This is a genomic window from Paraburkholderia sp. CI2, from assembly GCF_014201055.1.
In the GTDB taxonomy this organism is placed as follows: domain Bacteria; phylum Pseudomonadota; class Gammaproteobacteria; order Burkholderiales; family Burkholderiaceae; genus Paraburkholderia; species Paraburkholderia tuberum.
On the sequence record NZ_JACHDL010000043.1, the window covers coordinates 1 to 42,943 of the forward strand.

Below are 42,943 nucleotides of genomic sequence, written 5' to 3' on the forward strand. Positions count from 1 at the left end.
GCATTCATTTGCGTACTCCTCTCGGAAAACGGGTGTCGGGATCCTCGTTTTACTCCAGGAGGCTTACTTCCGTGGCGCCCTTCCATAGTATCTAGATCACATCAAATCGCTGGCTGCAAATCCGTCCGTCGAACCGGGCCAATCTCAGCATTGTCCCAGCAGTCGCCGCACCGACTCATCGACGAGCGCATGCTGTAGGCCTTCAGTGTGTCCTGGAACAGCCCGCTGCAATACTGGCTACCCCGGTCGCTATGGACGATGACGCCAGCCCCTGGACGGCGCCGGAACCACGCCATACGCAGCGCATCGGTGACCAGTTCCGCTTTCATGTGTGGCTGCATCGACCAGCCCACCACCTGCCTGCTGAACAGGTCAATGATGACCGCCAGATAAACCCAGCCTTCAGCCGTCGCACAGTACGTGATGTCGCTCGTCCAGACCTGGTTCGGCGCCGTTGCTGTGAAGTTACGCTCCAACAAGTTCGGCGCCACCGGCAGGTTGTGATTCGAGTTCGTCGTCGCGATGTACTTGCGCTTGTGTCGGGCACGGATGCCATGCTGCGCCAGCAGCTTGCGAACACGCTCCTTGCCCACGCGCACGCCGCGCGCAACGAGCTCTTTCCACATGCGCGGCCAACCATATTCGCCCTTGACCTGCACGTGAATTGCCTTGATGTGCGCGAGCAGGGCATCGTTGCTGATACGGCATCTGTGCGGCTTGTCATCACCGCTGCGCTGCTGGCGCTGATGATATCCGCTGGGACTGATTCCCAGTACTTCGCACAGCATCGAGACTGGCCAGTGGCGTCGATTCCGGTCAATGAACGCGCACTTCACATCAATTCCTTTGCGAAGTACGCCGCGGCTTTTTTTGTGATGTCGAGCTCCATCTTCAGGCGAGACACTTCCCCTCGCCCGGTACAAGGTTGGTCACGGTGAGCTGGCCTAGGCTGGGGCACAAATCGTAGCCAACTTCAGGGCGCGTGTTTGATCGGGTGCGTCGCGTGTACGCCGCTCCCACCGAGCCGCGCCTACGAAGCAATCGGACCGAACTTCTTGCGGCAATCCCCCGACAGGCTGGCGTTGCCGTCGGCATTGATATTGACGACCCCCAATGGTGCGTAATGATGGCCGATGCCGTCGGGGGACTTTGCCAACTGGACGACGATGGCGTTGCCCTGGCTGTCCACACCGGCCTCGGTGGGCCATTCGACGTCGCCGGTGGCGGTGCGCGCGGGGATCAGCCAGTAGTCGCCACTGCGGTACTGGTTGGCGGGGCGGTTGCCGAAAGGCGGCTGGAACTGGATCTGGACTCCGTCTTCGAGTTCGAGCCAGGTGTCGCCGCTTGCTTCGAGAATGAGCGCCGCGTTATCGCTTGCCAGTTGCAGTCCGCCGTCGGCCTGGTCGCCCTCCTTTTGGTCCCAGCGCCGCAAGAGCGGATGGAGCGCCGGGTCGCCCTGAATCGAGGTTGATCCAGAGAGCGTCACGGTTCTGCTACTGCTGTCAATCGCCTGGATCTGAAGCAGCGACTGCGCCTGGTTAGCCAGAACGCTGTCGTCGTCCTGGAGGTCCACCCAATCGCCTTCCTTGATCCCCAGCCTGTCGTCTCGGCCCAGGCTGGCAAGCACCGCGGTGGTCGTGCCGTTGCCGGTGTTGACGCTGACGATGGGGAAGGCCACCGAGCCGTTTTCCCTCGACCATTTGAATGTGGCGGCGCTGGACTTGCCCGCGGTGCTGCCGTCCCATGCCGTGCCCAGGCGGTGGATTTCGACCCGGTAGAGCTGGTTTTCCGGCCCCGTGTAGCGGGCACTTGGGGAGATGATGCAGGGGTCGGCGGAGGCCGTGGTCTGTTTTGCCCTCGACTTGAGGCGGCCCTGGTTGGCGCCGAACAGCCGGGCGAGGAATCCGCTATCGCTGGGCTGGAAGTTGTCGCAGGCGCTGGACTTCTCGCTTTGGATGCCACGCGATCCCGCCAGCGCCTTGACCTGCCAGACGATCTTCGACCGCGCAGCGGTATCGGGGCCGAGGAGCGCCACCTCCCTGATGTCGTCGTCCTCGATATAGGTGATGAGCCGCTCCCAGACGTCCAGGTAGATGAGCGCGTCGCCCTGAGCCAAAGCCGGTGCGCCGGGGAAGTCCGGCTGGGTGAGGTAAGTAACGATCCGCCGCAGCGAAGGCGCCGTCGCGCTGGCGATCGATGGCGCGCCCTGGAGCCCTAGCGTCATCGTGCCCTGGACCGCGGAAGTGATCTGGACGACCGTGGGCTGGAAAGCCGGTTGTACGTTCGGGATCTGCACGGCGTCGAAGATTTCGACCAGCTGGCCGTTGGCGAACGGTATGCCGTCAACGGTCCATTGGTCGACGATGACGCTGACAGTGGTGGCGTTTGCGGGAACGTTGCCGCCTGGGGAGGCAGCCAGGTTCACCACTTGGCCGTCCACGTCGCATGGGATTCCGTCCACGTAATAGCGTCCGGCTCCGATACGGAAGTCGCCTTTGGCCTGGGATTGGGGCAGGGCGGTGAGGGCGAACCCCCAGTCGAGTGTGGGTCCGCCCTGGGGACCGATGATGTCGGCGGCCAAGGTTCGAAGGGCGGCGAGCAACAACTCGCCCTGCTCGTTCCAGTCGGCGTCGAGCTGGACCCGGCCTTGCTGCATCAGGACCCGGTCGAAGTGGCGCAAGGCGTCGAAGGTGTTCCGCGTCAGGTCGGCTTTCACGGCAGTCTCCGGAGATCGGCAGTTTCAGGGTTCAGCTTGCAAACAGGATGCCGGCGTCGAATCCTGCCGGCGAGTATTCGGCAAGGCGCGTCATGAGGTTCGACGCGCGCTGGGGCTGGTACAGGTCATGGAAGACGCCCATTTCGGATTCGTCGTCGGCGCCGGATTTGATTTCGCAGGCGCAAGCGGTGGCCAACTGGCAATAGGTGGGAGTGCCATAGCGACTGCTGGTGAATTCGGGCTCGACCCGCAGCCGCTCCGCGGCCTGCATGCGGTCGCGCTCTTCGGCGTCGATGTCGCCTTTTGGGTACAGCGCGGAAACGGCAGCCAGCACGCCGTCGGGCTGGCATTCGTAGCGGCGCGGCGTTCGCGACCCGGGGGCAACGTAGCAGAAGCGCACGCAGCCCTCCTGGCGCCTGCATACCAGCACCGATCCCATGAAAATGGAGTTCTCGGCGAGTTCAATAGCATGCGCCGCGACCTGGCCGAAGACGGTGCTGCGGGCAATCGTGACGGTGACATACGCGCACAAGCTCTGTGGCGCGCCCAAGGCCGGCTGGTCGTTTGCCGTCGCGTCGACGATGCTGTCGCTGATACGGATTATTCCCGGTTCCTTTTTCGCTTCGTTTCGGTCCACCTGGATTGCGCCGACGATGCTGTGCTCGATGGTGAGGCAATCCGGAGAATCGATCAGGTCGAGGCTGGCATCGGTCGGGCGACGCGGTTTGCAGTCGCATTCGAGGCCCCAGCCGGGAACCAGGGTCGAGTGGCGGATGACGACTCCGGCGATGTCGCCGTCCACCTGAACGCCGCGACCCGTGACAAGGAGACCGTCGAGGACGAACCAGCTTCCTGCTTCGCCGCTCACGGTCAGGTCGTCGGGCGCCGAGGTTTGCCAGTCGAGGAGCCGGATCACCGGCCGGGTGCCGTTGGCCGCCCGCAGTTGCAGGGTCTGTTTCGCCTTGAGGGTGATGGATATGGGCTCGACATAGACGCCGCTGTCCGCGATCTCTACGACCGCGTCGGCGGGCTGGTCCTGGGTCCATCGGGCGAGGGCGTCGCCGATCTTGCCGTACGCCTCGTTCTCACCGACGCGATAGATGGCAGCCCCCGCAGGCTGGGAAATCGGCCGGTCGTATTCGCCGCCGCCGATGTCGGCGGAAAACCCGTAGGCGTACGACACCCAGACCCCCTGCTTCCTCGGTTGGCCAGGCGGGAAGGCGATGCGTCCCAGCTCGGGATCGACCGCGACGGTGTTGGGTAGCGGCCGATAGCTCCAGCCGGAGAGGTCGGCGGCGACAATCTGTCCCGGCGGCACCGGCTGGGGCGGGGTGCCGACCCAGATCGTAAAGCTCCCGTTCGGGCCGTAGTACGACGGAATTCCGGATGTGGACGATTCCGGGTCTTCGCCGGTTTCAAGCCTGGCGAGCCGGCGTCGGGTGATCGGCTCAGGCAGGTTCAACGGAGTAGGTGAGACGCCCGGCGCTGCCGGTTGGGCCAGGGTGTAAAGCGGGCTGTCGTTGCCCAGGACGCTGAAAGTGAAACAGTTGGGCGCGACCTCCTCCAGGCAGCAGGCGGGCGTTCGGGTGACGGTGTAGGGCTTGATCCGCCAGACGAAAACGCCCACTTCCGGGATGTTGAACCTGCCACGCCCCCGGTGCGAGTCGATGCGGCGCACGTCCACTGTGTGCGCCAGTTCGTCGAAAGGCCCGCCCAGGTCGTCGAGGGCGTCGCCATCGCGCAGGTTTGCGGTCCGGCCGCGGCCGGGCTGAAGATAGCTGATGTTCTGGGTCACCGAGAGCAGGCGATAGAACTCGACCGCTTTCGCCGGCCAGCCGCCGACCGCTCGCGCGAGGTCTTCAAGGAGCGACAGGGTGCCCTTGCGGCGCCGGTAGTGGATGGTGTTCGCCACTTCCTGGCGCGGGATAAGCAAGGATTCCTCAGCAAGTCCCCTCGTGGTCGCAGGGTTCGCCAAGTCGTTCGGATTGTTGAGTGGCACGTAGCCGACCAGGGCGCCGATATACGGGACAACCCATTCATCGCAGGTCTCGATGAACCAGTTGTCGTAGAGTCGGGCAATGTCGGCGTCGATGCCATTCACCTGCTCGGAGATCACCTGCAGCAGGGCGCGCAGGGGGTAGCCGCGCTCCGCGTCCCGCAGTTGGTGAATGACCGGCAGCAGTTCATACAGGCGGTCGGGATTTGCGGGCTGGCTTGGGGTGCTCACGATCCGATCTCCGTCAGGATCAGGGTTCCCGGAATGTCCGGGGTCAGGATCACCAGTTCAGCGGGCAGGATGCGCTGGGTCGCGTCGGTGGCGGCTGGGTTGGAGCGCGCCAGTTCAGCTTCGACGTAGTCGTTGAGCTTGAGGGTGGACGCTAGGGTCGCCAGTTGGGCGGCAGTGACCGCTTCGCCGATGCCGTCGAATATCCGCAGGTCCACGTAGTTCACCCCGGGCACCCCCTGCATGATGGCGATGGCCTCCGACGCGAATGCGCTCTGCCCCAGGTCCCGGGCGTCGAAGCCAAAGGCGGCGAGTAGGGTGGCGGTCAGGTTCGTGACGACGGACTCCCACTCGTAATCGGGCTGGAGTGCGATTCGCGCCGAAATGACCAGCAGCTTCAGGCGGCGCAGGGCCAGAAGCACAGCCATCTGGGAGTCGCCATAGGTATTCAGGGTGTCGAACAGGTTGCGATACAGGTCCGAAGTCGCGTCGATGGGAATGTCGCCGGCGCCGGCGATAGTGACATGCACCACCTGGCGGCGGCCGTCCGAGAGTCGCACTGACGACGCCTTGCCGATGCCGGCGAAGCTTCTGGAGAAGTCGGCGTAGTCGACGATCGAAACCAGCCGATCGAGTGCCATGACTGCCAGCGGCGCGTTCACCCGCGCTTGCAACAGGCTGTCGCGGTCTGCGCCGCCGGATGCGGCAAGCGGGTTGATGACGCCCTGGGCGCCTTGGGGGTGGGTCGCCAGTTGGCTGATGCTCCCGGCCGCGACGTTGCCCGCCGCCCCGATCCCGTAGCGGTAGGTCGCCTTGACGTTGGCCGACCCGGTGGGCACGCCAGCGCCGTGGTCGCCGTTGCCGAAGACTACCTGGGTTTGGTCGGTGTCGTCGGTTTCGGTGATAAAGCCGCGCGACGTGGGTGCAAGGCTGAACAGGTCCGGCGCCTCGTTCCATTCGATGTCATTCACACTCACCGTGAGTGTGCTGGCTGCGCCTGCAGGCGTCGCCGCCGCGACATAGGTCAGCGGCTTCTGCCCCAGGCCGAAAGCGAGGAAGGCCTGGCTGGCGTCGCCGTCGCCGAGGACCTCGCCCACCGTCTGGCCGTGGGTCGCCTCGGTGACGTTGCCGTAGATCGCTACCGAACTGCTGTCGTAGCTGTAGGCGAGCTGGTTGGCGAGGGTCAGGATGGTATGCACCGGCGCCGACGAGATTCGCCAGGCGAATACCTGTCCCAGCACGGCGCCAGGGATGGTGCCGCCGGCATAGGGGACGCCGTTCGGGTCCGCCAGCAGGCCGGCGAAGTCGGGGAAATTGCCGGCAAGCTCATCCTGGGTCGGAACGTAGGCATTCACGTAGAGGCCCGGCGCCAGCTGGACCTGGTCGCAGAACTGCTGGTTGGCGTACGTCGCCGGTGGCAACAGGGCGGTCAACTGCGCCAGCCCGGCGGCGTCGCCCGCCAGTTCGCCCACCACCAGCCGGTCGCCCTGAGTGTTGGCGTCGGTGGTATAGACCGACCCCAGGAAGGGAACAAGGTCCGCAGGGAAAAGCGCGCACAGGGGCGCACGGGAGCCCTGGTTCACCGCCGCGACCATGACCAGTTCGCTTGCCGTGACGCCAGTTGTATTGGCAATGTCGGTGCGTTCGCCCGAAACGATGATCCAGCGCCCGGGTTCGATGCCGTCGTAGAGCTGGGCGAGCTCCAGGGTGTCGCCTTCGACGTCTGTGTCCAGGGGCTCATCGGCGAGTTCGAGTTCCTCCGGTTGAGCCCAGATCGTGACTCGCCGCAGGGTGGAGACATCCTCGACATCCGCTACAGCCGCTAAAGCCGCTCCGACCGCGCCGACGGCGGCGGGCGCTGGCGAGGGCGGCACCGTGGCTCCGGACTTCGGCAGCCACCTGCCGGAGGTATCGAGGTCGAGTTGGGTGACGCGGGCGGCCATTCCGTAGTCGGACCGGGATACCGGCCTGACCAATGTGGCCCGGGCGATGATGGGATCGCTGCGGCTCGCCGATACGGATTCTATGTCCTCGCTGTCGAGAATCACCCAGCTGCCGGTAGTGATCTTGTCGTAGCTGGCATCGAGCGAAACCGTGCTGCTCGTGTCGTCGTCCGCCAGTGGCCATTCGAAGTACTGCGGCGTCGAGTTCTGGGTGGCAGCGGCCCGCTGGGGCGCGTTTGCGCCATACGGCGATGCCTTGACCCGAAAGGCATAAACACGGACCTGGCTGGCGGGCGCCGCGATTCCCGACCAGGCCTGGTAGAGCGTGCCGGCGGCTCGGGGCTTGAACGCGGCTAGGAGCCGCGGCGCCGTGTCCGCCTGAGGCGAGAACGTGGCCGCCACCGTCCGTGCCAATCGCAAGGAATTGGCGGGCTGGAGGGAGGGCAGAAGCGCCAAAGAATCGACGATGGACGCGAGCTTGGCAATACCCGATGCGGCAAGTCCCGTTCGGATGGGGACGAACCCAGGCCCGGACACGGGAACGCTGCTGCCGTCGAGATTCTGAACCGAGGGGACCAGGTCGGTCAGCAGGTTCACGAGATCGCTGACCCAGGCCTCGAGCCGGCTGAACTGGCGACGTGCGGCGGCGTCCTGCACCGCCTGAATTGCGGGAATGAGCGCCGAGACGTAGGACGCGGCGGTCGGCAGGTCCGGCGCAGTATTGACGGCACTGATCACGTTGGCGAGGTCGGCAGCGACGCCGGCGGCCAAGTCGCTGCCCGCGAAAATGGTCGATGCCTCGTCAATGAAGGGGTTGAGGGCGTTCGCGACCATCTCCTGGGCATTGTGGCCCTGTCCTTCGAAAAAGGGCTGGCTCAGGATGACCTCGGTGCGGTTTTGCGCCGACTGCGGCGTGACGGTATCGACGAAGCGGAACACCTGCTGGCCCGGCTGGCGCACGCCTTGGGTGTCCACGATCTGCTCGGCGCTGCCGAGTTCGATCAGGAGCGCGTCTCCAGCCTTGAGGTTGGTTGATGTGCCAGCGAAGTACAAGGTGTCCCGGGTTGCTGCGTCGGTTCCCGAGTCGGCCGCCAGGGTGATGACCTGCGGCCGGGCGAGCCGGGGCTGGAGGGTGTTCCAGCTGTCCCGGGTGACGAGGTCGGCGGAAGTCTCGAAGAACTGCGCGGTCTGTCCGGTTCCCGGCTGGCTTTGCGCACGGGTGCCGGCGGGCAGCGTTCCCTGGAATCCGTTGGCGACAGTGAAGGCCAGATAGACGCTGGCGGAAACCCCGGGCCGGAGCGTGTAGCCGGTGAGCCGCGCCAGTTCGAGGACCGATCGCCGCTCCGTCGCGGTCATCAGGTAGCCTTCGTTGGCGATCCGCTCCTGGTAGAAGGTGAGCACGTCGCCGACGAGCGCCCAGGCGTCGAGCAGGGCGATGGCCGGATCGTCGGGAGCGCGGGTGCTGAGCAGGGATAGCGGCCGGATGCGGGTCGTCTTGCCGGAGTCGTCGGTTACGTCCAGGGTGAGCGTGGACAACCGGGCGATCATGGTTTCATAAAAAGTCGCCCAGGTGCCTGCCCGGTAGGCGATCGCCGGCAGCCCGGGCCGGTTCGATTCGATCGAGGGGGTGAGGATCTCGGTGCCTACACAGCAGCCGCAGAGCGAATTCCCGCAGGTCGCTTTCATCTTCCACCCCGCATGTCCAGGGTCAGCCTGCCGTTTTCGGGAAAGTTCGGGTCGCTGTCGAGCCGGGCGATTTCGAGTGGACCCAGGGTGAGAACGCCGCACGGAGGCACTTCGTCGGAGAGCGACTCGCCCGCAACCGGCTCCACAAGTTCCCAGCGTTCGAGCCGGGAGACCTTGACGTTCTGGACGCCGGGAACCGCCTGCGCAGCGGCGACGATGCTGCTGACCATCAGACCGGTGCCGAAGGTCAGGCGGTCGGGATGGAAAAAGCCCAGGCTGCCGTCGGCGAGCACCCGGTTGCTGAAGACGCCCAGCAGTGCCGCTTCTACATGGGCTTGCAGGTATCCGGGCAGGACGCAGACCGTAAGCGCGAGGTCGATGGCAACGTACTCGGCGGGGGACACCAGCAGGTCGTGGCCGATGCGCCGATAGGGTTCGAGGTAGGCGGCGACTTCATCGGTGAGAGACGGCGGTGCGCTTTCCCGGCCCAAGGGGTCGAGAGCGGTGAGCGCAGTCAACCAGCTTCCGGTCCACCGCAGCACGGCCTTTGCGCCCTGGAGCGGAAGAAAGGGTCCGCCGCAGGCGGGACGCTCGGCATGCCGCCTCGTGTTGTCTGCGGCCAGCGCCGCGTAGTCGTCGGCGATGATCGCCCGCTCGATGACGTCACGGAAGGCGTAGGGAGCGAAGCGCTTGACGTCGGCTACCGGCTCGGGGGCGGTGCCGCCGGTGGCGGCCATCGGATTGCCTACGGTGACGGTGATGCCGCTCAAGGTCTCGTTTTCCAGCACCAGGTAGCAGATCGTTCCTGCTCCGACATTGCCCGCCGGGCCGTTGCCGGTGCGGTAGTCGGCGCGGAACATTGTCCCCGCATCGGGTTGGCGTCCGAGGCTGCCGTCGCCGAAGCGCAAGTGTCCGTAGCCGTCGTCGTCCATCTCGACGACGAAAACCCTGTCGTCAGGCCCGGACTCCAGGAGGTCGTAGCGGGGCTGCCAGGTTTCGAGCAGGGCGCTCAAGTCGGCGATCAGATCGGCCTTGAGCGCAGGCGGCATGGGGCTGCCGCCGGTATAGCCGGCAAGCGCCTGGCGCGTCGCGGCGGACAGGCGCGACAGGAGTTCCCGGGTGTTGATATCGGTTTGGGTGATGAGCCGGTAAGCCAGGCCGGTGGGGTCGGCGAGGTCGTCGAAAGTGAACAGCGGCGGGATGGAGCAGGGCGGGGCCGGATCGGCAAGCTCGGGGCACACCGGCGCAGCGGAAATCGCCTTCAGTGAAATGAGCGGCAGCGCCTGACTCGGGTCCTGGGAAATCAATGCCGCGGCGGAAGCGCAGGCCGGAAGCGGAACGCCGAAGCTCAGAGGGCGCTGCGAGAGTGCCGGAGTGAAGCGTTCGGCGACGATGGTCATTCCAGCCGGCTCGCAGTCGCCTGCGCAGCGGGGCGCGGTGGACGCGGTGCCGACAGTTCCCAGCACTTCGCTCTGACTGGCGCCGTTGTCCACCAGCACGACGTTGCCGTAGGCGACGCTGACGTTTTCCAGGCAGTTACAGTCCGGCGGCGGGGCCTTGACCGAAATGCACAAGGGGAAGGTGAGGGCGTCGTCTGGGTCCCATTCGATATCGACCACCGGCGTTCCCGGATAGTCGCCCTGGTGGTACAGCGGATCGATTGCAGGTGTCACTTTGGTCAGCCGCACCGCCTGCCGATGGGCTGGATCGGCATCCGCCGGGTTGCCGGTATTGGGGCCGATGACTTCCTCCAGGATCAGGACGTCTCCGGGTTTGAGCTGCAATACGCGCATCGTCCCCGGCGGATCGCCCGCGACCGTTGCGGAACCCTGTGCCGGATCTGTGGCAGGGGACGGCACCCAGCGGTCGATCAGCGTCGCAGACGTGGTCCCCGGTGCCAGGCAGCACTCGCAGTCGCCCCAGGCATAAAAGCGGATTTCGCTGTGGTCGATGACAAGATCGATCGTCCCGGAACCCGGCAGGAGCGGCAGAAATACGTCGTAGTCGGCAGGCGGCACCGGCTCCAGGTCTGAGGGCGTGAGCAGGGTCCGGTTCGGCACGCCGGGAAAACTCGTGATGAATTCGATTCCGCCAGCGTCAATGGGCTCGAAGGTGTCGGTAGTGACAGTAATCCAGGCGCGGGCGTTGCACCCCTCGTGCATGGCGTAGTCGGTGAGCCGGACGTGGCGCCGTACTGAAATGCGCTGGCGCGCGGTTCCCAGGTAGGCCTCGGTCGCCACCGCGTCCTGGTAGTAGGACAGATAGTCGCCGACGTAGGCCAGCAGTTCGATCAGGGTGATCTCAAGGTCGGGGACGTGGGTTTCCTGCCACTGCGGCATGATCAGCGCCAGCCGGTCGAGGATCAACTGGCGGAAGCTGGCGTAGTCCTTGGCCAGGTAGTTGATCTCGGGCTGCGAGCGTATGGGCGGCGGGCAGGCCTGGGGGACCTTGCAGTCCAGCCCGGTCGGACACGCGGCCTTGAATTTCACGTCCACGCTGGCGTAGCGCGGGTCAAATCCCGCCATGGGCAAGGAGGTGGGCTTACCGTGGTCGTCCACGGCGACCACCGACAGCACATAGACCGAAAAGTCTCCCGGCTTGTCCACCGCCACTTCCATGAAGTCGTCTAGGGTCGTGTCGGTCTGGCGATGGATCTGAAGTCCAACGATGGCGACATCGCGAATGCGCCTGCCGCCGGTCAGCGTCAGGTTGGCCATTTCGATTCGCTGCGGCGCGCGGCCGAGGAACCAGACAACCAGCGTGCGCTGGTCGTCGCTCGGCTCGGCGAAATCGAGCCCGAACAGGGGCGCCTTGCGCACATCGCGCCGCCGCCGCTCGTCCTTGCATACCGTCTGGCAGGTCGTCGTCATCGCTTGCTCCGCTCAACTCGCACCGCTTTTCTGGAAGGTCTCGGTTTGCACTTCCTGGGTGCGCCGGATCATGTACTTGACGGTCACCGTCAGGGTCGAATCCACTGCGCTCACTTCCAGGTTCAGGAGATCGATCAGGTCTCCCAGGTAGCGCTGCAGCGCTGCCTGCAGGGTGAATTGCAGCGCTGCAGCGAGTTCGGCGGACAGCGGCGCGAAGACCATCTGCATCAGACCGCTGCCGAAGTCGGGCCGGTTCACGCGCTCGCCCGGGTTGGTGAACAGCAACTCCTCGATCATGTCGCGGATGTGGTCTTTCATATCCGTGGCGGCGGTGCGGCCCCGGGAGTCGAAATGGAAGGGGAAGTCGATGTTCATGGCGTGCCTCAGGTGGCTCTCGGGTGGCTCTCAGGTAGCGGTTACCCGGGTCTGGGTGGCTGCGATGATGAGCGGGGTGCCCGACGGTGCGCACAGACCGACGCTCGACAGGATCACCAAGGGCTGGCCGTTCGACGTGACCCGCACGGTGCCGACAGTCCATTGCCCTGTGGCGCAGGGGCCGTTGCCGGAGGGCGGCGGCGGCAGGGTGCAGCCGGCGACCGCGTAGGGCCCGGCGATCGTCACGGTCGGCTGGCCCATGACCAGGACGCGGGGGTTGGGTACGGTCGGCTGGGCCTGCCCGCCGTGGGAGCAGGTGACCGTCGCGCCGACATGGACCAGGAATCCGGGCATGCTGTTCTCCGCGTATTCGTCGGGTCACCGTCAAGTCACCACTAGGGCGCCGGCGTTCACCGTCACCGTCGGCCCAGTCATGACGATGCTCGCGCCCTTGCCGTTCTGGATGTAGATGCCGGTGTCGTTGACGATGATGGTTGCGCCGGTCGCGCTCTTCAGCATGATGCCGCCGGTGGGGCCGGGCAGATCGCTGATGACGACCGCGTTCTGGAGCGTCGTCTGGATGACGATGTTGGGGTCTCCCGGAACGCCAGCCAACGCCAGCGCCGGCACTTCGGCTGCGGTGCCCCACCAGCCGCCGCTCCACACTGGCCGGTCCGGGTCGCCTGCCTCGAACTGGATCCAGACGCCGGCGCCGACCTGGGGCACCATGAAGGTTCCCATCTGCTTGCCAGCGAGCGGCACGCAGGGCGTGGCCCAGGTGGACGGCGTGATGCCGCCGGCGTCGGGCACCGTCGCCATGATGCGCCCGAGCTGCATCGGGTCCACGTTGTTCATCACCGTGCCCCGGTAGATGCCAAAGTATTGCGGGCCGTCCCTCATTTCGCCCCTCCGTCCGCGTTACGGGCTCACCGACGAGACCGACGAGCCGGTGCCACCCCGGCTCAGGGTGAAGCTCTGCTTGTACTCGCCGCGCTTGATGCTGTGGCTAACGCTCTTGACGTAATACTTGCCGTCGTAATAATTGCCGGCGCCGCGTACCGCGGCGAGCTGGCGGGCCTTGAAAACGTGGCCGAAGCGCAGCACGTCGAGCGACCCGTTGGCGCTGATGGCGTCAACGGTCTGGAATTCCGAGGCCAGACCGGCGAGCGCGGCGCCGGCGGGGCTTTCGTTGGCCATCGGTTTCAACTGGACGCTGCGCAGCGGCGTTGGCGCATGGGCGGCGAGCGGCGCCTTCAGCAGATCGATGTTGGGCACCGGGATGGGGATGGGTATTTTGGTGATGGGCTCGATGATGGTGACCAGGTACTGGGTCGCCAGGGTGCCGTCGTAGGAAAAGCTGATCGAATCCAGATTGGTGCTGGCGTCCAGATTGATCGACAGCGCGGGCTGGGGACCGCCGAACAGCTTGCTCAGGTCGGGTCCCCAGTACGCCAGGCTCTTGCCGGGAGTCGGCCCCGGGTCCAGGTAAAAAACGGCGCCGTCGTTTTTTGCCAGGGTCGTGACGAAGCGGTAGTCGGTGCCCTGTTGCTTGATGAAGCGCTCGAGGGGATTCTCGAAAGTGGGGATGCTCGCCGGCAGCGCGAGTGGAGTGACGCCGAGGACGGCGTACTTGGCGAGAATCGCCTCGACGATGACGAAGTTGGGCAGCGCCGGGTAGGGGATGCCGGTCAGGTCGATGAAATCCATGAGCGCGGTCAGGTCGAGCCCGGTGATCGACAGGGTCGATTTCCCGGCGGCGCTGCTGGGAGCCAGTTCCTGCCGGGTGATGATGCCGTCCATCAGCACTTCGGTCGCGCCGTTGACGGTGACGGCAATGACGACCCGCTGGCGCGGATCGAACTTGCCGGCGTCGTGCATCTGGCGCACCAGAGAATTCTTGCCCAGGCTGAACTTCAGTTGGAACCCGCCTTGGGCACCCACGGTGGAACTGACCGAGACCTCCTGCAGCGCCTCGATCACGGGCTCGGGGACCGGGCTCGCGTTGAACCCGCCCATCAAGAGGGTGAGGTAAAAGCCCCGGTTCACATCGAGCTCCCGGTGACGCCTTCGGGCAGCGTGATGGCCACCGTTGCGCCCGGGGTCGCCGTCAGGTCGTCGGGGCGCATCGCCCGGTTGGCATCGCACAGACGCCAGAACAGCGTCGCATCGCCGAGGTATTGCCCGGCGAGCCGATCGAGCCGATCGTCCTGGACGACGGTGTGCTCCTGGATGACCTGGAAGCGCTCGGGCGGAGGAACGAAGCGGCGCAGCAGGTAGACGATGGGCTTTTCGCAGCCCGGCGGCGACAGCATCGAAGTCGGCAGTCCGAAATATCGGCTGTTTGGCGCGAACAGGTTGTTCTGCAGCGAAGTCTGCGCCAGCAGTGCCGCCACCGGGTCGTTGAAGAGGGGATCGCTCATGATATTCCGCTGATACCGAGTGCGCTAAAGGTGCCGCCCTGGAACTTGCCTGCCAGGTTTTCCTTCTGCCTCTGGTAGGCCATGTAAAGGCTGCCGCTCTTGTCAGAAAATTCGAGGTCGTCGATGGTGAGCACCCGAAGGCCCAGGCTGACCTTGGCACGCAGCGGATTCAACGCCGGGTCGAAGGCTTCCTCGGTGATCGAGAGTTCGGTGATGCGCACCGGCGCGATCCGGCTCGCGCTCCACACGAACAGGGTGAATGGCGCCAGCATGGGCATGATCTCGAGCACCCCCTGCTGCGCCAGGTTGAAATTGTTCTGGAGCGTGCTGCTCGCCGGATAGACGATGGTTTCAAGGGCGGCAAGATGGGGCGCGATGCCGAACTGCAGGGTCGCAGCATCCCCCGCCTCCAGTTGGTCGGTGGCGTCGATCTCGGCGTCGAGCTTGATCGTCTCCACCGGCGGGCCGGTCAGCCGCAGCGCCTCGGACCGGTCGCCGCCTTCCTCGGCGCCCTTGATCTTGAGCGTGCGGCTCAACGTGTCCGGGTTGTACTGGAGGACGATGATGCCGTTGGGCAACAAGGTGAACTGGTCCGGATCGAGCAGGACAATGCCGCCCTTCAGCACACGGGGGGAACCGGGAAAGGCGCTCATTTCGCCGGACTCCCGCCGCCCGCCTTCTGCGGTCCGGGGGCTGGCGCAGGCTGCTGGACGCCAGCGGGCGTGCCCGCAGGGGGCGCCAGATCGACCGTGACCACAGCCCGGTCTGAGGTGGAACCGTCCGCCTTCTTGACGTCGGCGGGGTAGAAGTTCGTCGAAACGATCGGGATACCATCGGCGCTCACCGTCACGCTGCCGCTGAATCGCTGGATCGGCGTGCTTGTCTTCGTCCTCGGCGCAACATTGGTTCCGCTGATCAGGAAGCGCACCGCTCCGATGCGCATGTCCTTCTCCTTTTTGTCTTGCGGCTTGGGCGCTGGAGGCGCTTCGACCGGTTTGAGGAAAAGGCTGAGGTTAGCGGCTCCGGATCCGCCGAGATATCCCTTCGCCGGACCATCCTGCAGGTAGCCGCTCGTCACATCTATGCCGTTCTTACTGAGGGAGGTGTTGAACGTGGCGAAGTTGTCCTTTCCCTGCGAGACTCTGAGAAGTGTGAGGGTTACTTCCTTTGGATCTCCCGCCTTGGCCAAGGACCCGTGCGGCGCGAGGGCCTTCGGGACATCCGGGTAGCCGCCGCCATTGTTGACGACGATGCCTCCGGTCGTCGGTGCCGGTATGGGCGGGTTCTCAGCCACCGCCAGAGCTTCCTTCGCGACGTCGAGGTTGGCTTGCGCAATGCCGGTCTGCTTCTGAGCCTCTGCCGCCTGCTTGTCTGCCGCATCCGCCTGCCGGCTCGCGTAGTGCAGGCCGATCGCTGCAAACACGGCGCTGCCAAGGCTGGCCACTCCGCCTGCGATGTTTGCGCCTGCAACGGCTCCCGAGGTCGCGGCGCTCAGGTCGGTGTCGGACCGCTGGATGCGGATGGCTGACCTGTCGGGAGTGAACGCGGGCACGGATCGGTGCCCGGATTCGTCGCCGTGGAAATCGCCGGTGCCGGTGATGGCCGCCGAATGCCGACGTGCCGCGGCTTCATAGGCGTCGCCTGGCGAACTGACTGACAGCCCGTCTCCTGCAGCGACTCCCGCCACCGGCCCTTGGGACTGTTGGACGACGTGGGTCAGCTCGTGGGCCATGAGGCGGTCGCCGGCGGCGGAACCCGGGGAGGGCTGGCCGCTGGCGAAAACGATATGGGAACCGGCCGTATAGGCGTTGGCGCCGACCGAGCGGGCTGAGTCGGCGGCGCGATCGTCGGCATGGACCCGCACCTGGCTGAAGTCGTAGCCGAACCGGGGCTCCATCGTTTCCCGGGTGGCTGAATCGAGTGGCGTTCCCGGCGATTCGACCACCGAGCGCACCCGCTCCGGCGCGTCGTGGTCAATCGCCGGACCAGCGGCGTCGCGCTGAATGCAGACGTGGCGGCCCAGAGTCGGCGAACGTTCGAACGCTCCGGTGCTGCCCCGGTTCGGAGTCGACTGACCTTGAGACTTGGTAAGCGATGCGCCCTGCTTGCTCATGGCATCTTTCCTTTCTTTGCCGCGCCGGCACCCGCGAGTGCCCCGTGCACTGAGTGGGCGATGGCCTGCCCCAAGCCATGGCCAGTGGCCGATCTGTTGCCGGTAGCTTGCAGCGGGGGCGCGTCGATCCTTGCAAGACGCCTGCCTGCCGCCAGTTCGGGGCCAAGACTGGACCTCGCCAGGAGCCGCGCCAGTTCGGACTCGACTGCGGCGCGCAGCCGCGCCGCCTCCGCTGCCCGGGATCCCGACGGCAGCGGCATGCTATCGAGCACCAGACGGTCGATATGGACGCGGATTTTCATGCGGCCCCCAGCTTTCCCTGACGCCTGAACTCAATCTCGTTCACGGTCCGGCCTAGTTTCTTCAGTTCGGCGCGGGAGGCGTCCAGCACCAGAGCCTGGGTCACCGGCGTTCCCGCGTGAGCGGCGGTGAAGGCAGCATTGAGCGCAATGCTGTGGATGTTGCCGCCGGTGAGGTTCAACTGGGCCAGGGCATCGAAATCGAGTCCGGAGGTCGGCGTCTTGGCCGGAAAAACCTTCTCCCACATGGACTTGCGTTCGGCATATGCCGGGAATGGGAAGGTGACGATGAATCGCAGGCGGCGCAGGAAGGCCTGGTCGAGGGCGCTTTTCAGGTTGGTCGCCAGGATGGCGAGGCCCCGGTAAGCTTCCATGCGCTGCAGCAGGTAGTTGATCTCGATATTGGCGTAGCGGTCGTGGCTGTCCTTGACTTCGCTGCGCTTGCCGAACAGGGCGTCGGCTTCATCGAAAAACAGGATTGCGCCGCCGTCCTCCGCCGCGTCGAACAGCCGGCGCAGGTTCTTTTCCGTCTCGCCGATGTACTTGCTTACCACTGCCGACAGGTCGATGCGGTAGAGGTTGAGCCGCAGTTCGCTGGCGATGACTTCGGCGGCCATGGTCTTGCCGGTTCCCGACTCGCCGGCAAAAAGCGCGCTGATTCCCAGTCCGCGGCTCATCCGATCGGCAAATCCCCAACTGCGATAGACCTGGCTGCGCGAGTCCACCTGGCCTGCAATCTGGTGCAACAGCGACGATTCCGCAGCGGGCAGCACGAGGTCATCCCAGCCCGCCTTGGGGATAAGCCGCTGGGCAAGCTGGTCGAGTCGCGGCCGGGTCACTTCGAGGCAGGCGTCCCACAGCCGCTCTGCCGGCGCTGCACTGCCTGCCCCTTCGTCTGCGGCGACCGTTTTGGCGATGCGACGGATGTCTTCGACGCCGAGCTTGAACTGTGACGCGAGCTGGGGGGCGATCGGGGGTGGCGGCGAACCGCTCTGTCCCAGGACCGGGCCGAGAACGGCAATCCACAGCGCTTCCTGTTCGTCGGTGTCGGGTTTGTCGACATCGACTACAAAGGAGTCACGCGCGGCCAACGGAACAGGTTCGGCCGCGTCGGCGAATGAGACGCCGCCGATTTCCGATAACAACCGGCCCAATTCAGCCGGCGTCCGGGGGCCGGCTTCGGTCCGAGGCGCATCGACGTAAAGCGCCAATGGCAGCATCACGCTTTCCCTCTGCCAGAGACGCTGCAGAGTTTCCAGTTCGTGTGCGTCCGCCGGAATGGCTTCCGCCGGCAGCCGATAGAGATGGACGCCCAGCCGGCGCGCCACCAGCGCCGCAATGAACGCTTTGCTGGCGCTGTCGCGGCCGGCTAGTTGCACCAGCGGGAACATCCCGGCCGGCGCCGCCGACTGCAGCCTATGAATGATGGCGTCCACCTGTGCGGCATACGAGGGCGGCAGGTTGTCGTCATCGGCTGCGGGGACGGCGCTCACCAGCATGGCGAGCCGGTCGTCCAGGTAATCCATGCCCTGGATGAAATGGACGATGCGCTCGTCGGCACGGATCGGGCTTACCGACAGAGGGTGGCTGCGGGACTGGTGGATCTCGATCAGGCGCCAGTAGCGCAAGGGATTCTGCGGAGACAGGGCGTCCCAGGCGGCATTGTCGAACAGTGCCAGGGCGAGCGCGAAAGTCGGGTAGGCGTGCCCCGTGTGGCCCTGAGCACGCTCGCAAAGGCCGGCGATGTCCGGGTCCAGTTCCATCGCCGTACAGAGCAGCAGGATTTCCCGTTCGAACTGGGAGAGCCCGAGCAGTGCCGACAACCGCATCAGCACCGGCGCGGGGTTGGTCTGGGCGGCGGCAGCGGCGTATTCCGCTTCGGCGCGCGCCAGGGCGTCGTCTCGGGCCGGCGCAGGCAGGGGCTGCGGCGCATGGGGGGCGCGCTCTTCGGGCGCCACGGCCCCGGGAGAGCGCCTTTGCCACCAGTGGGCGGGCCCAGTTCTGGGGGCCGGGGGTGGAGCAGGCAGTCCTGGCGCCGGATATTCCCTCGATTCACCTGGGTGCCGGCGACCGTGGTGTTCGAGCTTCATCTTTAGCCAGGCGAGCGCCGCAGCCAGGTAGCGCGAATTCACTTCCTGCCAGGTGGGAGCGGTGGCGGTGTTCATGTGATCGTTACCTGTTGCGTCGTATCGAACACCGGCGGCGACACCGAGTTGTCTACGAGCAGGCTGTCCACGCCGTCCACCCGCAGCCGCACAAAATAGCTGCCGGCCGTCAGGGTTACGGTGGCAGCGAGGCTGCCAGTCGCTGCCGCGACGTCGGCCAGCGCGACGTCCTGGTCGGAGACAAGGAAAGATGCGTGCTGGCCGGGCCACAGCCAGGGGCTGCACGAAATGGCAAAGGCGACGCTGCCGGCAGGGGCGCTCTTGGGTGTGACGACGATGGCAGGCGCAAGGGAAAAAGACAGGGCGTTGGTCGTTCGCCGGAAGCTCTCGCCGGGGCGCTGGACGGCGAAGGCGATCGAATACGTTCCCGCAGGCCAGGCGGCAGGCTGGCCGGGGGGGATGCGTACCGTGACTTTGGTCGAGGTGGAACCCGGCTGGGGCGCAAGTTCGACGGGCTGAGACCAGAGGGGGTGGTCAAAAATGACGCCGAGGAGGGTGCCGTCGAGGAGCGCGCCCGATAGCGTCAGCAGGTCGCCTAGGCGCGCGCTTGCCTGCTGGCCCGGCGGCTGGATCTGAGAGAGGGCCGGGAAGGGCGGCAGCAGATTGCCCTGGGAAATGGGGCCTTTGTCCTGGGGACCCCGGGTCAACACTGGTAAGGGCGTCTTCACCGGCTGGGTGCTGTCGATCAGCGCCACTGAAATTTCGTAGCCCACCGACAACCGGTACTGGGTGGCAAATCCGGTCCACAGCTTGGATATCTGCTCGATATCGAGGGGCTGGAGGGTGATGCGCACCCGCTCCACCTGCCGCTCCAGGTCGCTGCCGGGAAAGGCAAGGCGGATTTCGTCGGGACCCAGCAGCGCATGGTCGTAAAGCAGACTCATCGCCCGGCCCATCAGGTGATGGTCGAAGGGCTGGCTGTTGTCGTTTTCGCGGCCGAACACGGTGACGAGGTAGTGGAGGTTGATCGCCAGCGGAGGCACCCCCGTCTCGCCGGGTTTCACCAGACCCGGCACATCCATGTTGCGCCAGGCAGCATTGGGCAGGATCTGGTAAAGGAAAAGATTAAGCTGGTTGCTGGTGATCGTTCCCCGCGCCTTGTCCGGCGGCAGCCCGGTGATGGCGGTATCCGCCAGGTCCGGGTCGGCGTGGATGCCGTTGCCCAGGATCGCCTCCAGGGTCGCAGTCGTTGCCGCGATGGCGAGGGCATTGCTCATGATCTGCCCGGTCCCGTTGACGCACTCCGCCGCTGGCGCAGGTACTCGTCAAGCGTCATGACCGCCGGCCTTGCCGCTTCCTTGCGGCTGGACGGCCGGGATTCGGCGCCGCGGATTTCGATCCGGCCGATGCTGACCTCGACCACCGTCTCGCTCGCGGGCACAGGCTGTTTGGCGCCGTGGTGCGGCGCGCGTTCGTCCTTCGGCTGGTTCCGCTGCCCTGCGACCGATGCCGCGATCCGGGCCAGGAGTTCGGCAGGCAGTGCCGGGGCGGTCAGCGTCACCGGCGCATTGGCCAGACCCCGCGGCGAAGGCGGCGCGCGCAGGGTGTCCGCGACGTTTCCGGGAGCGGCGGCAGAATCCGGCCTGCGCGCAGCGGAAGGGGGGAGGCTGACCGCGCTTTCAGTCAGGCGGGGTCGCAATGCCGAATCCGGCGGGCGATCCCCGTCGGCAGCATCGGGCTCAAGGCGACGGGGCGCCAGGAACCGGGGCGGAGCGGCCGGTTCGTGTCTGACCGGGACTGGCGTCTGTGCCTCGACCTGCGCTGGCGGGCGGCAGGCCTCGAAGTCCTCCTGTGGCCGCTGTGGAATCGCTTCGTGCGTGGGTGCCGTGCTCGGGACATCGGAACCTTGGCGCGCCACCGCGATCCGGGACGCGGGGGCATCGAAATCCTCTGCCGGGCCGGAATCGATTGCCGGCAGGCTCGGGGCGGAGGTGACCAGCGGTTCGAACAGCCCTGGCAGCCTCGGCCGGATCGATTCAGGCGGAACCGCCAGGCTGCGTTCCGCCAGCCGGGAGAAGAAGTCGCTCATGCGTTCCCCCTCATGATCCGGCCAACTCCAGGTAGACCTGCCGGCGCGCCGGGCTCAACTCCAGGATGTCGCGCTCGGACCAGCCGTAGGCGCGGGCAAGGACATGAACTTCCCGCAGTATGCGGCAGGCCCAGGCCTCGATTTCGCTCCAGAAGAACGGAACGATATCGAACGGTGCCTGCCAGTGGTATCCGCAAGTCGGGCAGCCCAGGTCCACACGCATGTCCGCCAGGGGATCGGCTTTTGCCAAGGCTTCTGCCGCTGCGGCAACGACTTCCGGCGGCAGGTGGTCCGCTCCGATCGGGTCGCCGTTTATCGAAGCGCTCACCAGGCTGCGAGCAAACAAGTGTGAGCGCCGAGCCTCGGCGTCGGAATCAAGGGAGAGCGCGGCCACGTCGACGCTGTTCGGCGGACGCAGGCAGAGATCGTAGCAAGCAAACGAAATCCCGATTTCGGTCTGCGGTGGCTCATTCCGCCACGGCGCAAAGTGCGATGCTGCGTCGAAGGAGAACTCGACCTGCTCGCCACATGCCGGACACGTTGCACGGCTGGCAAGGGTGGCGCCGAAAATCCAGGCGCGCAGGGCAAGCAGACGCGAATCGCGCTCGCCGATGGGCAACGCTGCCAAGGAATCGGAAGCCGCCTCAGGGCTCGCCGCAGCAAGCAACACCAAGGCCCGGTCCACCGGACCCCGGGACAGCCCGTCCTCCCACGCGCACAGCAACTCGGCGGCCGACAGGGGGCGCATGGCGGATCATCCGGCGGCCGGGTTCGAGAAGCTCGGTTCGGTGGGCTCAGGGACCGACTGGTCCCGCTCCCAACCTTCGTTTTCGAGCTTGATGTGCTGGATGGCTACCGCGTTGGCATTGGCGTCGAGGTCGGGCAGCGCCTGATACTCGGACACCCAGCAACGATAAACCTTGTACGCCAGCGCCAGTTGACCCGCCTCGTTGTACACCTCAATGGTGATGTCCTTGCGGAAATTCTGGAGCGAGACTTCAGCGCCGAGGCCGGCGCCGATCTGCCAGACCTTGTTGGCCCACTGCTCGAAGGCCACGTCATGGGTGACCCCGCGCTCCAGAGTGATGGCATCGAACTCGGTTCGTCCCGGGGACTTGCGGCTGCTCGACGGATCGCCTCCTTCGCGGTGCTTGACCACTTCGGTGGTGCGCTTCAGGAGGCCGACCTTGCTGACGCCGGCGACATAGCGGCCGTCCCAGCGCACGCGGAATTTGAAATTCTTGTACGGATCGAAGCGCTGAGCGTTTACGGTGAATTGAGCCATGAGCGCCTCCTCAGGTTGCGATCTGCCCAGCCATCTGCTGGATCTGGATGACGACAAACTCCGCAGGTTTCAGGGGCGCGAAGCCGACGGCGATGTTCACAATTCCCAGGTTGATGTCGTTCTGGGTCGTGGTCTCGTTGTCGCACTTGACGAAATACGCATCCTGCGGTGTCATGCCCTGGAATGCACCCTGCCTGAACAGGTTCTGCATGAAGGCGCCGACGTTCAGCCTGATCTCGGACCATAGGGGATTGTCGTTCGGCTCGAAAACGACCCACTTCAGTGCGCGGTAAAGGCTCTCCTCGATGTAGAGCGCCATGCGCCGCACCGGAATGTACTTCCATTCGGAGCCCATCTGGTCGTTGCCCTGGAGGGTGCGCGCGCCCCAGACAACGGTGCCATAGACACTGAAATTGCGGATGCAATTGACCGCCGCCGGATTGAGCGTGCCGTTCTCGATGTCGTTCAGCGGCTGCGAGACGCCCAGCACACCGGTGAGGCTGGCTTCGGTCCCAGCAGGCGCTTTCCATACGCCCCGGTTCGAATCGGTGCGTGCGTAGATTCCGGCCATAAATCCGCAAGGCGGGAAGCTGCCGGGCTGGTTCGACATGAGCGGGTCCGGCGCACTGATCCAGGGGAAATAGAAAGCAGCGTTCGCCGCGTTGTCGCCGGCGGTGATCTGGGTTGGCGGCCCCTGACTGGTCTGCAGCGACTTGAAGGTGGCATCCTGGTAACAGTCAGCAATAAGCATGGCCCGGTGGTCGTGACAGAAGCCTTCCAGGGTGCTCAAGGTCGCTGGGTCCGCTTCGCCGGGGACGCAAAGCAGGTTAAACAGGTCCACGTGCTCAAGCAGGTCGACGCCGACGCCGCTACCCGGCAGGACCGCGGTCTCGAAAGCGCCAGCGGGCATGCTGCTGGTGGACGCCGGCGCCAGGATGGTGCCGTCGGCGCCGCCGGTAAGGGGCGAGGGCGTGGCGGTGTCCGCCGGCGGATTGGGATTGACGCCGATCACCGTCGCCGTGACGTAGGACGACCCGTTGTTCACGATTGCCTGGACGTAGCGGCTGTCGCTGCTGCTCATCGACAGATTCTCGAAAGACTCGACCAGGACCGGCGGGGCGGGAGTGGGCGGCAGACTGTACACCTGGAGCTGGAATCTCCCCGGGGTCGCCAGGTTCTTGATTTTAATGCCGTAGGCACTGCCCCACAGCCCCGGGCTGTTAGCGCTGGCCGTCAACACGCCGCTCAGGGTGACGCTCGCCGCTACGCTGCCGGCGCCGACGATGCGAATGACGTAGGCCTGGGTGCCGCCGTTGGCGAAGAACTGGTAGACCGAATAGCCAAGCAAACTGCGGCTGTCCATGCTACCGAACTCGCGAGTGAAGTCCATCCAGCTTTGCACCAGGGTTGCGCTACCCACCGCTCCCTGTGGCGCCCAGCCGACAAAGGCCGCAATCGACGTGGCGACTCCGGTGATGGTACGCACGCCACTGGGGATCTCTTCGATATAGACGCCCGGATAGTTGACTGTGACAGGCATGTGCCGCCTCCTTCTATGGCAGGTTGCGTCAGACGGCCGCCGGGCGCATCCGACTTTCCCGGCTTCCCCGACGAGGTCGGTAACCCTGCCGCACTGGTGGCGCAGGGGCAGCAGCGATCAGAACCGCAGCGAGCCATGCCGGGAAGGTATGCGTCGCCGTTCGGCTGGTAACTACACACCCGCCGACGCGGGAACTCCTCAATAGTACGAAAGGCGTAATACGAACGAATGCTGATACCTGGCTTTCCGTACCGCATTTGCCGGCGTCATCGAACGCCGGCGGCGCCCGGGACGCAGGGACATGGATGAAGCGCCCTGAAAACCCTCGACAAATGAGGGCACCCTACACATCGATCACGACCCGCAACTTGACGCCCCAACTGCCTTCGTTCGCCGCCTCGAATCTGTAGCTCCCAAAACTGAGTCTGCCCGCGCAGCGCGCGCCCGACAAATGCTGTAATGGACGTCGCCATGCCGGTGAGGGTGATCACGCGACTCGGAATTTCCTCAACGCACACACCTGGATAAGTCATTGCCTCAGGCATGATCTATCTTTCTTTCGATTCACCATCGAACACTACGTCGCCGATGCATCGTCCCCTGGCAAGCGCCCGACGCGACACTTCGCCGCCTCTCACTCTTTATGTCATGCGCAATTTGCGGTATCGCACAACGTGCGTTTATAGCCAACGAATGGAAAAATGCAAACCATACACTCAGACTAGAGTGAGTTGACGATCAGCGCCCCGGGAAATGCCATTTACGTTTTTTTGGTAAATCGACAAAAGGATCGTTCTTGTATAGCGAAACCTGTCCGTCGTTGCTACCAGTGCAAAAGAGCGACGAGATCCGGGCGCTTCAAGACGAACATGCCGAACTTCACGCCACGCGCGCCTTATTATCTGCTATGTGTTCACGAAAAATTTACTTTGAATTTCGAACCATATCCGCTGAGCAGAATTTCCAGCTCCGCATCGATGGTTTCTGCCGTCCACGTCGCGAATCGCCGCCAGTGGTACTTGAAGTGCTTCCGTACGATCTCGATGAGATTCAGTTTGGGGCTGTACGGCGGCAGATAAAACAGGAGTGCTTTGTGTTCAATGAACCAGCGGTCCAGGGTGAGCTGATCGATTCCGTGACGAATGCTCGCGTTGTCGAGCACGATCACGGTCGGCCTACCATCGCCCTGACATTCATTGAGAAAACCCTCAACGTGAGGCCCTTTGACCGTATGGCTGGTTTCTACGTGGACGAAACTGTTCTCAGCGAAGTTCAGTGCGCCCATCACATTCCGTCGACAATGGTGGTTGGGCTCAATGGCATGGGGCAGTCCACGTGGTGACCAGCTACGCTGCACCGGCGATGATCCGCAAAAGCCGGCCTCGTCGAAATAGAACAGGCGACACTGGCCATCGCGCGCGACGACCTGAAGCTTCTCAAGCGTGGCCTGTTTCATCTCGAACTCCTGTTCATTGCGCCTTTTTTCAGCGAGAAGCGGTTGCGCTTGAAAGTGAAGCCCGCACGCTTGAGGGCTTCACCCAGCGTTTCTATCTTACAGGGCAGCGCTTGGGCTTTTGCCTGCTCAACGCGTCGAGCTATCTGGGCCAGGGTAAGCGGCTCGGCCCGCGCAATCTCCAGCGCGACAGCGACCACGTCATCGCGAAGTGCACGCGGCCGACCACCGTTGTGACTGCACATGAGCGCGCAAACGCCTCCAATACGCCACGCGCCCGCCCAGCTGTAGACAGCCCGGTCGCTCACGCCGAGGGCTTCACAGACGACCTTTGGCTTATCCCCGCGAGCGAGCATCAAAAGACCAGTGGCGCGTCTGCGCGTGTTGTTGAACCGGTGATTGATCGCCATCTCCTGCAATGTGATCTCCTCAGCCTTTAAAAGCTTCACACGGAATTTCATCGACACCTCGGTACCAGGGAAAAATCCAGGCTACCGAAATCCACGCAGTTTTACCAGGAACACTTAGCGGATAACAATTAAAAGCCAAAACGTACCTCTCTACAGGCCGACAGGCACTGCAGATGATCCGGTAACGAAAGTGAAATTTCGACTGCCGTATGACTGACAACATCATTCCCTTTGTTATTGCCATGACAACAACCGTACAAACGCTCATGACATCTGCATCAAATCTAGGAGAATTTGCACTCTTGTCAAGCCAGATCCGCACAGTCTGGTGATGGGAAGCGGCGATGACAGGCTATGCACGATTTAGGTGCTACGCCGCAGCGTGATTTTACGAATTCGCTCACTCTTGGCATTGAACTTAAACAACATGGGTTTGTTCTTAAATTGGCTTCTGCCAAATTGAGCATGACGCGGTTAGGGAATTCTTGACATCAGAGATCCGAAAACATACAGTGAATCGAACCAGTGTTTGTCTGCATGATGTGGAGCTGACAAAAATTTTCTCGGTAAGCTCAAGACGGCACAAGCATGTTTGCTTTTTCTTAAGAATACCTTAGGACACGAAATAATTATTTCGCTCCCCAGATGATGCCAGTTTCAATCCGGTATGGTGCCGGAACCAGCTGCGGCAGCTGCGCCACCAATTCGGCGCCAACATGATCAGCGGATGCAGCAATAGCGGCTTCACCAGCAGCACGAATTCTGTCTCCGAGGGAAGACACTCGATACTCCTCAATTGGCTGGTTGCAGCAAATGCCGACAATGCGCAGCCGGGATATTCAGATGAGTACTCCGATCATTGTCACCTTGATGATTGTCAATGATTTGCCCACGTGTGTCGAACGCTCGCCCAACAGGCTGAACATTGCCGGTTGATCGGTTGCACGGAAGGTCGGCGGCACCGAATCATGCAAACGGCATATTTCGCCCTCTTGCCGGCATTGGGACCGCGGTGGCGGCAACCATTCTGAATTATCGGGTCATGCCGTCTGACGCGATCGCGATGACCTTTTCACAGGGTGTTGATGGACAACGGTTGAAGTGTTGAAGCGGTTGCGAAGTCTACGATCTACCTGCTGAGGAGAGCGGAACAAAGTGGGGGCTGGAGCCTCTATGCCGCCTCCTTCCGATCCTCTTCCGCCTGTGCTCTCATCCCCGGAAACCATCGTCCGAACGTGTTGCGCAAATCGTCGTTCAGAACCTGCGCGCGAGCTTGAAGAAGCAGGTGCGCGCCGCGCTGGGTCCAGCGCATTTGCTGTTTCTTCACAAAGCGCTTGCTGACCACATAGTTCACGGTTGATTCGACGAACGCCGTTGAGATCGTCTCGTCGTGCCGATAGCGGTCACCATAGTTCGGGACGAACGCCTCGTTGGCCACGATATAGCCGCGGAATTCGCGCACCGCTTTCAACATTTTCGGCTTGTTGGCCGGATTCTTTTCCAGCATTTCCAGGCCGTCGTCAACCTCGTCAATCCGTTGCAAGGCATGCGGCACGTTGCCGTGCCAGAGATTCCATTTGACGCTCTCCAGGTGCTTTTTCAGATCGGCCAGAAGGGCGGCTGTTGCCGGATCCCTGTCGATGGGTCCCAGTTCCGCCGCCATCCCTTTGACCATCTGCCCCATGACGGTCAGTCGCATCGTGATGTGAAACCAATCCAGCAGATGTTCGGATTCCGGGCTGAGATACGTCTGCAGATCGCGAACGGTGTCACCGCCGTCCGACATGAACACGACCTGCTGATTCATTTGCAGGCCCTGTGACTTCAGCACCTCATACAACCTGCGCTTGGGTTTCTCGTCGTTCTGGTTGACGAAGGCAAAGACCTTGGCGCTGCCTTCGGTCTTGACGCTCTTGCCAGCAATCACTTCGAACCAGCCCTCCGTTCTGGATCTCTGGTCCGACGCGTGAACATAGCCGCCATCCAGGCCGACCGTCAAGGGCGGCCCCGGCGGCGGCTGTTTCGCCCACTCGTTGGGACAGCCTTCGATGAACGTACACTGTTCATCGCCCAGTTCGCTCTCGATCCGTTCCGCGACGGCATGGAGTTGTCGCCGCACCGTCGCAGGTGTGATTTCGTCGGCGATGGGCAAAACTTCGCTCAGCACTTCGACGCTCAGGCCATAGGACATCAGCGACGCAAACCTGGTTTCCAGATACAGCAGTTCCGGCGCCGTATGCGTACTGAGCAGTTCGGCTAGCGGGCTTGAACTATGCCGGCCCGGCTTCTGGCAAGGGCAATCGTAGAGCCGGGGACTGGCAAGGTTCAATTTGCCGAACACGGTTCGATAGATGATGGGATGTTTTCCCTTGTGGGTTCGAGGGCGGCCACAGTGCGGACAGCTCTCAAACCGCGCGAGGTATTCCCCAACCTGCGCCGTAACGATGGTTTGCTGCATGCCGCGCAGCAGCGACCTGGCCTCCGCAAGCGTCAGGCCCAGTTCCTCTGGTCGCAGCGAGCTCCGTTCCAGTCGCGCGACGTCCTCGATTTTCTCCGCTTCGCCATTCTCGGCATCAATCACCACCTGTATTCGAATCTTCACGGCCAGCTCCTTTTCACTGCCACTTCCAGGATTCGTCATGCGTTGCGTATTGCTTGAGGCGGCGGTTGACCGCGGGCCGGTCGAAGCCGTCCCAGGTCAGCCATTCGCGCAGCTCGTCGATTTCCCCGATCCGATTGCGAATCGATTCCAGATCGTTGGCGTCGAGGTCGTCCCGGATATCTTCGACCAATTCCTCGACTGCCAGCGGGACTTCGTCACGGCGCGTCATGAAGGCATGTGGGCCACCGCAGTCTTCTGGCGGCGCTCGACGCTTGCCACCGATGCAGTACGGATAGATGCGTTTCCCCTCCAGCCCCAAGCACGCCTCTACGCGCACCTGGTGTTCCCATCCATCGTTCAAATCGTATTCGTAAAGAAACCGTTCGTTGACACGAAAGCGGAAATCGCCCAACTGGACGTGTTCTGGTTCGGTTGAGCAGCCGATTCCACCGTCATGGTAGACGCCGTAGTCCTGGCCATGGATATGAAAGCGGTTCAGATGCTCATCGCTCCAGCCAAAGGCGATCTGCAGGATGTAGTGCAGATCGGTGATCGTGCTGTCACTGCGCACCAAAAGCCGTCGCCAGATCATCGGACTGATCTGGCGAAGCCATACGTGGAGCCGATAAATCCCGACGCCCGGTTCTTCGTCCATGATCGAGCAAGCTTACCAAAATTCGGGGCCATACCTTCCAGCCCCCACTTTGTTCCGCTCTCCAGATTAAAGGGAAACTGGCCTTGAGCCTATTGGCTCGCGACGATAACTCGGCTGTCGTCGTGATGAATGCAATCAATGCTATTTCAGCGCAGGTTCAGATTGCACGCGCAAAGCTCGGTTTGCCCCTTTCTGCAACGGCGGTTGATGCCAGTTTCAGTGTGCGTTCGCCATCCGGTCAGCCGAATCGAGCATGCTGACCAAAGGAACCACACCGTCGGCGTGATCCGTCTCCATCAAGCTCGGCCAGTTCCCTGAAACCCGGCGGAATATCATCGCGCCAGCCAGGAAGCCGAGCAAGGCGAGTGTCGCGCTGCCCAATCCATCAGCAATTGCGTCATAGAGTCCGCCACCGGCCACGAGGTTGTCCATCGAGAGCACAAACGGAAGTGCATTGATGAGCCGACGGTCACGGCGCGCGGCAGCACCCAGAACCAGCACGCAGCATAGATAGATCGCGAGCGTCGGCGGTGCGGCAAACGGATACCCGAATAACGAACTGGCCGCCGACGCGATCGCATCACAGACGCCGAACATCAATGCCAGCTCCAGGCGTACGTTCCACGCGAGCGGTGACATACCGATCGCCAGACAGCAAAGGCCGCTATCGATACCAAGGAAAAAGCTCGAAGTAAGAGGGCTCATGGATATCTCCGTGTAGCGGAGTAGGACGACGTGACTAGCACGCGCTTACGCCAGCGTCAGAACGAGCAACTCGCCGCCATAGGTTGGCACCAGTACCCGGCCATCGGCGGCCACAGGACGATTGAACTTCGGATGCAGCACGTTCCAGTTCCAGTCCTGTGAATCCCAAAGCGGCACGATTTCGCCGCTGCCGTCGGCATAGCGTCCGAAGTCCTCGGCGTCATAGGCGAGCAGACGGGTATTGGTGATCGTCATGTTGGCATCACCGTAAGGGATCATCGCCCAGACGATCGCTTCGCTTCCCGCATTGGCGGACAATGCGATGCTCCAGCCCGGCATGCCGCCATAGGGCTCCGTGCATTCGGGTGACGCATAAGCTTCGCTGCATGCGAGGTACTTCGATGACCTGTCGGGATTCAACTGCCACGCGCGCAAGTTGCCGTTTTCACCACCGCAGAAATGCATCCAGCCTCGCGATGCCGACTTCCACACAACCGGCGTGCCGTGCAAATGGTGCGTGCGATTCGCCGCGAAGACGTTGAGCGCGCTCGGATCGATTGGAGCAGGGTTGACCGAGGGGTCGTAGTAGGTATAGAGGATGGGCGGCGCCGCCAGCTTGCCAAAATTTGCCGGCACGCGAGCGGGGGCGAGATCGACCTGTGTCGTGTCGCCCGGAAGATCGAGCCGAATCGTGTAGAGAATCCCATCTTTACCGGAAACCAGCGCAATGCCAAGCTCCTCGATTAACACGATCCCTGACGAGCCGAGATCCTGATCGGACCAGGTGGCGCCCATATCTGCCATGCCCAGCCGGGCCAGATGCGGACCCACGCGAAAATTCGACGGCACGCGTGCCGGCAGCAGCGCTGCCGCGGCTTCCCCTCCCGGATTCTTTCCGAGGCGGCCATCGTCGGTCCATGGGGTCCACCAGCCGGTGACGACGAATTTCGCGTTTGCGGTGTCCGTGGGCGACGTATAGCGCAGGCGCACGACGCTCTCGCCGAAATCGTGCGTGCCATCGAACTCGCCGTTTCCTGTCACGAGCCAGATCGAGCCATCGCTCTGAATGGCCGGTGCCGACCCGCTCATCCAGATGCCCCCGCCATTGCCGCGAGAGGTCGAGCACCAGCATGCCGTACAGGCCCACCTACGGGTGTCGATTGCGATCAGCCAGCCGCGGGCTTCACCGCCGCTCTCCGCAATGGTTCCGAACGGGATCAACACGGTCTCGTTGAGCAGCGCCAGTGCGCCGCGTTGTTTACGTTCCAGGGATCTGAACTCGAGCTTCGGCAGACCTTCTCCAGGATCGAATTCGACGCCTTCGAGGTCGATCGCGGGATGGGTTTGGGCTCCCGTCGCGATGTCGAGCGACGCCAGAAAGTGGTGTCCGTCCTGCCAGTCTCCGCTCGGACTGGACCAGTAGCACACGTACAGGCGCCCTTGAGCCGAGTCGATGACCGGCGTCGATAGGATGCCCCAATGGACATTGATGGGATGCGCGTCGATCGCATTCGATTCGTTGATCGGCGGACCCAGATGCGTGCTCCAGAGCAGTTCGCCCGTATCGGCATCCCACGCGTAGATCCAGTTTCCCATCGTCGCCTGGACGATCGTGTCGTGCGTGCCTTCACCCACTCCCGCGCCAGCGAGATACAGCGGCTGTGCCTCCAACCTCGGGTCATCCGGGGTACGGAGCACGAGCGCCTGCTTGAGGCCGCGGGTTCGCACCGCAGCGGGTGTGAGGACGATTTCGCCGGTGTTCGCGCCGGAGCGGACCGTGTCGAACGAACGGGTCGTAACGGATACAGTCATGATCGACTCTCCTCAAGCCGCTGTGCCCCGTTATAGGTCACGGTCAGCTCGTAGGGCATGGGGCCGGCAAATCCCGAACCGCTCAACGTGACGGTATGCCATCCAGCGGTGCCGGTAGTCAACTCAAGGGGGGCCGGCGCGTCACCGTAAACGGTCGTTTTGCGCCCGATTACGCGTTTGTCTGGCCCTGCAATTTCGAGCAAGGCGGAGGCACCACGCGTCCATGCCGTGCCGTTCGGTTCAAGCAGCACGCTGATCGGACTGCCTAAGCTGGCATAGACACGGGCGACACTTCCGGTGCCGCTCCTCAACGCAGGCAGGTCAAGATCATCGGCACCGAAGAACGTTTGTGAAGTCGCGCGGAGCCGGGGCTCGAAAGCGGCTCCATAGCCCGGCAGGGAAAAGCAAAGGTAACTCTTCCCCGAACGATCTGCATTCGATGGGATCAGAAAGCTCGCACGCCCTTGCCCGTCTGTCCAGATGTCCTCGTGCTTGCCGGTATAGTCATGAAGACGTACATGCGGGCCGAATCCTGTCTCACATGTGATCGAATGCTCGTTCACCGAATCGAAATTGAGTGCCGTCAACAGGCCCGGATGCCCGGTGCGATTCAGAACGATGACGTTCCCGTCGATGTGCTGCGTGACGGTGTTTCCCGAAGCAAGGTTCTCGTGAATCCAGATCAGATTGTCGATCCAGGGTTTGAGACCATATGCGCCGGGCCAGACGTCCTCTCCGAAATAGTCCTTCCCGTAAACGAACGGATACCCTTCGGTAGTCAATATGAAAGCATAGGCAAGCAATTTGTTCGATACGATCTGCTCGCCAGGTGACGTATCTGTGTCGGGGTTGTCGACGAAAGTGCACGAGAGATACGGATTCCAGCTTGCGTACCCAGCACCGTTCAGTGCGGTGACGTTGCCGCTGTCGCAAGCGGCCTGGAGCGCCCAATGAAGTGTGAAATCCGTGACCAGCGAGCGAGAAAGCATCGGCGACTGCGTGACCCAATCATTCAGTGCCGCAGGATTGCCGTCGAAGTATTCAGCGTAAGCAAACTTCGACGCCATCGATTTCGAACGCATGAATTGCGACACAAACGGAGCCCAGGTGCCCTTGACATCGTCGAAGCGCATACCGTCAGCATCCGTGGTGCGAAACAGCCAGTCCCCGAAGTCGATTGCATCGTGCAGCGTGTAGTCGAGTGGGACGCAATTCTGATAAACCTTCTCCCGCCCGAATGGAAAATCGTCGGCAGGAACCGGGACTGCGTCCTCTGGACGAAAAGGAGGAATGGGATCCTGGTTGCCAGTGCCGCCACGGAAGCATCCAGGCTGCATTGGACCACGGCCATTCAACGAATGGCCATCCGCGCCCGCATACCTGAAGACGCCCGGACCACCGTTCTCTCCGATGAGCTGATGCAGGACGACGTCGAGATAGACGTCGATGCCGACGGAGTGACAGCAGGCGATCATCCGGCGCAACGCGTCCACGGTTCCATAACGGGTCGGGGTACTACCCTGCTGCGGCTTGGATCCGAGGTCGCGCGGGTCGAATACGCCATACCCATCACATCCAGGTTCGGCACCACCTTGCGCCTTGCTCGCCGGAGGCAATTGCAATGCCGTAAAGCCGACGCTACGCAAGTCCGAAGCCATGCCCGCAAGGTAATCCCAAAGCCATGGCGCACCCGAATCCGTGCTTGGTGCTGGCACAGTAACCTTATCGCCACGCTCGAAAAATCGTCCCCATGCGATCAGAGCAACGCCCATTCGCTTTCCTTTCGGCTATGCACCAGATCAGTTACATTGCGTGCGACAGACCACGATTCGTACCCTCGATGCACCTGCATGCATTCGGCTGATAACAGAACCGGGGGCGCGAAGTTTTCTTCAGGGTGGACGCGCGGCAACGCAATAAACCGTCTAGCGCTATTGTCTAGTAATAGTCGATCCTCACATAGAAGCAAGACAGTCATATAGTCTTCCACAGACTTGTTCGGCTGCATTCGGACGCCTTCAAGATTGCGCCCGAGATGATCCCTTTTGCTTCGTTTGCGTCCGTATCAAGGATGACCCGGTGTTCTTTAGGGGGTGAGTACAAAGACGTCTCAGGCGTTATAGTGTCCGAGAATATCGTTGTCCGAGCCTAATCTGTCGAGTCCCGACTACTTAATCGGAAATTCAGACCGTGCCTGCAATATTGGCTTGTCGTCACGCTTCGAGGAGTGAACTGCTACTGCCACCCGCGCACACGTGGAGTTCGTCAAACGGGTAGTTAGCAGTTCCTTCATTGCAAAGACGATCTATGCTGGTCCACAACGCTAACCCACATCAGGCTTACATTCCCGTATCGGAACGCCACCCCTAAACCTGCAAGTCCTTCGTGCCACGAGGCATGCGTCATAGCACGCGGGCAGGATGGTGCGTACGTCGCAAAGCAGTACCGTTCTCGCGCAGCGCGAGAAAACGCACAAGATGCCGACATTAGTTACCTCGCTGTCAACCGATTGACAATGGCGAGCGAGTAGAAAGAAGAGGCGCTGCGTTGCCGCGGATCTATCGACGGATCTAACGGCCGCTTTTATCCGCCAAGATTTAGACGGTTGGCCGAAGGCCTGCTGGTGTGCCGGGCCTCGCCAAGTACATCCCAAATCTCTGGGTCTGGAAGCCTCTATTAGAGGATGGCTGCTCTCGGCTAAGCGGATGGGCGGTTGCTCTTTCTCAAATCCGGTGGACAACGGTTCCACCGGACCACGACAGATTGGCAGAATATGCCGCTGCAGCAACGACGGTGCGTCAGAACCTGACCGTCAAATACTCGCCGTCGGCACATATGGCTTATCTCGACAGAAATTCGCGCGTTGGGCTAAAGGGCGATCTTGTTGTGCTTTATGAAAGCGCGATTTGCGATCATGCGGCGATGGTGCGTGGCGGATGTCGCAGGCGGCGAGAAGGAAGATCAGAGGCGTGACGGTATGACCTGATTGAGCCCGGGATACCTGAGTGAGTGCCTCGCTACCGATAAGTGGATGACCGTCACGCGGCTGGCTCGCCCAAACCTTCGAGGTCTGGTGTGATGCAAGCGCTGTTCCGTGCCGTTGCATCGCGCCGCCCGGCGCTCGGTCTGATCCATCACACGTACCGCGAGTCTCAATTCTGCGCTCACGCATATCAGAAGCTCGTCGGCTGGTTTGGCATGCAGGCATCGATGAGTCGACGAAGAAACTGCTTCGATAACGCGCCGATCGAACCGTTTTGGGGCACGCTCAAAAAAAGAGCTAGTCTTTCATCGACACTTCGCCACACGCGAAGAGGCTAGGTCCTGTTCACATTCTCACGAGCGGTCCAAAGGCACAGGCAAGCGAAGCGAAGGCGAGATAGTTCCCCGCGAGCTTGTCGTAGCGAGTGGCGACACGACGAAAATGTTTGATACGACTGAAAAATCGTTCGACGATGTTCCGGGTCCGATACAGCACGCGGCTATAGCGACGCCTGGTCTTCCGGTTCGAACGCGGCGGGATTACGGCCTTCGCACGCGTAGTGCGGATACTCTCCACAAAGGCGTTCGAGTCGTAGCCCTTGTCAGCGATGACCGCGCCGGTGCGCAAATGCTCAACCAGTTCATTCGCGCACGTGATATCGGAAACTTGTCCCTCGGTGGCAATCAACCGCAGGGGGCGTCCGGCGTCATCGACGGCAAGGTGCAACTTGGTGGTCAGTCCACCTCGCGAGCGCCCAAGCGCTTGCGGACCGTTTTTTTTCGAGCTCCGGACGAATGCTGGTGTGCGCGCACGATGGTCGAATCGATCAACACATGCTTGATCTCGGTTTCGTCAGCCACAGCGTGGATCACGCGTTCCCATACACCCTTGCGACGCCACCTGGAGAAACGCATGTACACCGTATGCCATCGGCCGAACGCCTTCGGCAAATCGCGCCACGGGCAGCCGGTCCGGCCGATCCAGAGGACAGCTTCGACAAACCAACGATTGTCGGCCGCCGTTCGCCCTGGATCGCCTTCCTTGCCCGGCAAGGCGGATTCGATTCGTGCCCATACTTCATCGCTCAATAACGTTCGAATCATCTTGCCCTGCTCGCGCAAAAGACAAGATGTAAGCACATTTCATCGAATGTAAACAGCCCCTAGGCGAGCCATCAGCGAATACATTGAGATCTTCCACAACAGGCAACGCACGCAGGCTCGTCTTGATTACCTGTCACCTGTAGCATACACGCAGCGATACTATCTTAATCAGGTCGCTGCTTAACCCGTTGGCGTCCACGCGTTCCGACCGACCTCAATCCGATGCGAGTGCGTCAATGTGGAGGTCGAGCTGGCACCGTCGAGTTCGACGTCCGGCCGCGGAAACTCAGTGGCACCGGAGTACTTTATCTGTCGGTTCCATGACGAACGTAGTTTGACGAAAATCCCCTTGGAATCGACGCGCGCTTTCCTATACTTTGGGACATTCCCCCAGCAAAAACACCTTCAATAAATTGAATCCGGATAGCCCGACGTTTGCCTGACAGGCAACTTTGCTAGGGCGCTGCACGGATCATCGCGATCAGGGTGAGAACCCTTGGCATCGCTCAATGCACGTCGCATCGCTGATGACGCAGGAGAGGGTTTCGACGCGAATTTGTCGATCCCCTGGTATGTGTTTGGACGCGCGTTTTCGCTCCAGGGCAAAAGCGGGCACGCCCCGGCATGAATATGGAGATCTGCGATGAGCAATGCTGCAAAGAAGGAAGTCCCTCCCGATGAACACCTTGCCGACACCACCCCTTACGGGTACGGTCCGGACGATTCGATCAGCGATGCCACTGAAAACGCCGCGATCACGCACCACACTCTGAATGTCAATGGAAAGTCGATTGCGTACACGGCGCGAGCCGGTCACCTTGTGACGACCGATACCTACAGTTCCCGGTCGGGCGCGAAACTGTTCTACGTGTCGTTCACGGCTGACGATGCAACGCCATCGACACGACCGGTAACTTTTTTCTATAACGGCGGCCCGGGCTCGTCGTCGGTTTTTCTGCTGCTGGGATCTTTCGGACCGAGGCGAATCAAAACGAGCATGCCGGACTTCACGCCGCCGGCGCCTTACACGCTGGAAGACAACCCGGATAGCCTGCTCGATCACACTGACCTGGTGTTCATCGATCCCGTTGGCACGGGCTACTCGACCGCGATCGAGCCACACAGCAACAAGGATTTCTGGGGCGTCGACGAAGACGCAGGCTGTATCAAGCAGTTTATCAAGCGTTATCTAACTGCATTCAACCGGTGGAACTCTCCGAAATACCTGTTTGGGGAATCGTATGGAACACCGCGTACCTGCGTGCTCACATGGATGCTTCACGAAGACGGCGTAGATCTGAACGGAATCGTGCTGCAATCGTCGATTCTCGATTATTCGCAGGCGAGCGACCCAATTGGTGTCCTGCCGACGTTTGCAGCCGATGCCTTGTTCCACAAAAAGGTTACCGTGTCGCCCGCTCCGGCGGATCTGCCCGGCTTCATGGAGCAGGTAGAGGCATTCGCGACGGGGCCCTATGTTAATGCGTTGAACAACTTCCCCAATGTCGCGCCGGACGTCCTCCAGCAGATGAGTGACATGCTCGGCATTCCGCCAATGGTCCTGAAGTACTGGCAGCTCAATCCGTCAATGGGAAATGGCTCGGCGTTCCTGACGAGCCTGCTGCTGGACGAAGGACTGGCCGTCGGCGCTTATGACGGACGTGTGACGGGCGAAGACACGGGCATCGCCGAATTCATCGCACCCGACTCCGGCGGCAACGATCCCACGATGGCGGCCGTGAGTGGCGTCTACACGGCGATGTGGAACGTGTACCTCAACGACGAATTGCAATACACATCGATTTCGCCTTTCATGGACCTGAACGATCAGGCATTCGAAAACTGGGACTTCAGCCACGTCGATCCCACGGGCGCGGAACGGGGCGGTGCCGGAAGTCTCTATACCGCCGGCGATCTGGCGGCTGCGATGGCCGTCAATCCTTACCTGAGGGTGTTTTCGGCGAATGGCTATTACGATGCGGTGACGCCATTCTTCCAGACGCTGATCAATTTCCAGAACATGCCGCTCGATAGCGCGCAGATCCAGAGCAATCTGACCTTCAGCAATTATCCCTCAGGCCATATGGTGTATCTCGACAATGCATCGCGAACGGCCATGAAGGCGGATCTCTCGTCGTTCTACGGGAATGCGCAGGCGCATGTCGAGGCGATCAAGGCAAAGATCAAGCCCGAGCAGAAGGCCATATCGGGCGCCGCAAAATATCGCAAACGCTCGAGCCGCACGCCGTACTGAATCTTTCGCAGAACAGTCAGCAACATCGCCGAGTGAGGCAATCATGAACGTATCGCATCGTAAGCTGCCCGGCAGCCTGAGGCGCGCCATGCCGGGTGCGAAAGTACTGGGGCAGGCCAATCTGCACGGCGTCATCGAAGTGACACTGAAGCTCCGACGCAAGCAGGCACTGCCGGAACTGGAAGCGCGTCCACCGAACCCGCTGACCCGGGACGAACTCGAGGCGCGCTATGACGCGTCGCAAGACGACATCGACAAGGTGACGCAGGTCATGTCGGGTCTCGGTATCAAGACGGTCAGTTCGAGCGCTGGCGCGCGCACAGTCCGATTGTCCGGATCGGTCGGCGCACTGGAGTCCGCATTCAACGTCAAGCTTTTTAACTACTCGCACGCGGATGGGAACTATCGCGGGCGCGTCGGCTATCTGTTCGTCCCCGACGAACTGAAGGATGTGGTGCAGGGCGTGTTCGGACTCGACAATCGACGCACCTTGAGACGGCGACGTCAGCCGGTTCGCGACACGGGGGCGCGGCAGGCGCTTTCGTCGTCGACGCCAAAGTGGTATCTCCCTGAGCAGTTCGGCGCGCACTATCACTTCCCATCTGGCGACGGCTCGGGCCAGACAGTCGGCATTCTTGAATTTGGCGGCGGGTATTTCCCGAGCGATCTGACCAAATTCTGCGCGAAGGCGGAAGTCACTGCGCCGCAGGTCACGACAATCAGCACGGACGGGACATCGAGCGAGAGCAAGGACGGCGCCGAAGGGGAAGTGATGCTCGACATTGAAGTCGTCGCGGGTCTGTGCCCGCGCGCCAGCATCGTGGTCTATTTCGCCGCGTGGACAGAGCAGGGGATGATTGGCGCGCTGGACGCCGCCATGCAGGACAAGACCAATAATCCAGGCGTGCTATCAATCAGTTGGGGCGCGCCCGAGGGTAGTGATATCTGGTCCGATCAGGCCATGTCGCAGATCAACGAAACGCTGAAAGAGGCGGCATACCTTGGAATCACCGTATGCGTGGCTGCCGGGGACGATGGCTCGAGCGATGCGCTTGCCGATGGCCACGCGCATGCCGATTTTCCGTCCTCGAGTCCCTATGTCCTTTCTGTGGGCGGAACGACGATCGTCGATCTCGAGGGCACGAAGGCGGACGTCGTCTGGATGGAGGGAGACGGCTTGCGGGCCGACTCCGGTGGAAGCACGGGCGGTGCGGTCAGCGACGTATTTCAACGACCCGACTGGCAAAGCAGTATCACGATCCAGTCGGTCAATCCGGGCGCCATGACTGGCCGGTGCATACCCGATGTCGCTGCCAACGCGGACTGGGTTGCTTCGCCTTATCTGCTCGTCGTGGATAACCACGCCGAGCCCAATGGCGGAACCAGCGCAGCGAGCCCGCTCTGGGCAGCGTTGATCGCATTGATGAACGGCCAGCTCGAAGGCGGAAAGCGCGTGGGTTATCTAACGCCCTTGCTCTATCAGGTGGCGGCTGGGGCAGCGGTGGGGCAAACGGTTGGCGCGGTTGGCTGCACCGACGTGACCTCGGGCAACAACAACACGGCGTCAGTAGGCGGGTATAGTGCCGGCCCCGGATATGACGCGGTATCGGGTTGGGGCACGCCGGATGGGCAAGCCCTGCTGGATGCGATCAAGGCAACCTTGTCGTCCTCGACACCTGCAGCATCGGCTGGCGCGTCTGCGTCCCCCGCATCGCCTGTGGCGACTTCATGACGCTCGTCATCAACTGTCAGGAGGAAAACATGGCAAGCGCGCAAAAAATCATGGTGATTCGCCACGGCGAAAAGCCTCAAGGTGCTGTACCACCCTACGGCGTCACGGTTGACGGTGAACAGGACGTCAATTCGCTGCTCGTTGCAGGCTGGACCCGCGCCGGCGCGCTTGCCGTGCTGTTCGCGCCGAGCCGCGGTGCACTGCAAAGCCCGGAGCTTGCACAACCGCAAACCGTCTTTGCAGCATCGGACGATGCGGGCAAGTCGAGCAAACGGCCAGAAGAGACAGTGAGCGTCGTCGCGCAGAAGTTGAAGCTTCAAGTGGACACGACCTATTCGGTCGGTCAGGAGCAACAACTCGCGGCGGCCGCGATGTCATGCACCGGTGTGGTGCTGATCGGTTGGGAGCACAAGCATATTCCGCTGATCGCCAACGCCATACTCGGCAACACAAGCGCACCGCAAACGTGGCCGGGTGACCGGTTCGACGTGGTATGGGTGTTCGATCTGAACGCGACCAGCGACGCCTATCAATTAACCCAGGTGTGCGAACTGCTGCTTCCCGGCGACAGTCCCGAACCGATTCCGGTGATTTCCAGTTGAGGGGCACGCGATGAACGCTGCATTCATGTCGGTCAAGCATATCGTCGTGCTGATGCTGGAAAACCGCTCTTTCGATCACATGCTGGGCTATCTGTATGCGGATCAGGGCAACCGGTCGCCGGGCGGCCAGCCCTTCGAAGGACTCACCGGCGACGAGACGAACCAGGACAGCGCCGGCAACCGCGTATCCGTGTTCAAGATTGCTCCAGCAGACCAGAACGCCTATTTCATGCCTGGAGCCGATCCGGGCGAGGGCTACGTCGCAACGAACATGCAACTGTTCGGCGTGGCAAGCGCCTCATCGTCGCAAGAACCTGGCAACGGCGGATTTGTGCGGGATTATGCCCAGACCCTTCAGTGGGAGGCGCGCAAGGGCGGGTCCATTCTGCCCGGTACGACCGGGAAGAACATCATGGGTATCTTTACGCCAGACATGCTGCCGGTGCTGTCGGGACTTGCACGCGGCTTCGCCGTGTGCGATCACTGGTATGCCTCGGCGCCGACGGAGACCATGCCCAATCGTGCTTTCGCTTGCGCAGCGACAAGTCAGGGGCACATGGACGACGTGACGAAAACCTTCACGTGCCCCAGTATCTTTGGGCGGCTGACAGACGCCGGACAGAGCTGGGCCATATACGGGTACGACACACCACCGCTCACCCGCCATAATTTCCCCGATGTGACCAACGCGCCTGAATCCCATTTCGGGTTGTTCACTGACTTTCAGGCGGCCTCAAAAGGCGGCACGCTGCCTGCATTCAGCTTTCTCGAGCCGGGCTGGAGTCCGACGGGGAACAGCCAGCATCCCAACTACGATGTCGCGCTCGGCGAGCAATTGATCTACGAAGTCTATCAGGCTGTGTCCAGGGGGCCGAACTGGAACCAGACGCTGCTGATCGTCACCTACGATGAACATGGCGGATGCTATGACCACGTGCCTCCGCCATCTGACGCGGTGCCTCCGGACTCACTTGCGGGCGAGTATGGATTCGATTTCAGGCGTTTCGGGGTGCGCATACCGACCGTGCTGATCTCACCGTGGATCGAAGCGGGTACCGTATTCCGTGTGCCAGATGGAGCCATGCCGCTCGATCACACGAGCATTCTGAAGACTGCGCAGTCGTTATGGGGCATGCCGGCGCTTACCGCACGCGACGCGGCGGCCCCGGATGTCAGCGGCGTGTTCACGCGTACAGCACCCCGTACAGACGACCCGCTCGCGGGTGTCACCGTGCCGACATCCGGTACGCCATATCCTGGCGGCGACGCGCCTTCCCATCTGCAGGTGATTCATGCCGAACTCGTCTCGCAACTGCCGGTTGCTGACGATTACGGGCATCCCCACGCTCCGATGCCTGCGCTGAAGACGAGTCAGGACTATACGCAGTACATCCGGACCCGAACGGAAGCGTGGATAGCACAGCGGCAGCGCCAAAGCGGCGACGCTACAAACTGAGCCGGACCGTTCAGCGCCATGCTGTCGTCGCGGCCTGTCGTTCTCTCGGGAAGGAATGGGGTCCGTGCGAACTTCAAAAACGTCAACGTTATTTCGTTTTCGAAAAGAACTGCTCCGCCCGGATCGCCCACACGAGGCGAACATGAAAAGTCCATTGCGGGGTTCGCGCTTGTTGCGGGGCATGGAAAGATTTTGGGGCGAATCATGAGAATCGACCACCTGAGATTATTTGCTCACTGGGCGCGCCGCGATCATGTGGCCGTCTTCAGGCGACCAATCCTGATGATCGTCGCGCTGTTGCTTATGTGCCTGGCCCAGACGGGCGACGCGCAGGCCAAAGACGCAACAGCGGTTGCCGCGACACCCGTCATCGATGGCTGGAACACCAGGCCGGAAACCATCCAGCATCACCAGACATGGATATTCACCCCATCTACGACGCTTCCAAACGGCAAGCGCGGCCTGCTGATTGTGTTGCACGGCTGCATACAGACCAATACCGATCTCAAGAAGTTTGGTAACCTGGATGCACTTGCGAAGAATAGAGGGGTCGTAGTAGCAGTACCTTTCGTCGGTGCTGACAACTTCGGTGGCAATCTGTACCACTGCTGGGATTATGATGGAGCTAGAGATGCCAGCGGGAACATGGACGATCTGATCAAACTGACAGAGAAAATCGAAGATGATGCGTCCCTGAACATCGACCCTAATCAGGCATACCTTGTCGGATTGTCTTCAGGTGGTGCTATCGCTTTGGCGATTGGTTGCAAAGCGCCCCAGATATTCGCCGGCATTGGAGCAATCGCTGGTCCGTCAGTGGGAAGTTCCCAGTTCCTCGCGACTTCGGAACCTCTGTCCACTAATGTTGAGGATGCGGTAAGCAAATGTAGATCGCTTGCCCAACCAAATGAAGCTGCGCTGGATACCCAGATTACCAGCATCGCGTACGGAAATATGGACAAGGACGGTCCAGCCGAGACTTTCGACTACTCGGAAATCGACCAGTCCTTTGACGACGTGCACGCTGGGCAGTTGGCCGTAGTGAGTATGCATTGGAGCATCGACAACGTCGAGGTCCTGCGACGCATATATGGTTCGGAAGCCATGGGGCCCACGCAGGACGTGCAAAACGGCGCGGGTGTACAACAAGTGGCGGTAAAAGACGGAAAAGAGCGAATTTCGCTTCTGATGGCGAAAAACGTGGGACACGCCTGGCCTGCCGGCACAGGGCAAGCGAATACCGCAGATGGCGGAGACTGGATTGCTCAACGCGGGATCGACTACCCGGATTATGTGATGGATTGGTTCTTACGCAACAATCTCCGGACGGGAGCGTCGACGTCGTCATCACAAACACAGCTGTACCGGTGATGTGTGCCGGATGATCTTGGCTATTTTCGCCCACCCCGGAAATATGCCTCTTTTGAAACCCGAGTGGGTGATTTGGCGGGTCAAGGGCGGGCGTGAGCCCGGCGCAGCGAACCCTTGAGGCGCCCTGAACCGACAAGCTG

The 42,943-nt window shown here is 62.2% G+C and carries 31 protein-coding genes and 3 pseudogenes; 7 read left to right on the forward strand and 27 right to left on the reverse strand.

The annotated features are described in order from the left end of the window. Positions 1 to 146: 146 nt before the first annotated feature. From HDG32_RS34535 to HDG32_RS34660, 26 genes and pseudogenes are all read right to left on the reverse strand, one after another. Positions 147 to 913 (reverse strand): annotated as a pseudogene (locus tag HDG32_RS34535) (IS3 family transposase); the annotation flags it as partial. A gap of 117 nt (positions 914 to 1,030) precedes the next feature. Continuing rightward, on the reverse strand, positions 1,031 to 2,716 hold the full coding sequence (locus tag HDG32_RS34540; RefSeq protein ID WP_184074151.1) for a DUF6519 domain-containing protein: 1,686 nt from the start codon (positions 2,714 to 2,716) through the stop codon (positions 1,031 to 1,033). A 31-nt stretch (positions 2,717 to 2,747) separates the two neighbouring features. Continuing rightward, complete coding sequence (locus HDG32_RS34545) at positions 2,748 to 4,943, reverse strand: hypothetical protein (protein WP_184074152.1); 2,196 nt, start codon at positions 4,941 to 4,943, stop codon at positions 2,748 to 2,750. Further along, positions 4,940 to 8,569 (reverse strand): putative baseplate assembly protein, encoded by a 3,630-nt coding sequence (locus tag HDG32_RS34550; protein ID WP_184074154.1) that lies wholly within the window; start codon positions 8,567 to 8,569, stop codon positions 4,940 to 4,942. The genes HDG32_RS34545 and HDG32_RS34550 overlap by 4 nt, the downstream gene beginning before the upstream one ends. Continuing rightward, a complete protein-coding gene (locus HDG32_RS34555) occupies positions 8,566 to 11,439 on the reverse strand; it encodes a putative baseplate assembly protein (RefSeq protein ID WP_184074156.1) in 2,874 nt (957 codons plus the stop codon). The genes HDG32_RS34550 and HDG32_RS34555 overlap by 4 nt, the downstream gene beginning before the upstream one ends. Before the next feature lie 12 nt (positions 11,440 to 11,451). Then, entirely contained in the window at positions 11,452 to 11,814 is a 363-nt protein-coding gene (locus HDG32_RS34560) for a GPW/gp25 family protein (protein WP_184074158.1), read from the reverse strand. Positions 11,815 to 11,844: 30 nt separating this feature from the next. Next, positions 11,845 to 12,168 carry a hypothetical protein gene (locus HDG32_RS34565; protein ID WP_184074160.1) on the reverse strand — a complete coding sequence of 108 codons (324 nt, stop codon included), beginning with the start codon at positions 12,166 to 12,168 and terminating at the stop codon, positions 11,845 to 11,847. A gap of 30 nt (positions 12,169 to 12,198) precedes the next feature. Then, a complete protein-coding gene (locus HDG32_RS34570) occupies positions 12,199 to 12,714 on the reverse strand; it encodes a phage baseplate assembly protein V (RefSeq protein WP_175197592.1) in 516 nt (171 codons plus the stop codon). An 18-nt stretch (positions 12,715 to 12,732) separates the two neighbouring features. Next, positions 12,733 to 13,860 (reverse strand): hypothetical protein, encoded by a 1,128-nt coding sequence (locus HDG32_RS34575; RefSeq protein ID WP_184074162.1) that lies wholly within the window; start codon positions 13,858 to 13,860, stop codon positions 12,733 to 12,735. Further along, complete coding sequence (locus tag HDG32_RS34580; RefSeq protein WP_184074178.1) at positions 13,857 to 14,234, reverse strand: LysM domain-containing protein; 378 nt, start codon at positions 14,232 to 14,234, stop codon at positions 13,857 to 13,859. The genes HDG32_RS34575 and HDG32_RS34580 overlap by 4 nt, the downstream gene beginning before the upstream one ends. After that, the gene (locus HDG32_RS34585) at positions 14,231 to 14,887 is read right to left on the reverse strand and encodes a hypothetical protein (protein ID WP_184074180.1); all 657 of its coding nucleotides are present in this window, start codon (positions 14,885 to 14,887) and stop codon (positions 14,231 to 14,233) included. The genes HDG32_RS34580 and HDG32_RS34585 overlap by 4 nt, the downstream gene beginning before the upstream one ends. Continuing rightward, the gene (locus HDG32_RS34590) at positions 14,884 to 16,347 is read right to left on the reverse strand and encodes a DUF4157 domain-containing protein (protein ID WP_184074182.1); all 1,464 of its coding nucleotides are present in this window, start codon (positions 16,345 to 16,347) and stop codon (positions 14,884 to 14,886) included. Before HDG32_RS34590 ends, HDG32_RS34585 begins: the two co-directional genes overlap by 4 nt. Beyond that, entirely contained in the window at positions 16,344 to 16,649 is a 306-nt protein-coding gene (locus HDG32_RS34595; protein WP_184074184.1) for a hypothetical protein, read from the reverse strand. The genes HDG32_RS34590 and HDG32_RS34595 overlap by 4 nt, the downstream gene beginning before the upstream one ends. Further along, positions 16,646 to 18,811 (reverse strand): ATP-binding protein, encoded by a 2,166-nt coding sequence (locus tag HDG32_RS34600; RefSeq protein ID WP_184074186.1) that lies wholly within the window; start codon positions 18,809 to 18,811, stop codon positions 16,646 to 16,648. The genes HDG32_RS34595 and HDG32_RS34600 overlap by 4 nt, the downstream gene beginning before the upstream one ends. Next, complete coding sequence (locus tag HDG32_RS34605) at positions 18,808 to 20,028, reverse strand: DUF4255 domain-containing protein (RefSeq protein WP_184074188.1); 1,221 nt, start codon at positions 20,026 to 20,028, stop codon at positions 18,808 to 18,810. The genes HDG32_RS34600 and HDG32_RS34605 overlap by 4 nt, the downstream gene beginning before the upstream one ends. Beyond that, positions 20,025 to 20,840, reverse strand: a complete 816-nt coding sequence (locus tag HDG32_RS34610) for a hypothetical protein (protein WP_184074190.1) — start codon at positions 20,838 to 20,840, stop codon at positions 20,025 to 20,027. The genes HDG32_RS34605 and HDG32_RS34610 overlap by 4 nt, the downstream gene beginning before the upstream one ends. Before the next feature lie 10 nt (positions 20,841 to 20,850). Further along, positions 20,851 to 21,588: a phage baseplate protein gene (locus HDG32_RS34615; RefSeq protein ID WP_184074192.1), complete on the reverse strand. Its 738-nt coding sequence runs from the start codon at positions 21,586 to 21,588 to the stop codon at positions 20,851 to 20,853. 6 nt (positions 21,589 to 21,594) lie between these two features. Beyond that, positions 21,595 to 22,125 carry a phage tail protein gene (locus HDG32_RS34620; RefSeq protein ID WP_184074194.1) on the reverse strand — a complete coding sequence of 177 codons (531 nt, stop codon included), beginning with the start codon at positions 22,123 to 22,125 and terminating at the stop codon, positions 21,595 to 21,597. Between the two features lie 10 nt (positions 22,126 to 22,135). Further along, positions 22,136 to 23,665, reverse strand: coding sequence for a phage tail sheath C-terminal domain-containing protein (locus tag HDG32_RS34625; protein WP_184074196.1), 1,530 nt, complete (start codon positions 23,663 to 23,665; stop codon positions 22,136 to 22,138). A 913-nt stretch (positions 23,666 to 24,578) separates the two neighbouring features. Next, a complete protein-coding gene (locus HDG32_RS34630) occupies positions 24,579 to 25,121 on the reverse strand; it encodes a transposase (protein ID WP_184074197.1) in 543 nt (180 codons plus the stop codon). Beyond that, positions 25,118 to 25,579, reverse strand: a complete 462-nt coding sequence (locus HDG32_RS34635) for a helix-turn-helix domain-containing protein (RefSeq protein ID WP_184074200.1) — start codon at positions 25,577 to 25,579, stop codon at positions 25,118 to 25,120. The genes HDG32_RS34630 and HDG32_RS34635 overlap by 4 nt, the downstream gene beginning before the upstream one ends. Before the next feature lie 1,120 nt (positions 25,580 to 26,699). Then, positions 26,700 to 28,130, reverse strand: coding sequence for an ISKra4 family transposase (locus HDG32_RS34640; RefSeq protein WP_184074201.1), 1,431 nt, complete (start codon positions 28,128 to 28,130; stop codon positions 26,700 to 26,702). A 13-nt stretch (positions 28,131 to 28,143) separates the two neighbouring features. Then, positions 28,144 to 28,785, reverse strand: a complete 642-nt coding sequence (locus HDG32_RS34645) for a plasmid pRiA4b ORF-3 family protein (protein WP_184074203.1) — start codon at positions 28,783 to 28,785, stop codon at positions 28,144 to 28,146. 216 nt (positions 28,786 to 29,001) lie between these two features. After that, positions 29,002 to 29,490: a hypothetical protein gene (locus HDG32_RS34650; protein WP_184074205.1), complete on the reverse strand. Its 489-nt coding sequence runs from the start codon at positions 29,488 to 29,490 to the stop codon at positions 29,002 to 29,004. Positions 29,491 to 29,535: 45 nt separating this feature from the next. Further along, the gene (locus HDG32_RS34655) at positions 29,536 to 31,302 is read right to left on the reverse strand and encodes a hypothetical protein (protein WP_184074207.1); all 1,767 of its coding nucleotides are present in this window, start codon (positions 31,300 to 31,302) and stop codon (positions 29,536 to 29,538) included. Beyond that, positions 31,299 to 33,074: a hypothetical protein gene (locus HDG32_RS34660; protein ID WP_184074209.1), complete on the reverse strand. Its 1,776-nt coding sequence runs from the start codon at positions 33,072 to 33,074 to the stop codon at positions 31,299 to 31,301. Before HDG32_RS34660 ends, HDG32_RS34655 begins: the two co-directional genes overlap by 4 nt. A gap of 1,300 nt (positions 33,075 to 34,374) precedes the next feature. Between HDG32_RS34660 and HDG32_RS36895 the strand changes: the two are divergent. After that, positions 34,375 to 34,624: pseudogene (locus tag HDG32_RS36895) on the forward strand (IS3 family transposase); the annotation flags it as partial. Positions 34,625 to 34,630: 6 nt separating this feature from the next. Here HDG32_RS36895 and HDG32_RS34670 read toward each other — a convergent pair. After that, positions 34,631 to 35,388 (reverse strand): IS5 family transposase gene (locus HDG32_RS34670; protein WP_184074213.1). Its coding sequence is split into 2 segments (ribosomal slippage): positions 34,631 to 35,067 and positions 35,067 to 35,388, totalling 759 coding nucleotides; the frame shifts between segments, so codons are not numbered across the junction. A 61-nt stretch (positions 35,389 to 35,449) separates the two neighbouring features. Here HDG32_RS34670 and HDG32_RS34675 point away from each other — a divergent pair. From HDG32_RS34675 to HDG32_RS34700, 6 genes and pseudogenes are all read left to right on the forward strand, one after another. After that, a pseudogene (locus HDG32_RS34675) lies at positions 35,450 to 35,572 on the forward strand (IS3 family transposase); the annotation flags it as partial. Between the two features lie 459 nt (positions 35,573 to 36,031). Further along, positions 36,032 to 37,642, forward strand: coding sequence for a S10 family peptidase (locus tag HDG32_RS34680; protein ID WP_184074215.1), 1,611 nt, complete (start codon positions 36,032 to 36,034; stop codon positions 37,640 to 37,642). A 43-nt stretch (positions 37,643 to 37,685) separates the two neighbouring features. After that, positions 37,686 to 39,374, forward strand: coding sequence for a protease pro-enzyme activation domain-containing protein (locus HDG32_RS34685; RefSeq protein ID WP_184074217.1), 1,689 nt, complete (start codon positions 37,686 to 37,688; stop codon positions 39,372 to 39,374). Next, a complete protein-coding gene (locus tag HDG32_RS34690; RefSeq protein WP_409340080.1) occupies positions 39,371 to 39,976 on the forward strand; it encodes a hypothetical protein in 606 nt (201 codons plus the stop codon). The genes HDG32_RS34685 and HDG32_RS34690 overlap by 4 nt, the downstream gene beginning before the upstream one ends. A gap of 10 nt (positions 39,977 to 39,986) precedes the next feature. Beyond that, entirely contained in the window at positions 39,987 to 41,432 is a 1,446-nt protein-coding gene (locus tag HDG32_RS34695) for an alkaline phosphatase family protein (protein WP_184074219.1), read from the forward strand. Positions 41,433 to 41,636: 204 nt separating this feature from the next. Then, entirely contained in the window at positions 41,637 to 42,803 is a 1,167-nt protein-coding gene (locus tag HDG32_RS34700) for a PHB depolymerase family esterase (protein ID WP_184074221.1), read from the forward strand. Positions 42,804 to 42,943 lie beyond the last annotated feature (140 nt).

What these genes read in the sequence shown, in the direction of transcription:
- HDG32_RS34550 (WP_184074154.1), bottom strand. Translation starts at nt 8,569, where the DNA reads ATGAAAGCGACCTGCGGGAATTCGCTCTGCGGCTGCTGTGTAGGCACC.
- HDG32_RS34555 (WP_184074156.1), bottom strand. Translation starts at nt 11,439, where the DNA reads ATGACGACGACCTGCCAGACGGTATGCAAGGACGAGCGGCGGCGGCGC.
- HDG32_RS34560 (WP_184074158.1), bottom strand. Translation starts at nt 11,814, where the DNA reads ATGAACATCGACTTCCCCTTCCATTTCGACTCCCGGGGCCGCACCGCC.
- HDG32_RS34565 (WP_184074160.1), bottom strand. Translation starts at nt 12,168, where the DNA reads ATGCCCGGATTCCTGGTCCATGTCGGCGCGACGGTCACCTGCTCCCAC.
- HDG32_RS34570 (WP_175197592.1), bottom strand. Translation starts at nt 12,714, where the DNA reads ATGAGGGACGGCCCGCAATACTTTGGCATCTACCGGGGCACGGTGATG.
- HDG32_RS34580 (WP_184074178.1), bottom strand. Translation starts at nt 14,234, where the DNA reads ATGAGCGATCCCCTCTTCAACGACCCGGTGGCGGCACTGCTGGCGCAG.
- HDG32_RS34585 (WP_184074180.1), bottom strand. Translation starts at nt 14,887, where the DNA reads ATGAGCGCCTTTCCCGGTTCCCCCCGTGTGCTGAAGGGCGGCATTGTC.
- HDG32_RS34590 (WP_184074182.1), bottom strand. Translation starts at nt 16,347, where the DNA reads ATGAGCAAGCAGGGCGCATCGCTTACCAAGTCTCAAGGTCAGTCGACT.
- HDG32_RS34595 (WP_184074184.1), bottom strand. Translation starts at nt 16,649, where the DNA reads ATGAAAATCCGCGTCCATATCGACCGTCTGGTGCTCGATAGCATGCCG.
- HDG32_RS34600 (WP_184074186.1), bottom strand. Translation starts at nt 18,811, where the DNA reads ATGAACACCGCCACCGCTCCCACCTGGCAGGAAGTGAATTCGCGCTAC.
- HDG32_RS34605 (WP_184074188.1), bottom strand. Translation starts at nt 20,028, where the DNA reads ATGAGCAATGCCCTCGCCATCGCGGCAACGACTGCGACCCTGGAGGCG.
- HDG32_RS34610 (WP_184074190.1), bottom strand. Translation starts at nt 20,840, where the DNA reads ATGAGCGACTTCTTCTCCCGGCTGGCGGAACGCAGCCTGGCGGTTCCG.
- HDG32_RS34615 (WP_184074192.1), bottom strand. Translation starts at nt 21,588, where the DNA reads ATGCGCCCCCTGTCGGCCGCCGAGTTGCTGTGCGCGTGGGAGGACGGG.
- HDG32_RS34620 (WP_184074194.1), bottom strand. Translation starts at nt 22,125, where the DNA reads ATGGCTCAATTCACCGTAAACGCTCAGCGCTTCGATCCGTACAAGAAT.
- HDG32_RS34625 (WP_184074196.1), bottom strand. Translation starts at nt 23,665, where the DNA reads ATGCCTGTCACAGTCAACTATCCGGGCGTCTATATCGAAGAGATCCCC.
- HDG32_RS34630 (WP_184074197.1), bottom strand. Translation starts at nt 25,121, where the DNA reads ATGAAACAGGCCACGCTTGAGAAGCTTCAGGTCGTCGCGCGCGATGGC.
- HDG32_RS34635 (WP_184074200.1), bottom strand. Translation starts at nt 25,579, where the DNA reads ATGAAATTCCGTGTGAAGCTTTTAAAGGCTGAGGAGATCACATTGCAG.
- HDG32_RS34645 (WP_184074203.1), bottom strand. Translation starts at nt 28,785, where the DNA reads ATGGACGAAGAACCGGGCGTCGGGATTTATCGGCTCCACGTATGGCTT.
- HDG32_RS34650 (WP_184074205.1), bottom strand. Translation starts at nt 29,490, where the DNA reads ATGAGCCCTCTTACTTCGAGCTTTTTCCTTGGTATCGATAGCGGCCTT.
- HDG32_RS34655 (WP_184074207.1), bottom strand. Translation starts at nt 31,302, where the DNA reads ATGACTGTATCCGTTACGACCCGTTCGTTCGACACGGTCCGCTCCGGC.
- HDG32_RS34660 (WP_184074209.1), bottom strand. Translation starts at nt 33,074, where the DNA reads ATGGGCGTTGCTCTGATCGCATGGGGACGATTTTTCGAGCGTGGCGAT.
- HDG32_RS34680 (WP_184074215.1), top strand. Translation starts at nt 36,032, where the DNA reads ATGAGCAATGCTGCAAAGAAGGAAGTCCCTCCCGATGAACACCTTGCC.
- HDG32_RS34685 (WP_184074217.1), top strand. Translation starts at nt 37,686, where the DNA reads ATGAACGTATCGCATCGTAAGCTGCCCGGCAGCCTGAGGCGCGCCATG.
- HDG32_RS34690 (WP_409340080.1), top strand. Translation starts at nt 39,371, where the DNA reads ATGACGCTCGTCATCAACTGTCAGGAGGAAAACATGGCAAGCGCGCAA.
- HDG32_RS34695 (WP_184074219.1), top strand. Translation starts at nt 39,987, where the DNA reads ATGAACGCTGCATTCATGTCGGTCAAGCATATCGTCGTGCTGATGCTG.
- HDG32_RS34700 (WP_184074221.1), top strand. Translation starts at nt 41,637, where the DNA reads ATGAGAATCGACCACCTGAGATTATTTGCTCACTGGGCGCGCCGCGAT.